This window comes from Thauera sp. K11, from assembly GCF_002354895.1.
GTDB lineage: Bacteria > Pseudomonadota > Gammaproteobacteria > Burkholderiales > Rhodocyclaceae > Thauera > Thauera sinica.
This window is the reverse complement of sequence record NZ_CP023439.1, coordinates 2,521,694-2,579,364: the sequence shown is the minus strand read 5'-3', so window position 1 is coordinate 2,579,364 and position 57,671 is coordinate 2,521,694. Positions and strand designations below refer to the sequence as shown.

At 66.0% G+C, this 57,671-nt stretch carries 46 protein-coding genes (1 of these 46 cut by a window edge); 33 read left to right on the top strand and 13 right to left on the bottom strand.

The window, feature by feature from the left end; translation table 11 throughout:
* The first annotated feature begins 57 nt into the window (after positions 1-57).
* The 6 genes from CCZ27_RS11240 to CCZ27_RS11215 all read left to right on the top strand — a co-directional run bounded on the left by CCZ27_RS11240 (position 58) and on the right by CCZ27_RS11215 (position 6,962).
* Positions 58-471, top strand: a complete 414-nt coding sequence (locus CCZ27_RS11240; protein ID WP_096448221.1) for an outer membrane protein assembly factor BamE — start codon at positions 58-60, stop codon at positions 469-471.
* Between the two features lie 61 nt (positions 472-532).
* The gene (dapB, locus tag CCZ27_RS11235; protein ID WP_096448219.1) at positions 533-1,339 is read left to right on the top strand and encodes a 4-hydroxy-tetrahydrodipicolinate reductase; all 807 of its coding nucleotides are present in this window, start codon (positions 533-535) and stop codon (positions 1,337-1,339) included.
* A 214-nt stretch (positions 1,340-1,553) separates the two neighbouring features.
* Positions 1,554-2,696: a glutamine-hydrolyzing carbamoyl-phosphate synthase small subunit gene (carA, locus tag CCZ27_RS11230; RefSeq protein ID WP_096448217.1), complete on the top strand. Its 1,143-nt coding sequence runs from the start codon at positions 1,554-1,556 to the stop codon at positions 2,694-2,696.
* Between the two features lie 87 nt (positions 2,697-2,783).
* Entirely contained in the window at positions 2,784-6,014 is a 3,231-nt protein-coding gene (gene carB / locus CCZ27_RS11225; RefSeq protein ID WP_096448215.1) for a carbamoyl-phosphate synthase large subunit, read from the top strand.
* Complete coding sequence (gene greA, locus CCZ27_RS11220) at positions 6,011-6,487, top strand: transcription elongation factor GreA (protein ID WP_096448213.1); 477 nt, start codon at positions 6,011-6,013, stop codon at positions 6,485-6,487. Before carB ends, greA begins: the two co-directional genes overlap by 4 nt.
* A gap of 4 nt (positions 6,488-6,491) precedes the next feature.
* Positions 6,492-6,962 carry a DUF4149 domain-containing protein gene (locus tag CCZ27_RS11215; protein WP_232516634.1) on the top strand — a complete coding sequence of 157 codons (471 nt, stop codon included), beginning with the start codon at positions 6,492-6,494 and terminating at the stop codon, positions 6,960-6,962.
* A gap of 52 nt (positions 6,963-7,014) precedes the next feature.
* Here the strand turns inward: CCZ27_RS11215 and yhbY are convergent, their stop codons facing one another.
* Positions 7,015-7,470 (bottom strand): ribosome assembly RNA-binding protein YhbY, encoded by a 456-nt coding sequence (gene yhbY, locus CCZ27_RS11210; RefSeq protein ID WP_096448211.1) that lies wholly within the window; start codon positions 7,468-7,470, stop codon positions 7,015-7,017.
* A 49-nt stretch (positions 7,471-7,519) separates the two neighbouring features.
* On the opposite strand from yhbY, the gene CCZ27_RS11205 reads away from it, so the two are divergent.
* From CCZ27_RS11205 to pstB, 8 genes are all read left to right on the top strand, one after another.
* Positions 7,520-8,143 carry an RlmE family RNA methyltransferase gene (locus CCZ27_RS11205; protein WP_096448209.1) on the top strand — a complete coding sequence of 208 codons (624 nt, stop codon included), beginning with the start codon at positions 7,520-7,522 and terminating at the stop codon, positions 8,141-8,143.
* A 115-nt stretch (positions 8,144-8,258) separates the two neighbouring features.
* Entirely contained in the window at positions 8,259-10,151 is a 1,893-nt protein-coding gene (ftsH, locus tag CCZ27_RS11200; RefSeq protein ID WP_096448207.1) for an ATP-dependent zinc metalloprotease FtsH, read from the top strand.
* A gap of 68 nt (positions 10,152-10,219) precedes the next feature.
* The gene (gene folP / locus CCZ27_RS11195) at positions 10,220-11,041 is read left to right on the top strand and encodes a dihydropteroate synthase (protein ID WP_096452445.1); all 822 of its coding nucleotides are present in this window, start codon (positions 10,220-10,222) and stop codon (positions 11,039-11,041) included.
* A 31-nt stretch (positions 11,042-11,072) separates the two neighbouring features.
* On the top strand, positions 11,073-12,425 hold the full coding sequence (gene glmM / locus CCZ27_RS11190) for a phosphoglucosamine mutase (protein WP_096448204.1): 1,353 nt from the start codon (positions 11,073-11,075) through the stop codon (positions 12,423-12,425).
* Between the two features lie 169 nt (positions 12,426-12,594).
* On the top strand, positions 12,595-13,638 hold the full coding sequence (pstS, locus tag CCZ27_RS11185) for a phosphate ABC transporter substrate-binding protein PstS (RefSeq protein ID WP_096448202.1): 1,044 nt from the start codon (positions 12,595-12,597) through the stop codon (positions 13,636-13,638).
* A gap of 11 nt (positions 13,639-13,649) precedes the next feature.
* Complete coding sequence (gene pstC, locus CCZ27_RS11180; protein WP_232516633.1) at positions 13,650-14,708, top strand: phosphate ABC transporter permease PstC; 1,059 nt, start codon at positions 13,650-13,652, stop codon at positions 14,706-14,708.
* 13 nt (positions 14,709-14,721) lie between these two features.
* The gene (pstA, locus tag CCZ27_RS11175) at positions 14,722-15,564 is read left to right on the top strand and encodes a phosphate ABC transporter permease PstA (RefSeq protein WP_096448198.1); all 843 of its coding nucleotides are present in this window, start codon (positions 14,722-14,724) and stop codon (positions 15,562-15,564) included.
* A 47-nt stretch (positions 15,565-15,611) separates the two neighbouring features.
* Positions 15,612-16,376 carry a phosphate ABC transporter ATP-binding protein PstB gene (gene pstB / locus CCZ27_RS11170; RefSeq protein WP_096448196.1) on the top strand — a complete coding sequence of 255 codons (765 nt, stop codon included), beginning with the start codon at positions 15,612-15,614 and terminating at the stop codon, positions 16,374-16,376.
* A 108-nt stretch (positions 16,377-16,484) separates the two neighbouring features.
* Here the strand turns inward: pstB and CCZ27_RS11165 are convergent, their stop codons facing one another.
* Positions 16,485-16,775, bottom strand: coding sequence for a DUF3579 domain-containing protein (locus CCZ27_RS11165; RefSeq protein WP_096448194.1), 291 nt, complete (start codon positions 16,773-16,775; stop codon positions 16,485-16,487).
* A gap of 270 nt (positions 16,776-17,045) precedes the next feature.
* Between CCZ27_RS11165 and CCZ27_RS11160 the strand changes: the two genes are divergently transcribed.
* The 6 genes from CCZ27_RS11160 to CCZ27_RS11135 are packed head-to-tail and all read left to right on the top strand — an operon-like array spanning position 17,046 to position 21,544.
* A complete protein-coding gene (locus CCZ27_RS11160; protein ID WP_096448192.1) occupies positions 17,046-18,221 on the top strand; it encodes an aspartate aminotransferase family protein in 1,176 nt (391 codons plus the stop codon).
* Between the two features lie 15 nt (positions 18,222-18,236).
* A complete protein-coding gene (gene argF, locus CCZ27_RS11155) occupies positions 18,237-19,160 on the top strand; it encodes an ornithine carbamoyltransferase (RefSeq protein WP_096452443.1) in 924 nt (307 codons plus the stop codon).
* 44 nt (positions 19,161-19,204) lie between these two features.
* Entirely contained in the window at positions 19,205-20,434 is a 1,230-nt protein-coding gene (locus tag CCZ27_RS11150; protein ID WP_096448190.1) for an argininosuccinate synthase, read from the top strand.
* Between the two features lie 28 nt (positions 20,435-20,462).
* Entirely contained in the window at positions 20,463-20,690 is a 228-nt protein-coding gene (locus CCZ27_RS11145; protein ID WP_096448188.1) for a DUF2788 domain-containing protein, read from the top strand.
* Positions 20,691-20,703: 13 nt separating this feature from the next.
* Positions 20,704-21,039: a pyrimidine/purine nucleoside phosphorylase gene (ppnP, locus tag CCZ27_RS11140; RefSeq protein ID WP_096448186.1), complete on the top strand. Its 336-nt coding sequence runs from the start codon at positions 20,704-20,706 to the stop codon at positions 21,037-21,039.
* Positions 21,040-21,058: 19 nt separating this feature from the next.
* On the top strand, positions 21,059-21,544 hold the full coding sequence (locus tag CCZ27_RS11135; RefSeq protein ID WP_096448184.1) for a YajQ family cyclic di-GMP-binding protein: 486 nt from the start codon (positions 21,059-21,061) through the stop codon (positions 21,542-21,544).
* Between the two features lie 54 nt (positions 21,545-21,598).
* On the opposite strand, the gene CCZ27_RS11130 is transcribed toward CCZ27_RS11135, so the two are convergent.
* From CCZ27_RS11130 to CCZ27_RS11105, 6 genes are read right to left on the bottom strand one after another with little or no spacing between them, the layout of a single operon-like run.
* Complete coding sequence (locus CCZ27_RS11130; RefSeq protein ID WP_096448182.1) at positions 21,599-22,033, bottom strand: type IV pilin protein; 435 nt, start codon at positions 22,031-22,033, stop codon at positions 21,599-21,601.
* A gap of 24 nt (positions 22,034-22,057) precedes the next feature.
* Complete coding sequence (locus CCZ27_RS11125) at positions 22,058-26,437, bottom strand: pilus assembly protein (RefSeq protein ID WP_096448180.1); 4,380 nt, start codon at positions 26,435-26,437, stop codon at positions 22,058-22,060.
* Positions 26,438-26,466: 29 nt separating this feature from the next.
* Positions 26,467-26,931: a pilus assembly PilX family protein gene (locus CCZ27_RS11120; protein WP_198363325.1), complete on the bottom strand. Its 465-nt coding sequence runs from the start codon at positions 26,929-26,931 to the stop codon at positions 26,467-26,469.
* A gap of 38 nt (positions 26,932-26,969) precedes the next feature.
* Positions 26,970-27,998, bottom strand: coding sequence for a PilW family protein (locus CCZ27_RS11115; protein WP_096452439.1), 1,029 nt, complete (start codon positions 27,996-27,998; stop codon positions 26,970-26,972).
* Complete coding sequence (gene pilV / locus CCZ27_RS11110; RefSeq protein WP_232516632.1) at positions 27,995-28,426, bottom strand: type IV pilus modification protein PilV; 432 nt, start codon at positions 28,424-28,426, stop codon at positions 27,995-27,997. The genes CCZ27_RS11115 and pilV overlap by 4 nt, the downstream gene beginning before the upstream one ends.
* 11 nt (positions 28,427-28,437) lie before the next feature.
* Positions 28,438-28,968 carry a GspH/FimT family pseudopilin gene (locus CCZ27_RS11105; protein WP_096452437.1) on the bottom strand — a complete coding sequence of 177 codons (531 nt, stop codon included), beginning with the start codon at positions 28,966-28,968 and terminating at the stop codon, positions 28,438-28,440.
* Between the two features lie 189 nt (positions 28,969-29,157).
* On the opposite strand from CCZ27_RS11105, the gene CCZ27_RS11100 reads away from it, so the two are divergent.
* The 4 genes from CCZ27_RS11100 to CCZ27_RS11085 all read left to right on the top strand — a co-directional run bounded on the left by CCZ27_RS11100 (position 29,158) and on the right by CCZ27_RS11085 (position 32,704).
* Positions 29,158-29,829: a retropepsin-like aspartic protease family protein gene (locus CCZ27_RS11100; RefSeq protein WP_232516631.1), complete on the top strand. Its 672-nt coding sequence runs from the start codon at positions 29,158-29,160 to the stop codon at positions 29,827-29,829.
* A gap of 68 nt (positions 29,830-29,897) precedes the next feature.
* Positions 29,898-30,449 (top strand): CoA pyrophosphatase, encoded by a 552-nt coding sequence (locus CCZ27_RS11095; protein WP_232516630.1) that lies wholly within the window; start codon positions 29,898-29,900, stop codon positions 30,447-30,449.
* Positions 30,450-30,548: 99 nt separating this feature from the next.
* Positions 30,549-31,475: a CobD/CbiB family protein gene (locus tag CCZ27_RS11090; RefSeq protein WP_096448176.1), complete on the top strand. Its 927-nt coding sequence runs from the start codon at positions 30,549-30,551 to the stop codon at positions 31,473-31,475.
* A gap of 47 nt (positions 31,476-31,522) precedes the next feature.
* Positions 31,523-32,704, top strand: coding sequence for an acetyl-CoA C-acyltransferase family protein (locus CCZ27_RS11085; protein ID WP_096448174.1), 1,182 nt, complete (start codon positions 31,523-31,525; stop codon positions 32,702-32,704).
* Positions 32,705-32,815: 111 nt separating this feature from the next.
* Here the strand turns inward: CCZ27_RS11085 and msrB are convergent, their stop codons facing one another.
* The 3 genes from msrB to ppsR are packed head-to-tail and all read right to left on the bottom strand — an operon-like array spanning position 32,816 to position 35,277.
* Positions 32,816-33,217: a peptide-methionine (R)-S-oxide reductase MsrB gene (gene msrB / locus CCZ27_RS11080; protein ID WP_096448172.1), complete on the bottom strand. Its 402-nt coding sequence runs from the start codon at positions 33,215-33,217 to the stop codon at positions 32,816-32,818.
* 37 nt (positions 33,218-33,254) lie between these two features.
* Positions 33,255-34,424, bottom strand: a complete 1,170-nt coding sequence (locus CCZ27_RS11075) for a DUF2863 family protein (protein ID WP_096448170.1) — start codon at positions 34,422-34,424, stop codon at positions 33,255-33,257.
* Between the two features lie 19 nt (positions 34,425-34,443).
* Positions 34,444-35,277 (bottom strand): posphoenolpyruvate synthetase regulatory kinase/phosphorylase PpsR, encoded by an 834-nt coding sequence (gene ppsR, locus CCZ27_RS11070; protein WP_096448168.1) that lies wholly within the window; start codon positions 35,275-35,277, stop codon positions 34,444-34,446.
* Positions 35,278-35,405: 128 nt separating this feature from the next.
* Between ppsR and ppsA the strand changes: the two genes are divergently transcribed.
* Entirely contained in the window at positions 35,406-37,772 is a 2,367-nt protein-coding gene (gene ppsA / locus CCZ27_RS11065; RefSeq protein ID WP_096448166.1) for a phosphoenolpyruvate synthase, read from the top strand.
* A 166-nt stretch (positions 37,773-37,938) separates the two neighbouring features.
* Positions 37,939-42,042 (top strand): EAL domain-containing protein, encoded by a 4,104-nt coding sequence (locus CCZ27_RS11060; protein ID WP_232516629.1) that lies wholly within the window; start codon positions 37,939-37,941, stop codon positions 42,040-42,042.
* Positions 42,043-42,178: 136 nt separating this feature from the next.
* Here the strand turns inward: CCZ27_RS11060 and CCZ27_RS11055 are convergent, their stop codons facing one another.
* Positions 42,179-43,711, bottom strand: a complete 1,533-nt coding sequence (locus CCZ27_RS11055; RefSeq protein ID WP_096448164.1) for a fumarate hydratase — start codon at positions 43,709-43,711, stop codon at positions 42,179-42,181.
* Between the two features lie 248 nt (positions 43,712-43,959).
* On the opposite strand from CCZ27_RS11055, the gene acs reads away from it, so the two are divergent.
* The 7 genes from acs to clpB all read left to right on the top strand — a co-directional run bounded on the left by acs (position 43,960) and on the right by clpB (position 56,497).
* The gene (acs, locus tag CCZ27_RS11050; RefSeq protein ID WP_096448162.1) at positions 43,960-45,921 is read left to right on the top strand and encodes an acetate--CoA ligase; all 1,962 of its coding nucleotides are present in this window, start codon (positions 43,960-43,962) and stop codon (positions 45,919-45,921) included.
* A 203-nt stretch (positions 45,922-46,124) separates the two neighbouring features.
* On the top strand, positions 46,125-46,322 hold the full coding sequence (locus CCZ27_RS11045) for a hypothetical protein (RefSeq protein WP_198363353.1): 198 nt from the start codon (positions 46,125-46,127) through the stop codon (positions 46,320-46,322).
* Between the two features lie 11 nt (positions 46,323-46,333).
* The gene (locus CCZ27_RS11040) at positions 46,334-49,084 is read left to right on the top strand and encodes a sensor histidine kinase (protein ID WP_096452429.1); all 2,751 of its coding nucleotides are present in this window, start codon (positions 46,334-46,336) and stop codon (positions 49,082-49,084) included.
* Between the two features lie 18 nt (positions 49,085-49,102).
* Positions 49,103-49,471: a response regulator transcription factor gene (locus CCZ27_RS11035; RefSeq protein ID WP_096448158.1), complete on the top strand. Its 369-nt coding sequence runs from the start codon at positions 49,103-49,105 to the stop codon at positions 49,469-49,471.
* 3 nt (positions 49,472-49,474) lie between these two features.
* Positions 49,475-51,712 (top strand): 3'-5' exonuclease, encoded by a 2,238-nt coding sequence (locus CCZ27_RS11030; RefSeq protein ID WP_096448156.1) that lies wholly within the window; start codon positions 49,475-49,477, stop codon positions 51,710-51,712.
* A gap of 37 nt (positions 51,713-51,749) precedes the next feature.
* Complete coding sequence (locus CCZ27_RS11025) at positions 51,750-53,795, top strand: sodium:solute symporter family protein (protein WP_096448154.1); 2,046 nt, start codon at positions 51,750-51,752, stop codon at positions 53,793-53,795.
* A 119-nt stretch (positions 53,796-53,914) separates the two neighbouring features.
* The gene (gene clpB, locus CCZ27_RS11020) at positions 53,915-56,497 is read left to right on the top strand and encodes an ATP-dependent chaperone ClpB (protein WP_096448152.1); all 2,583 of its coding nucleotides are present in this window, start codon (positions 53,915-53,917) and stop codon (positions 56,495-56,497) included.
* 65 nt (positions 56,498-56,562) lie between these two features.
* Here the strand turns inward: clpB and CCZ27_RS11015 are convergent, their stop codons facing one another.
* Positions 56,563-57,671, bottom strand: the 3' portion of a protein-coding gene (locus CCZ27_RS11015; RefSeq protein ID WP_096448150.1) for an EAL domain-containing protein. The gene runs 2,218 nt beyond the window's last position; 1,109 of the gene's 3,327 nt are visible here — the last part of the coding sequence; its start codon lies beyond the right edge, outside the window; its stop codon occupies positions 56,563-56,565.

Genomic DNA, 57,671 nt, shown 5'->3' with positions numbered 1-57,671 from the left:
TTACCCCCCAATGAGAACCTGCGCTCCCCAGCGGGCGCCTTCATCCGACTCCTCTTCATGCGTCCTCTCCTGTTTCCGGCGCTCGTCGCCGCAAGCCTGCTTGCCGGCTGCTCCTTCGACACAATCGTGAGCAAGGTCAATCCCTACAAGATCGACGTTCGCCAGGGCAACTACGTCGACCAGGACATGGTCGCCCAGCTCAAAAAGGGCATGACGCGCGAGCAGGTGCGCTTCGTCCTCGGCACGCCGCTGGTCGTCGATGTCTTCCGCAACGATCGCTGGGACTACGTCTATCGGTTCAAGCCCGGGCAGGCCGAGGCGCAGCAGCGGGTCATCTCCGTCTTCTTCGTCGACGACAGGCTCGACCGCATCGAGGGCGACGTGCAGGCCGGCAATGCGCAGGCTGCGGCGGAGACGGGGCGCGGCGAGCGCAGCCGCGTCGTCGAAGTCCCGGCCACGCCGCAAGATTGATCATCCGCCGGTGCGGGGCGTCCGTTCCGCGTCCGTCCACCGGCTCTCCAGGAACTGCAAGATGACGGTTATCCGTTTGGCCATCGCCGGCGCGTCCGGCCGCATGGGCCGCATGCTGATCGAGGCCGCCCTCGAGGACGAAGGCGTCGTCGTCGCGTCGGCCTTCGACCGGCCCGGGACGCCCTACATCGGGCGCGATGCGGGCGAACTGCTGGGTGCGCCGTGCGGCGTTGCCATCGTCGATGATCTCCGCGCGGCGATCGCCGCGGCCGATTGCGTGATCGACTTCACCCGCCCGGAGGGCACGCTCGCCCATCTCGCGATCGCCCGCGAACTCGGCAAGGCGATGGTGATCGGCACCACCGGCTTCGATGCGGCGGGCAAGGCGGCCATCGCACAGGCCGCCACCGACATTCCGGTGGTCTTCGCACCGAACATGGCGGTCGGCGTCAATGCGGTGTTCAAGCTGCTCGAGGTCGCTGCCCGCATCCTCGACGAAGGCTACGACGTCGAGGTGATCGAGGCGCATCACCGCTTCAAGGTCGACGCGCCGTCCGGCACGGCGCTGCGCATGGGCGAGGTGGTCGCGCGCGAGCTGGGGCGGGATCTCGACGCCTGCGCGATCTACGGCCGCGAAGGGGTGACCGGCGAGCGCAGGGCCGAGACCATCGGTTTCTCCACCATCCGCGGCGGCGACATCGTGGGCGACCACACCGTGCTGTTCGCCGGCATCGGCGAGCGCATCGAGATCACGCACAAGTCCGGCAGCCGCATGCCCTACGCGCTCGGTTCGCTGAGGGCGGCGCGCTTCGTGGCGGGGCGTGCGCCCGGGTTGTTCGACATGCAGGACATCCTCGGCCTGCGCTGAACGATCGGGCCGGCCGGTTCCGCGGCCATGGGGCGACGCGGCCTGCGGTATCGGCGGGGCAGCGGCGTCACATTGCCTTGAACGGCCGAAAAACGTAGAATCGCGACATCTAGACAGCGGGATCGGCCTACGGGCTCGTCCCGCTTTTTTGCAAGCTTCGAGGGCGGCATCGGTTGTCAGCCCTTGATTTCCAGGCTGAATCCAGGAGTTTCTCGTGACTGCATCCCTGCCCGCCCTTCTTGCGCTCGCCGATGGGACGGTATTCCATGGCAAGGGCATCGGCGCGGTCGGCAGCACGGTTGGCGAAGTGGTGTTCAATACCTCGATGTCGGGTTATCAGGAAATCCTGACCGACCCGAGCTACTCGCGCCAGATCGTGACCTTGACCTATCCGCACATAGGCAATACCGGCATCAACCGCGAGGACGTCGAGTCGACCCGCGTTCATGCCGCAGGGCTCGTCATCCGCGATCTGCCGCTGCTGCCGTCCAACTTCCGCATGGAGCAGCGTCTCGACGCCTACCTGCGCGCCGAGAACGTCGTCGCCATCGCCGGCCTCGACACCCGCAAGCTCACCCGCGTGTTGCGTGAGAAGGGCGCGCAGGCGGGTTGCATCGTCACCGCGGCCGAAGGCGCGCCGCTCGATGCGGAGGCCGCCGTCGCCGCTGCGCGCGCCTTCCCCGGCCTGGCCGGCATGGACCTGGCCAAGGTCGTCAGCGCACCGCAGGCTTATGACTGGACCGAGAGCGAGTGGGTGCTGGGCAAAGGCTACGGCAAGGTGGAGCGGGCCCGTTTCAACGTCGTCGCCTACGATTTCGGCGTCAAGTTCAACATCCTGCGCATGCTGGCCGAACGGGGCTGCCGGCTGACGGTGGTGCCGGCGCAGACGCCGGCAAAAGACGTGCTGGCGATGAAGCCGGATGGCGTGTTCCTGTCCAATGGCCCGGGAGACCCCGAGGCGTGCGACTACGCCATCGACGCGGTGCGGGAGATCATCGAATCGAAGGTGCCGACCTTCGGCATCTGCCTCGGCCACCAGTTCCTGGCGCTGGCCTCCGGTGCGAAGACCGTCAAGATGAAGTTCGGCCACCACGGCGCCAACCACCCGGTGAAGGACCTGGACAGCGGCCAAGTGCTGATCACCAGCCAGAACCACGGCTTCGCGGTGGATCCGGCGACCATGCCGGGCAATCTGCGGGTGACGCACCAGTCCCTGTTCGACGGCTCGAACCAGGGCCTCGCCCGTACCGACGTCCCCGCGTTCTCGTTCCAGGGACACCCCGAAGCGAGTCCGGGTCCGCACGACGTCGCCTACCTGTTCGACCGCTTCGTCCGCCTGATGGAAGCGGCCAGGTAATCAGGCACCCCGGCGGGCCCATCGCCCGCCGTCACCGTTTCGATGCCGGCGCATGACGCCGGGTCGAGGAATCACTGAGGCAACACGATGCCGAAACGTACCGACATAAAGAGCATCCTGATCATCGGTGCCGGCCCGATCATCATCGGCCAGGCATGCGAGTTCGACTATTCCGGCGCCCAGGCTTGCAAGGCGCTGCGCGAGGAAGGCTACAAGGTCGTCCTGGTCAATTCGAACCCGGCGACCATCATGACCGACCCGGGCACCGCCGACGTCACCTACATCGAGCCGATCACCTGGCAGGTGGTCGAGCGCATCATCGCCAAGGAGCGCCCCGACGCCCTGCTGCCGACGATGGGCGGACAGACCGCGCTCAACTGTGCGCTCGATCTGGCCCACAACGGCGTGCTCGAGAAGTACGGCGTCGAACTGATCGGCGCTTCGGAAGAGGCGATCGACAAGGCCGAGGACCGGCTGAAGTTCAAGGAGGCGATGACCACGATCGGGCTGGGCTCGGCGCGCTCGGGCATCGCCCACAGCATGGAAGAGGCGCTGCAGGTGCAGGGCGGCATCGGCTTTCCGGTCATCATCCGTCCCAGCTTCACGCTCGGCGGCAGCGGCGGCGGGATCGCCTACAACATGGAAGAGTTCCACGAGATCTGCAAGCGCGGTCTCGAGGCCAGCCCGACCAACGAACTGCTGATCGAGGAGTCGCTGCTCGGCTGGAAGGAGTACGAGATGGAGGTGGTCCGCGACAAGGCGGACAACTGCATCATCGTCTGCTCGATCGAGAACCTCGACCCGATGGGCGTGCACACCGGCGACTCGATCACCGTCGCGCCGGCGCAGACGCTGACCGACAAGGAATACCAGATCATGCGCAACGCCTCGATCGCGGTGCTGCGCGAGATCGGGGTCGATACCGGCGGTTCGAACGTCCAGTTCGCCATCAATCCGCGCGACGGCCGCATGATCGTCATCGAGATGAACCCGCGCGTGTCGCGTTCTTCCGCGCTGGCCTCCAAGGCCACCGGCTTCCCGATCGCCAAGGTCGCCGCCAAGCTGGCGGTGGGCTACACGCTCGACGAACTCAAGAACGACATCACCGGCGGCGCCACGCCGGCCTCGTTCGAGCCTTCGATCGACTACGTGGTGACCAAGATCCCGCGCTTCGCCTTCGAGAAGTTCCCGCTCGCCAACGATCGCCTGACCACCCAGATGAAGTCGGTGGGCGAGGTCATGGCGATGGGGCGCACCTTCCAGGAATCCTTCCAGAAGGCGCTGCGCGGCCTCGAGGTCGGCGTCTATGGCCTGGACGAGATCGAGGCCGACACCGAGGATCTCGAGCGCGAACTCGCGAGCCCCGGCCCGCAGCGCATCTGGTACGTCGGCCAGGCTTTCCGCGAGGGCGTGAGCCAGGACCAGGTGCACAACCTGACCAAGATCGATCCCTGGTTCCTCGCCCAGATCGAAGACATCGTCCTCACCGAGAAGTCGCTGGCGGGCCGCTCGCTGAAGGCGATCCAGGCGGCGCAGATGCGGGAGATCAAGCGCAAGGGCTTCTCCGACCGCCGCATCGCCAAGATGCTCGGCGCCGACGAGACCGCGGTGCGCTTGCACCGCCACACGCTGGGCGTGCGGCCGGTCTTCAAGCGCGTCGATACCTGCGCGGCAGAGTTCGCGACCTCGACCGCCTATATGTACTCCTCCTACGAGGAGGAATGCGAGGCGAAGCCGACCGACAAGAAGAAGATCATGGTGCTGGGCGGCGGCCCGAACCGCATCGGGCAGGGCATCGAATTCGACTATTGCTGCGTGCATGCGGCGCTCGCACTGCGTGAAGACGGGTACGAGACCATCATGGTCAACTGCAACCCGGAAACCGTGTCCACCGACTACGACACCTCCGATCGCCTGTATTTCGAGCCGATCACGCTCGAGGACATCCTCGAGATCGTGCACATCGAGAAGCCGGTCGGCGTGATCGTGCAGTTCGGCGGCCAGACGCCGCTCAAGCGTGCCAAGGCGCTCGAGGAGAACGGCGTGCCCATCATCGGCACCAGCCCCGACATGATCGACGCCGCCGAGGACCGCGAGCGCTTCCAGAAGCTGCTCACCGACCTCGGCCTCAAGCAGCCGCCCAACCGTACCGCGCGCACGCCGGAAGAAGCGGTGCGGCTCGCGGCGGAGATCGGCTATCCCCTCGTGGTCCGTCCGTCCTACGTGCTGGGCGGCCGCGCGATGGAGATCGTCCACGAGCAGAAGGATCTCGAGCGCTACATGCGCGAGGCGGTCAAGGTGTCGAACGAGTCGCCGGTGCTGCTCGACCGCTTCCTGAACGATGCCACCGAGATCGACGTCGATGCATTGTCCGATGGCGAGCAGGTCATCATCGGCGGCATCATGGAGCACATCGAGCAGGCGGGCGTGCATTCGGGCGACTCCGCGTGCTCGCTGCCGCCCTATACGCTGACGCCGCGGCTGCAGGACGAACTGCGCCGCCAGACCGAGGCCATGGCGCGGGCGCTCGACGTCGTCGGCCTGATGAACGTGCAGTTCGCCATCCAGGGCGAGGGCGACAACGCCGTCGTCCATGTGCTGGAAGTGAACCCGCGCGCGTCGCGCACCGTTCCCTTCGTCTCCAAGGCGTGCTCGTTGCCGCTGGCCAAGATCGCCGCGCGCTGCATGGCCGGCCAGAGCCTGGCCAGCCAGGGCGTGACCGGCGAGGTCGTGCCGCCCTACTACTCGGTCAAGGAAGCGGTGTTCCCCTTCGTCAAGTTCCCGGGCGTGGATACCATCCTCGGGCCGGAGATGAAGTCGACCGGCGAGGTCATGGGCGTGGGGCGCAGCTTCGCCGAAGCCTTCGTCAAGAGCCAGGTGGCGGCCGGCGTACGTCTGCCCAGCGGCGGGACGGCCTTCATCAGCGTCAAGGCATCGGACAGGCCGGCCGCGGTCGAGGTCGCCAAGGAACTCCACGATCTGGGCTTCTCGCTCGTGGCGACGCGCGGCACGGCCTCGGTGATCGACGCAGCCGGCGTTCCGGTTGCGGTGGTCAACAAGGTCAACGAGGGGCGGCCGCACATCGTCGACATGATCAAGAACGAAGAGATCGCCCTCGTCATCAACACGGTCGAGGAAAAGCGCCAGGCCATCACCGATTCGCGTTCCATCCGCACCAGCGCGCTTGCCGCCAAGGTGACGGTGTTCACGACGATCGAAGGCGCGCGCGCGGCCTGCATGGGCATGCGCAGCCTGGCCGGCGGCATCGAGGTTTACTCCGTGCAATCCCTGCACGCCGAACTGAATCAGGCAGCATGAACAAGATCCCGCTCACGGTTACCGGCGCAGAGTTGCTGCGCGAAGAACTGCATCGTCTGAAGACGGTGGAGCGTCCGAACGTGATCGCCGCGATCGCCGAAGCGCGTTCGCACGGCGACCTCTCCGAAAACGCCGAGTACGAGGCGGCGAAGGAGCGCCAGGGCTTCATCGAAGGACGGATCATGGAAGTCGAAAGCAAGCTTTCGCACGCCCAGATCATCGACCCCAAACTGCTCGATGCGGACGGCCGCTGCGTGTTCGGCGCAACGGTGGAACTCGAGGACATGGATTCGGGCCAGGTCGTGACCTACCAGATCGTCGGCGACGACGAGGCCGACATCAAGGCGAACAAGATCTCGATCAGTTCGCCCATCGCGCGGGCATTGATCGGCAAGTACGCCGGGGACATCGCCGAGGTTCAGGCGCCCGGTGGCATTCGCGAGTACGAGATCATCGACGTCCGCTACGTCTGAACCGATGCTGAACCGCTTCGCCGAGCACCTCGCCCTCGTCATCGTCACCCTCTGGGTGGGCGGCATGTGGGCGGTCGGCTACCTCGTGGCTCCGGTGCTGTTCGACATGCTGTCCGACCGTATGCTGGCGGGCAGGGTGGCGGGGCGGCTGTTCGATTTCGTCGGCTGGTTCGGACTCGGCAGCGCCATCTATCTGCTGTTGTTCGCCGCGATCAGGATGGGGTGGGCGGTCTTTCGCAGCGGACTGTTCTGGCTCGTGCTGGTGCTGCTGGCGCTGGTGGCCGCGGGACAGTTCGGCATCCAGCCGCTGATGGCGGAACTCAAGGCGAGCGCCTGGCCGCGCGATGTCATGAACAGCGTGATGCGCGACCGCTTCGCTGCCTGGCACGGGGTTTCCAGCGTGCTCTACCTGGTCCAGAGCCTGCTCGGCGCGGCGCTGGTGTTCGCCTTGAGAAAAAACCTCAAGCAGGGATGAGGGCCGGGCGCACCGGCATTGGCGCGCCGGCCCGATCCGCCCCGCAAGAGGGTCAGCGTCCCCGTCCGCTGCCGCGGACGCGTGCGGCAGGCGCGCGGGCCGGGGAGCGGCGGGACTCGGCCGCTGCCTTGGCCAGTGCCGCACGCCGCGCGGCAGCCGCGAAGGCTGCGGCGGATTTTGCCGTGGCGGTCTTCACGGGGCGTTTCGGTGCGGCTTCGGCCGCGGCTTTGTCCTCTTCGCGGCGCTGGCGCCAGACGACGAGGATGTTGCCGATGTGCTGCACGGGAGCGGCTTCCAGCGTCGTGCAGAGTTCCTGCATCAGGGCATCACGCTGCTCGCGTTCGGCGCCCTGGACGCGGACCTTGATGAGTTCGTGGGCCTGGAGCGAGCGTTCGATTTCGGCTACGACCGAGGGCGCGAGGCCGTTGCCTGCGACCGTGACGACGGGGTTCAGGTGATGGGCCTTCGCGCGCAATTCGCGGCGCTGGGCAGGCGTAAGCTCGATCATTGATTTTTCTCGACTTTCGTGGGGCACGGATTCTACTCCGATTGGCGTAATGAAACGAAACAAGACCAGCAAGGCGTGGCTGCACGAGCATCTGAACGACCCCTATGTGCTGCGGGCGCAGGCCGACGGCTACAGGGCGCGTGCCGCCTACAAGCTGATCGAGATCGATGAGCGGGACCACCTGCTGCGTTCCGGGGCGGTGGTCGTCGATCTCGGCGCGGCGCCGGGTTCCTGGTGCCAGGTGGCGGTCAAGCGTTGCGGCGCCTCCGGAAGGGTGTTTGCGCTGGATATCCTGCCGGTCGAGCCGATCGCGGGAGTGGACATCCTGCAGGGCGACTTCACGGAGGATGAAGTGCTGGCCGAACTCGAAGGCCGGCTCGGCGGCGCACGGGTCGACGCGGTGCTGTCCGACATGGCGCCGAATCTTTCGGGCGTTGCCACGGTGGATCAGGCCAGATCCATCCACCTCTGCGAACTCGCACTGGATTTCGCGGCGCGGCACCTGAAGCCGTCCGGGCAGTTCGTGGTGAAAGTCTTCCAGGGGGAGGGCTTCATGGAGTTCCGCAAGGCCGTGGAAGCCGTCTTCGGTTCGGTGCAGGTGAGAAAGCCCAAGGCGTCCCGCGATCGAAGCGCCGAGGTGTATCTGCTCGGCAAGGGCCTCAAGGCCCGCTGAAGAGGCCGGCGATTGACGGCCGCAATCGCGGCCATTGGTTTGCCCGCGGGAACGTTCGCCTCTAGAATGAATCAATGATGCGTACGCTCGGAAAGGGCTCGTGGGGTAAAGTGCTTTGAACAATCTTTTCAAGAATCTCGCGATCTGGATGGTCATCGGCGTCGTGCTGATGACCGTATTCAACCAGTTCAACGCCCGTCAGACGGCTCCCAACACCATGGAATACTCCCAGTTCATGGAGGAGGCCAAGGCGGGGCGTATCGCCAAGGCGACGGTCGACGGCCGCGTCCTCAAGGCCACGACACAGGAAGGGCGTTCCATCACCGTCTATACGCCGGGCGTGCAGGACATCTGGATGGTGTCCGACCTGATGCGCTACGGGGTCTCCGTCAATGCCACGAAGCCGGAAGAAGAGCAGTCCTTCCTGGCGAACATTTTCGTGTCGTGGTTCCCCATGTTGCTGCTGATCGGCGTGTGGATCTTCTTCATGCGCCAGATGCAGGGCGGCGGCAAGGGCGGGGCGTTCTCGTTCGGCAAGAGCAAGGCGCGGATGCTCGACGAGTCGGCGAACTCCGTCACTTTCGCCGACGTGGCGGGTTGCGACGAGGCCAAGGAAGAGGTGTTCGAACTCGTCGAGTTCCTGCGTGATCCTTCCAAGTTCCAGAAGCTGGGCGGCCGCATTCCGAAAGGGGTGCTGATGGTCGGCTCCCCCGGTACGGGCAAGACGCTGCTGGCCAAGGCGATCGCCGGAGAAGCGAAGGTTCCCTTTTTCTCGATTTCCGGCTCGGATTTCGTCGAGATGTTCGTGGGCGTCGGCGCGGCGCGCGTGCGCGACATGTTCGAGCAGGCCAAGAAGCACGCACCCTGCATCATCTTCATCGACGAGATCGACGCCGTCGGCCGCCAGCGCGGTGCCGGTCTCGGCGGCGGCAACGACGAGCGCGAGCAGACGCTGAACCAGCTTCTCGTCGAGATGGACGGTTTCGAGGGGCAGACGGGCGTCATCGTGATCGCGGCGACCAACCGCCCCGACGTGCTCGATCCCGCCTTGCTGCGTCCGGGCCGGTTCGACCGCCAGGTGGTGGTCGCGCTGCCCGACATCCGCGGCCGCGAACAGATCCTCAAGGTCCACATGCGCAAGGTGCCCATCGCGCCCGACGTCGATCCCCAGGTGCTGGCGCGCGGGACGCCCGGTTTCGCCGGCGCCGATCTGGCGAACCTTGTGAACGAGGCGGCCTTGTTCGCCGCGCGTGCCAACAAGCGCCTGGTCGACATGGATGACTTCGAGCGGGCCAAGGACAAGATCATGATGGGGGCGGAGCGCCGCTCGGTGGTCATGCCCGAGGAAGAGCGTCGCAACACGGCCTACCATGAATCGGGCCATGCCGTCGTCGCCCGGCTTCTGGACAAGACCGATCCGGTACACAAAGTCACGATCATCCCGCGCGGCCGCGCCCTGGGCGTCACGATGCAACTGCCGACCGAGGATCGCTACAGCCAGGACCGCGACCGTCTGCTGCAGACGATCACCGTGCTGTTCGGTGGCCGCATCGCCGAAGAGATCTTCATGAAGCAGATGACTACCGGAGCGTCCAACGATTTTCAGCGCGCGACCGATCTGGCTCGCCGCATGGTCACGCAGTGGGGCATGTCGGATACGCTGGGGCCGATGGTCTATGGTGAGGAAGAAGGTGAGATCTTCCTCGGCCGGCAGGTGACGACGCACCGCAATGTGTCAGAGGCAACGATGCAGAAGGTCGATGCCGAGATCCGTCGCATCATCGACCAGCAGTATGGTCTGGCTCGCCGCCTGCTCGAGGAGAATCGCGACAAGGTCGAGGCGATGACCCGCGCGCTGCTCGAATGGGAGACGATCGACGCCGACCAGATCAACGACATCATGGAAGGCCGTCCGCCGCGTCCCCCGAAGCCTGCTTCGGTGCCAGTCGGCCGCTCGAAGGACGACTCTCCGGGTGCGGCGCCGACTGCGCCCGCACCTGCGGCCTGATCCGAGTCGAGCCGATTCCTTCCTAGTCCGGGCCGGTGTATCCGGCCCGTTTCTTTTCCGGTATGAAGATGAGCACCATTCAATGTGGACGCTTTCGGCTGGACCTGTCACGGCCCCAGGTGATGGCGATCGTGAATCTGACGGATGATTCCTTCACGGGCGACGGCACGCACGGCAACCTGGACAGCATGATGCGGCGCGTCGAGCAAGTGCTCGAGGAAGGGGCCGACATGCTCGACATCGGCGCCGAGTCCTCCCGTCCCGGCGCGGATTCCGTGCCCGAAACGCAGGAACTGGAGCGCGTGATGCGTTGCGTCGAGCGCCTGCGCAGCTTCGGGGTGCCGCTGTCGGTCGACACGCTGAAGCCGGCGGTGATGCGCGCCGCCGTCGAGGCGGGCGCCGACATGATCAACGACATCAACGCGTTCAACGCACCCGGTGCCGTCGAGACGGTGGCGGGCACCGACGTCGGCCTGTGCGTGATGCACATGCAGGGCGAACCGCGCACGATGCAGCGCAATCCGTACTACGCCGATGTCGTCGAGGACGTGGCGGAATATCTCGCGGCGCGGGTGCGCGCCCTTGAGGCGGCGGGCGTGGCCCGCGATCGTATCGTCCTCGATCCTGGCTTCGGGTTCGGCAAGACCGTCGAGCACAATTTTTTGTTGCTGCGCGAACTGGCGCGTTTCGGCAGGGAGGGTCTGCCGGTGCTCGTGGGCATGTCCCGCAAGTCGATGCTGGGGACCGTGACGGGCAGACCGGTCGATCAGCGGATGGTGGCAAGCGTGGCAGCAGCCCTGATCGCAGTCGAGCGCGGAGCGGCAATTGTTCGCGTTCACGATGTCGGTGCCACTCGTGATGCTCTCAAGGTCTGGGAAGCGGTGCCATAATCTGCACTTTGCGTTTTGCTGCGGGTGCACAATGGGTCGCAAGTATTTTGGTACCGATGGGGTGAGGGGGCGGGTCGGCGAGGCGCCGATCACGCCCGATTTCGTGATGCGTCTCGGCTACGCCGCGGGGGTGACCCTGGTCGGGCGCGAGAAGCTGCCGGCGGGCGAGCGCCCCGCGGTGCTCATCGGCAAGGACACGAGAATTTCCGGCTACCTGCTCGAGGCGGCGCTCGAGGCGGGTTTTGCGGCAGCCGGGGTGGATGTGATGCTTGCCGGTCCGATCCCCACGCCTGCCGTCGCCTACCTGACACGGGCCCTGCGGCTGCAGGCCGGAGTGGTGATCTCAGCCTCGCACAACCCCTTCTACGATAACGGGATCAAGTTCTTCTCGGCCGGCGGCGCGAAGCTCCCGGATGCGGTGGAGGTCGAGATCGAAGAACACCTGGATCTGCCGATGGGCTGCGTCGATTCGGCCCAGCTTGGTCGCGCCCGGCGGATCGACGATGCGGCGGGCCGCTACATCGAGTTCTGCAAGAGCACCTTCCCCAACGAGATGGATCTGCGCGGACTGCGCATCGCGCTCGATTGCGCCCACGGCGCGGCGTACCACATTGCGCCCCGGGTGTTTCACGAACTCGGCGCGGATGTGGTGGCGGTGGGCGTGGAGCCCAACGGCCTCAACATCAACGACGGCGTCGGCGCGACGCGGCCCGAGTTCCTGCGCCAGGCCGTGCTGGTCAACGGGGCGGATATCGGCATCGCGCTCGATGGCGACGGCGACCGGCTCATCATGGTGGACCGCCAGGGCGAGGTGTACGACGGCGACAAGCTGATCTACGTGATTGCGGCGGCGCGCAAGTCCGAAGGCCGGCTCGACGGAGTGATCGGCACGCTGATGAGCAATCTCGGCTTCGAGCATGCCGTCGGGCGTCTCGGCGTGCCTTTTGCCCGCGCCAAGGTCGGCGACCGCTATGTGCTCGAGATGCTGCACGAACGCGGCTGGAAGCTGGGCGGCGAGAATTCGGGCCACATCATCTGCCTGGACCGGCATTCCACCGGGGACGGCATCGTCTCGGCGCTGCAGGTGCTCGCTGCGCTCAAGCAGTATGGGCGGTCCCTGGGCGAAGCCTGCGCAGACCTGGTCTTCTATCCGCAGAAGCTCGTCAACGTGCGTCTGCCGGCCGGCTTCGACTGGCGTGCCGATCAAGGGATCGCCGCGGCACAGGCGCAGGCCGACGCGACGCTCGGCAACGATGGCCGGGTCCTGCTGAGGCCGTCGGGTACCGAGCCGCTGCTGCGGGTCATGGTCGAGGGTCGCGATGGCGAGCTCGTCGAGCGGCTCGCACGGCAGATCGCCGAGGCGGTGCAGGAGGCGGTTGCGTGACGGACGGGCGCGCATGACGGTCCGGTCGCAGCGGTATTACGCTGCGCCGGCCAGCCGAACCGCGGTGGGGATGGAGCATCCGCAGCGGATACGACGCTTGATGACATGAAACATCGCTGTAACAATGGGTTGTTAACGTGTCGGCTCGGTTCTCAAATACGAGGTAGTCATGCTGCGTTTCTCGAAGAAGTTTGCCGTTGCTTCCGTTTCCACCGTTCTGCTCGCCGTCCAGGCGCAGGCTGCGGACGTTACTGGCGCGGGTGCCTCGTTCCCGGCGCCGATCTACTCGAAGTGGGCTGATGCCTACCAGAAGGCAACCGGCAACAAGGTCAATTATCAATCGATCGGTTCGAGCGGCGGCATTCGCCAGATCAACGCGAAGACGGTGGATTTCGGCGCGTCCGACATGCCCCTCAAGCCCGAAGAGCTGAGCAAGGCGGGCCTGCAGCAGTTCCCGACGGTGATCGGCGGCGTGGTGCCCGTGGTCAATCTCGCCGGCATCAAGGCCGGTGATCTGAAGCTGACCGGCCAGCTTCTCGCCGACATCTACCAGGGCAAGATCACCAAGTGGAACGACAAGGCGATCGCTGCGCTGAACCCCAGCCTGTCGCTGCCGGATCAGGACATCGGCGTCGTGCGTCGTGCCGACGGTTCCGGTACCACCTTCGTCTTCACCAACTACCTGTCGAAGATTTCCGCCGAGTGGAAGGAAAAGATCGGCGAAGGCTCCGCGGTGCAATGGCCGGTTGGCCTGGGTGGCAAGGGTAACGAGGGCGTGTCTGCGTTCGTGCAGCGCCTGCCGGGTTCCATCGGCTATGTCGAGTACGCCTATGCCAAGCAGAACAAGCTCGCACACGCGCTGCTCCAGAACAAGGATGGCGAGTTCATCTCGCCGAGCGAGGAGTCCTTTGCTGCCGCCTCGGCTGGTGCCGACTGGAGCAAGTCCGCTTTCTACGAGATCCTGACGAATCAGCCGGGCAAGACGTCCTGGCCGCTCACCAGCGCGACCTTCATTCTGATTCATCAGGTTCAGGACAAGCCGGAGCAGGGCGCCAACGTGCTGAAGTTCTTCGAATGGGCATACACCAACGGCGGCAAGATGGCCTCGGAACTCGACTATGTTCCGCTGCCTGATGCCACCGTCAAGCTGATCAACGCGTCCTGGGCGAACATCAAGGACTCGTCCGGCAAGGTCGTCCATTCCGCCAAGTAAGAGAGACTGCGGTGGCTCAGCCTAACCAGCAGCCGGGGGCCGAAGCGGCCCTCGGCGGGCATCTTTCGTCCGCGGGCGGCCATGGGGCCGCCCTGCCGGGTGTGAATATGGGACAAAACCAGTTCGTGGTTTCCCGCTTCAAGAAGTTCAGCGATGCGCTCTTTGCGGGAACGGCCCGTTCCTTTGCCATCCTGGCGCTGGTTCTGCTGGCCGGGATCATCGTTGCTCTGACCTATGCTTCGTGGCCGAGCATCCAGGCTTTCGGCATCGGTTTCCTCTTTTCCACGGACTGGAATCCTCCGATGGAAAAGTTCGGTGCCCTGATTCCGATCTACGGCACGGTCGTCACGTCCGTCATCGCCCTGCTGATCGCGGTGCCGGTCAGTTTCGGCATCGCCTTGTTCCTCACCGAGTTGTCGCCCGTCTGGTTGCGCCGGCCGCTGGGGACGGCGATCGAGCTTCTGGCGGCGATCCCGAGCATCGTCTACGGCATGTGGGGCTTGCTCGTCTTCGCGCCCATTTTTGCCAAGTACGTCCAGCCTGCGTTGCAGGCGACGCTGGGCGAACTGCCGATCATCGGGCTGCTGTTTCAGGGAACGCCGCTCGGTATCGGCCTGCTGTCGGCGGGGGTCATCCTGGCGATCATGATCATTCCCTACATCGCTTCGGTCATGCGCGATGTGTTCGAAGTGACGCCGCCGATGCTCAAGGAGTCCGCCTACGGCATCGGGTGCACGACGTGGGAAGTGATGTGGAACGTCGTGCTGCCCTACACCAAGACGGGTGTGATCGGCGGTGTGATGCTCGGGCTCGGCCGCGCGCTGGGGGAAACCATGGCGGTGACCTTCGTCATCGGCAACACCAACTTCCTCAGTTCCGCGTCCCTGTTCGCGCCCGGCAACAGCATCACGTCAGCCCTGGCGAACGAGTTCGCCGAGGCGGATCCGGGTCTGCACACTTCGTCGCTGATGGAACTCGGTCTGATCCTGTTCGTGATCACCCTGGTGGTCCTCGTCGTGTCGAAACTCCTGTTGCTGCAGCTCGCCAAGGGCGAAGGCGCGAAGAGTTGAGGGGGAGTGAATCATGAATCTGCTTGCAAGGCGCAAGTTGACGAACAAGGTGGCGCTCGGGCTGTCCTTGTCTGCGATGGCGTTCGGACTGCTCTGGCTTGCCTGGATCCTCTGGACCGTGTTCGAACTGGGTGTTTCGGGGCTGTCGCTGAATCTGCTGACACAGATGACGCCGCCGCCGGGCGACGAAGCGGGGGGCTTGCTCAACGCCATCGTCGGCAGTTTGATCCTGGTGGTGCTCGCAACCCTGCTCGGTACGCCGATCGGCATCCTCGCGGGTATCTACCTGGCTGAATATGGCCGCTTCACGATGCTTGGCAAGGTCACGCGCTTCATCAACGACCTGCTGCTGTCGGCGCCGTCCATCGTCATCGGTCTTTTCGTGTATGCGGTGGTCGTCGCACAGACGGGCAAGTTCTCGGGCTGGTCGGGTGTCATCGCGCTGGCGCTGATTGTGTTGCCAGTGGTGGTGCGAACCACCGAGAACATGCTGCAATTGATCCCGAACACGTTGCGGGAAGCGGCGTTCGCACTCGGTGCGCCCAAGAGCGTGGTCATCTCGAAGGTGACGCTGCGGGCGGCGCGGGCTGGCGTGGTCACCGGGGTGCTGCTGGCGGTCGCACGCATCGCAGGCGAAACCGCACCCTTGCTGTTCACGGCGCTGTCGAACCAGTTCTGGTCGCTCAACATGAACGAACCGATGGCCAACCTGCCGGTGACGATCTTCAAGTTCGCCATGAGCCCCTTCACCAACTGGCAGGAACTGGCGTGGGCTGGCGTTTTCCTGATCACGCTCGGCGTGCTGGCGCTGAACATCGTTGCCCGTGTCTTCCTGCGGGCTGAAAAGATCAACTGAGAGATGATGGATCGCGGCCCGGCACGGGCCCGCGATGCGGAGTGAATATGGAAATCACCGACGCACAGATCGAATTCAAGGATTTCAATTTCTATTACGGCAAGTTCCACGCCCTGAAGGACATCAACTTCAAGATGGCGCGGCACAAGGTGACGGCCTTCATCGGCCCGTCGGGCTGCGGCAAGTCGACCCTGCTGCGCACCATCAACCGCATGTATGACCTTTATCCCGAGCAGCGGGCGGAAGGGCAGTTGCTGTTCGACGGGAGCAATCTCCTCGACGTGGGCGTGGATGTGAGCGTGCTGCGCGCGAAGATCGGCATGGTGTTCCAGAAGCCGACGCCGTTCCCGATGTCGATCTACGAGAACATCGCGTTCGGCGTGAGGCTGCACGAGAAGATGTCGGTCAGCCAGATGGACGATCGCGTCGAGTGGGCGCTGCGCAAGGCGGCGCTGTGGGACGAAGTGAAGAGCAAGCTCAACCAGAGCGGGATGAGCCTGTCGGGCGGCCAGCAGCAGCGTCTGTGCATCGCACGGGGCATCGCGGTGAAGCCCGAGGTCATCCTTCTGGACGAGCCGACTTCGGCGCTCGACCCGATCTCGACGTCTCGCATCGAAGAACTGATCGACGAACTCAAGAACGAGTTCACCATCGTGATCGTGACGCACAACATGCAGCAGGCGGCGCGCATCTCGGACTACACCGCCTATATGTACCTCGGCGAGATGGTGGAGTTCGGGGTCACCGACGAACTGTTCCTCAAGCCCAAGCAGAAGGCTACCGAGGACTACATCACCGGACGCTTCGGCTGAACCGGGCCTGCATTCGGCGGAAAAAGGGGCGAAAGCCCCTTTTTTCTTTGTGCGGCGGCTTTCGTGTGGCGGGAGAAGTTCCGGCTGCAGGTGGCGCCGGGGAGCGTGTCAGATCGGGGTGTCGCCCACCCAGTCGATCTGCAGGTCGTTGTCGTTGGCGAAATTGATGAGGAACTTGTAGGCGAGCGGCTCGACGTCGTAGAGCCGCGCATCGACCAGAACGGTCTTGTCCCCCTTGAGGGTGCAGCCGGGGCGCACGTAGGGGGAGTAGGTCATGCGGTGATCGGCGCCGAAGGCCGACATGACGCCGCAAAGCCGGTCCGCCCAATCGCTCGGGCGGAATCTCTTTCCTTCCCTCGTGACCCCGATGATGACGAAGTTTTCAATCTTCTGATTCATGTCTCATGCCTTGGCGGCTACGGGGTGTTCTGGCGTCGTCGTCTGGCGCGACCTTGCTCAAAACGGGCGGGATTCTAGCAGAAATCGAGGGGGATCGTCCCGCCGGATTCCGCTTGCCGCGCCGCGGCCGGGCCTGCGGTCATGGTACGGGGCCGGCCGGAACATATGTACAGGCGCGGCTTCTTTGGCTTAAGATTCACGACTCTTCCTGCACGGCGGCCCATGCCGCCGTGTGCGTTTGTGGCTTCGTTCCCAGATCGAGGTATCTCCATGTCCCATGTCATGAACACCTACGCCCGGCTTCCTGTCGCCTTCACGCACGGGGAAGGGGTCTGGATCTACGACGAGACGGGCAAGCGCTATCTCGATGCCCTGTCCGGCATCGCGGTGAACACACTGGGGCACAACCATCCGCGCCTGGTGAAGGCCATCGCCGAGCAGGCGGGCCGCCTGCTGCATACCTCGAACCTCTATCGCATCCCGCTGCAGGAACGCCTCGCCGACCGCCTTGCCGAGTTGTCCGGCATGGACGAAGTGTTCTTCGGCAACTCCGGCGCCGAGGCCAATGAAGGCGCGATCAAGCTCGCGCGCATGTACGGCCACGGCAAGGGCATCGAGCTGCCGCACGTCATCGTCATGGAGAACGCCTTCCACGGACGCACGCTCGCCACGCTGTCCGCCACCGGCAACCGCAAGGCGCAGGCCGGCTTCGAGCCGCTGGTGCCCGGCTTCGTCCGCGTGCCCTACAAGGACATCGAGGCCATCCGCCACGTCGCGGCGCACGACCACAGCGTGGTCGCTGTCATGCTGGAGGTCATCCAGGGCGAGGGTGGCGTCAACATGGTCAACGACGCCTATCTGCGCGACGTGCGTGCGATCTGCGACGAACATGGCTGGCTGCTGATCTGCGACGAAGTCCAGTGCGGCATCGGCCGTACCGGTGTCTGGTTCGGCTGGCAGCATGCCGGCGTGAAGCCCGACGTGATGACGCTGGCCAAGGGGCTGGGCTCGGGCGTGCCGATCGGCGCCGTGCTCACCGCCGGTCGTGCTGCCGGCCTGTTCAAGCCGGGCAACCATGGTTCCACCTTTGGCGGCAACCCGCTCGTGTGCGCTGCCGCGCTCGCCACGCTCGACACCATCGTCGACGACGGGCTGATGGACAACGCGGTGAAGGTCGGCGAGGCGATCCGTTCCGGCATGGCCGAAGCGCTCAAGGGGGTTGCCGGCGTCGTCGACATCCGCGGCCGCGGCCTGATGATCGGCATCGAACTCGACCGTCCCTGCGGTGCGCTGATGGGGCGCGCCGCGGAGCACGGCCTGTTGATCAGCGTTACCGCCGAGCGCGTCGTGCGGCTGTTGCCGGCGCTGGTGTTTTCCGCCGCCGATGCGCAGGCGCTCGTCTCCGCGCTGGCGCCGCTCATTCGTGACTTCCTCGCGAACGGATAACAAGGGGTGCTGGCCATGACCGCACTGAGGCACTACCTGCAATTCAAGGATTTCACCCGCGACGAATACGACTACGTCTTCAAGCGGGCGAAGTGGATCAAGGACAAGTTCAAGCGTTACGAGCCTTACCATCCGCTGTTCGACCGCACGCTGGTCATGATCTTCGAGAAGGCCAGCACGCGCACCCGCCTGTCCTTCGAGGCCGGCATGCAGCAGCTCGGCGGCTCGGCGATCTACCTGAACACGCGCGATTCCCAGCTCGGGCGCGGCGAGCCGGTGGAAGATGCCGGGCAGGTCATCTCGCGCATGAGCGACCTGGTGATGATCCGGACCTTCGAGCAGGAGATCGTCGAGCGCTTCGCCGCGAACTCCCGCGTGCCGGTCATCAACGGCCTGACCAACGAATACCATCCCTGCCAGATCCTGGCCGACATCTTCACCTTCATCGAGCATCGCGGCAGCATCCAGGGCAAGACCGTGGCCTGGGTGGGTGACAGCAACAACATGTGCAACACCTGGCTGCAGGCGGCCGAACTGCTCGATTTCCATGTGCACGTATCGACACCGCCCGGCTACGAAGTCGAACCCGAGCGTGCCGGCCTGTACGGCACCGACCACTTCCGCCAGTTCGCCGATCCTCTCGAAGCCTGCAAGGGGGCGCACCTGGTCACCACCGACGTGTGGACCTCGATGGGCTTCGAAGCCGAGAACGAGGAGCGCATGAAGGCTTTCGCCGACTGGTGCGTAGACGCCGAGATGATGTCGGTGGCCGCGCCCGACGCGCTGTTCATGCACTGCCTGCCGGCCCACCGCGGCGAAGAGGTGACCGCGGAAGTCATGGACGGCCCGCAGTCCGTCGTGTGGGACGAGGCGGAAAACCGGCTTCACGCCCAAAAGGCGCTGATGGAATTCCTCATGCTTGGCCGCATCGAGGACTGATTGCTTACTCAAAAAGTGCACAAGCACGGACACAGGAAAACAGCATGAGCGACGTCAAGAAAGTAGTGCTTGCCTATTCGGGCGGGCTGGATACTTCGGTCATCCTGAAGTGGCTGCAGGACACCTACAAGTGCGAAGTCGTCACCTTCACCGCCGACCTCGGCCAGGGCGAGGAACTCGAGCCGGCGCGCGCCAAGGCGCTGCAGTTCGGCATCAAGCCGGAGAACATTTTCATCGACGACCTGCGCGAAGAGTTCGTGCGCGATTTCGTCTTCCCGATGTTCCGTGCCAACACCATCTATGAAGGCGAGTACCTGCTGGGCACCTCGATCGCCCGCCCGCTGATCGCCAAGCGCCAGATCGAGATCGCGCGCCAGACCGGCGCCGATGCGGTGTCGCATGGCGCCACCGGCAAGGGCAACGACCAGGTCCGTTTCGAACTCGGCTACTACGCGCTGATGCCCAACGTGAAGGTCATCGCCCCGTGGCGCGAATGGGACCTCCTGTCGCGCGAAAAGCTGCTCGCCTATGCCGAGAAGAACGGCATTCCCATCGAGATGAAGCACAAGCAGGGCGGCTCGCCCTATTCGATGGATGCCAATCTGCTGCACATCTCCTTCGAGGGCCGCCACCTCGAGGACCCGGCTGCCGAGGCAGAGGAGTCGATGTGGCGCTGGACGGTGTCGCCGGAGGCCGCGCCCGATGCGGCGGAGTACATCGACCTCGAGTTCGAGCAGGGCGATCTCGTCGCCATCGGAGGCACCCGCATGAAGCCGCACGAACTGCTGGCCCGGCTCAACGAGCTGGGCGGCAAGCACGGCATCGGCCGCCTCGACCTGGTCGAGAACCGCTACGTCGGCATGAAGAGCCGCGGCTGCTACGAGACGCCGGGCGGCACCATCCTGCTGAAGGCTCACCGTGCCATCGAGTCGATCACCCTCGACCGCGAAGTCGCCCATCTCAAGGACGACCTCATGCCGCGCTACGCCAGCATGATCTACACCGGCTACTGGTGGAGCCCCGAACGCCAGGCGCTGCAGGCCCTCATCGACCACACGCAGCAGACGGTCAATGGCTGGGTGCGCGTCAAGCTCTACAAGGGCAACGTCATCGTCGTCGGCCGCGATTCGAAGACGGATTCGCTGTTCGATCCGACGATCGCCACTTTCGAGGACGACCAGGGCGCCTACAATCAAAAGGATGCGAACGGTTTCATCCGCCTCAACGCGCTGCGCATGCGCATCGCCGCGAACGCCCGGGCCGCGCGCGGCTGACCTGGACGGCGGCTACGGAATACCGGCGATGGACAACGACGTACTGATCTTCGGCCTGACGATCGCGGAGTTCGAGGACATCTCCCTCAAGGTCTGCTTCACGGCGCTGATCCTGTACATGCTGTTCATCATCGGCAACCTCGCCAAGGAGTCGAAGGCAGGCAAGTACGGCGCGATGTGGATGTTCATCGGGCTGGGGCTGGGCTTCATCGGCTTCGTCGCCAAGGTCATCATCCAGAAGCTGATCGGCATCTGACAGGAACAAACCCATGAGCATTACCGAGAAGATCGACGGCATCGCCGTCGCCACCAAGGCCAACGTCTATTTCGACGGCAAGTGCGTCAGCCACGGCATCCAGTTCGCCGACGGCACGAAGAAGTCGGTCGGCGTGATCCTGCCCGCCACGCTGACCTTCAACACCGGCGCCCCCGAGGTCATGGAAGGCGTGGCCGGCAGTTGCCGCGTGCGCCTGAAAGGCCCCGACGGCGAGCCGGGGGAATGGAAGACCTACGGCGCCGGCCAGTCCTTCGACGTGCCCGGCAATTCCAGCTTCGACATCGAAGTCTCCGGCGAGCCCTACCACTACATCTGCCATTTCGGCTGATCGCGAAGCGGGGAGCGCCATGCCGTCTTTCGACATCATGTCCGAGGTCGACCAGCCGTCGCTGCGCAACGCGGTGACGGTGGCCAACAGCAAGATCGCCGGCCGGCACGACTTCAAGGGCACCAGCGCCAACGTGGAACTCGGCGACAAGCTGATCACCCTGTTCGGCGACAGCGATTTCCAGCTAGACCAGATGAAGGCCATCCTGCTGCCCGAGATGACCAAGAAGAGCGTCGACGTGCGCTGCCTGGACTACGGCGACGTACAGAAGATCTCCGGCAACAAGGTCAAGCAGGAAGTGAAGGTCCGCGTCGGCGTCGATCAGGATCTCGCGAAGAAGATCGTCAAGCTGATCAAGGACAGCAAGCTCAAGGTCCAGGCCGCCATCCAGGGCGACGCGGTGCGCGTCTCCGGCGCCAAGCGCGATGTGCTGCAGGAAGCGATCGCGCTGGTGAAGAAGCAGATCACGGATTTTCCGCTGCAGTTCGGCAATTTCCGGGATTGAGCCGCCGCCGGCCCGGCCGGCCGAGCATCGATACCCGGGCCGGACGGTCTTTCCCTAGCGTCCCCAGCAATCCGCGACACTGTGGCCGGCCCCGCTGCGGCCCTGCGCGCCCGTGTTCGTCAATGTCAGGGTTCCGCAACCGTCGCCGGCCATCGAGCCTGTCGGTGCGGCAGACAGCGTGAAGCGCTGCGAATCGGGAAAGTTCACCGTGATGGTGTACTTGGCCGTGCCGTTTTCGGGGCTTTGTCCGTGCGGAAGGCTTTCGTCGTCGATGTCGTCTCCGCCACTCGTCTGGTCGTAGCGGTTTGCCGTCGTGAAGTTCCGCTCCAGGAACTGCGCGTTCTCGAGCAGCATCGTCCGTGCCTCGGCCCGGTTGGCGCGGACGATGTAGTCGCGGTAGTTCGGGTAGGCGATGCCGGCGAGGATGCCGATGATGGCAACGGCGATCATCAACTCGATCAGGCTGAAACCGCGTGCTTTCCTTTGCATGTGCTCGATTCCTTCGTTGGGGGCTCAGCGGACGAAAAGCTGGCGCCAGGATGACCGCGGATTGCCCTGCATGCCTTTTTCGGTGATCACTACGACGCCGCCGCCGGTGCCGCTGCCCACCTTGTATTCCCGTTCGCCGGCGCTGATGACGGTCGGCGCCTTCAACAGGCCCTCGGTGCCGAGCTTGCGGGAGGTGACCGGGTTTTCCGCCGCTTCGTCTCCACTGCCGTAGCGCGCGTAGTCGGCGGAGTTGAAGAGATTGTCGTCGGTGTAGTCGAAGACGCTGTACGACAGGCGTCCGCCGGTCAGGGCATCGAGTTCGGTGATCCAGCTGTAGCCGCCCTGGTCGCATGCTCCCGAGGACGGCACGATGGACGTCAGGATGACGCGGCCGTGGCGCAGGATGGGGTAGGTGACGATGCGTTCGCCGACGCTGGTGGTCGAATTCGGCAGCACCAGGTCGATGTACCAGCCGCGCTTGGCGCTGGTCCCCGTATAGGCCACGGCATTGTTGCTGGCGACGCGGACCTCGCTGCTGTCGGTGGAGGTGCGCGCGCCCTGGTAGATGAAGGTCTGTTGCTGCAGCGCGCCTCGTCCGGAGACCACCGCGCCGCTATCCAGGATTCCGTAGGCGCTTTGCGTCGCGGTCGTGGTGATGTCGGAATTGCCGAGATAGCGGCCGGTGCCGAAATAGATCATGTATCCGCTCACACTCGATGGCGGGACGCCGATCTCGAGGGCGGAGGTGATCGGCTGCGGGGTCGTGCCGATCATCGCCCGGAACAGAGGCGCCGGGGTGGAGCCGGAATGGTAGGCGCTGCCCCAGTTGCCGGCATTGGAGTTCGAAAGGTCGAACTTCCACAGGTTGCCCTTCAGGTCGCCTGCGTAGATCACGTCGATGATGCGGTCGCCATTGACGTCGAGCAAGGCGGGTTCCGACATGCCGTTGTCGGTATCGGTGTCCGTCTCGAGCCGGACGGTCCGGATCTTGCGCACGGGCAGCCCCAGGCTTCTGTCCAGCGGCACGAGGAACAGCACGGCGCGCTGGTTCGTGCTGTTGTAGCCGTTGCCGAACACCGCGTACCAGTTGCCGTCGTTCAGGCGTGCCACATGGGCACGGCCCATGATGTAGCCCATGTCCGCGGAATGGTCCGTGCCCGAGGTGTTGTCCGTGCCGGCGTACTCCCAGATGACGTTCGAGCCGCCGAAGGTGTTCGAGCCGGAGCTGTCGGTCACGTTCGTGATGTCCAGCGCGAAGACCGCCTTGCCGCCGCCGCCCAGGGTGCCGACCAGCACCGTCTTCCAGGCATCGCCGAGGTAGGCGTCGCCGGAATTCGCCGGGCCGTCCACGTAGTACTGGTGCCGATATGTCGGACTTGCGAGTCTGGGCAGATTCCCGATCACCGCGTTCGGCACATAGGCGAAGACTTCGGCGCCACCACCCTGCGCGGTCGTGTTCGAGGCGTTGAAGGCGTGCAGCATGCCGTCGTTCGCGCCGACATAGATCATCGGCTTGCGCGTCGCCCTCGTTCCGGTGCGGAAGGTCGTATAGGCGGTCTTGAGCGTCTCCGTCCAGCGTGTGCTGGTGGCGGGCAGGTCATAGCCGAAACTGCCGCCCGCGACGTAGTGCGGGTCGGAGTTCACGATGTCTCCCAGCAGGGACGAGCGCGCACGAAACGTGCCGCCCGGCTGCTCGTTGGTGCGATCGCCCCGGATGTAGTCCAGCACCGCCTCGCTGCCCAGCCGGTTCTGCTGCGTGCCCGTCGTGGCGGCTGGTCCGGTGATCGAGGACCAGGTGAAGCTCGCGCCCGCTCCCGTGGAGTCGTTCCAGGCACGGCTGTTCCAGGTGTAGATGTTGCGGCTGGCAGCGGCGGGGATCCGGCTGCCGGCTTCCCATGCGACGGTTCCGAGGGTCCCGGTCGCGGTGAGCGGGATGGCCTTGAATTCGCCCGTCCAGGCCGGTGTGTGGAAGATGGCTTGATACACGTGAGTGTTCGTATCCAGCCGGGTGGAGTTGGTGGCGATTGCCGAGGCCGAGGCGTCCGCGGTGGCTGCCGCTTCGAACACCTCCCCCAGCGCGGTCGACAGGCCGGCGGGGTTGGTGACCTTGAAAAAGTTGTCGGGCACGCCGTCGCCGTCGTTGTCCCAGTCGGGGTGGCCGTTGCCGTCCTTGTCCTCGAGGGCGGTGCCGTACTTGGCCGCGTACCAGAGAGGGTTCTCCAACTGCCGTGCAGTGGATGCGCCCCGCGGGTAGGTGCCGCCGGTGGCAGCGGTGGGATACGGGGAAGGATTGTTGGTGCTGACGTTGTAGTTGCCGCGCACCAGCACCGGGAAGTGGGCGCCGTCGTCCGTACTGCCGGTCACGGTGTAGCCGAAGCGCATCGCATGGCCTGCGGATGTGCGCAGGATGTGCGTGGTGAGCACCAGATTGCCGCCGTTGGCGTTGAAGAAGATGCGCTGCACGCCGTCCATGTCGTAGTCGTTGCCCCAGGTCGAGTCTTCCCAGGACACGTCGATGGTGCCGGACGTCGGCTTGCCGTTGGCGTCGGTGGCGAGGTCGACGATGCGCATGTCGGTCAGCGAGCAGGCGCGCCAGCCGGAACTGGTAGCCGTCGCGTTGCCGTTGCTGTTGGCCATGCAGGCGGGCAGGAAGGTGACCTGGCCGCCGGTCACCGGAATTTCCAGCCGCGGCAGGCTTTCGGCCAGGGATACCGTGTAGGTTCCCATTGGCTGGCGCGCGGTGTAGTCGGCGTTGTAGTTGGAGTTCCGGGTATCGCCCCAGCGGCGGGTGCGCAGCGTGCGGTAGCCTGGCCGCAGATCGACCTTCAGGTTGGAGTAGGCGAGGCCGGCAATGGAGTAACCCCCCTTGAGGCTCGGCACCTCGGGGCAGATGCCGTCCGCATCGGTGAGGCTGGACAGCGGTTTGCCGCTGCACTGATCGTTGTCCGTCCGATCCGTACCGTTTCTGCCGATCAGGTAGCTGCCGCTGATGCCTTCCGTCGTGCCGACTTCGTTGGTCAGCGCGGCGACGTCGAGGCCGGAAATGCCGTGCCCGGTCAGTTCGTCGCGGTCGAAGGAATTGAGGCCGGTCGACAATACGACGACGTTCGACAGGGCGCACCATTCGCTGCTCGGCAGCGGATCGGACCAGGTGACCTTGGGCAGCGAAGGGATGTGCGTCGTTTCCGACGAGGTCGAATCGAAGGCGCTCGTCGGCGCCGTCGCCCCGGAAAAGTAGCGCAGCGACTCCAGGTACATTTCCGACAGCGGATTGCCCCAGTCTACGCATTCGCCGTTGTTGAAATTCAGGATGCCCGGCGAGTTGCACGCGTTCTCGTGTACGGTCGACCCGAAACTCCAGCCCGCGATCCGCGTCCGGTTGATCGTGTTGATGATGCCGGCGTCGGTGGCAGCCTGGTTGATGAACTGGCCAGTGGCGGAATTGACCTCGTCATTGGCGGACAGGTCGTTGCCGGTCAGCCAGGACGTGTTCTTGCGCAGCACGCCGCCCGACTTGTTCTTCGTGTAGCTGCCGGTCATCAAGCCGAAACGCACACGGCCGATCACGGATTTTTCTCCATACTTCTGGAGCAGGCCGGTCGGCTTGTAGTTGCTCGTTCCGTATGCGGTGCAGTTCGCCTCCATCATGCCGCTGACGCACACCGCCACGCGCGCGGTCAATGTGGCCCGTACGGCGTTGGGCCGGTCCGCATCGCCACCCACCGCACATTGTGGATTGGCGGTCATCCCCCACAGCGGATAGGAGCCGTTTGCGACGAGTATCTTGGGACTGGTGGTGGTGCCCGCCGACATGCCGTCCGTTGCATTGGTCACGTTGCAGAACGACACCGCGCTTCTGCTGTAGGGCGTATAACGTGCGACTTCGGTAGCGCCGCCTGCAGGGGCGAACGCCTTTGCAAAGGCGTGCACATCGTTCGGCAGCATCGCCCGTTCGAGCACCGTGCTGCCCAACGCGGTACCGGTATTGTCGCTCGACCGCAGCCCGCCATACAGCGTCTTCCGCAGCACGTCCATGCGCGTCATGCTGACCCAGTTCAGGAAGTTGCCGCTCCACTGGCTGCTGCACTGATGGTTCGTTGCGGCGCCGGCCGGTTCGAAACGGCTATTCGTGTCGCTGTATGTGTAGCACTTCGCCGAATCGAAATAGCCGTAATAGTCGATCGCGTTGTCGTAGGTGATGTCGAGCCTGCCATCGCCGTTGAGGTCGCTGTAGTCGTTGTAGGCTTTCTTCGACAATTCATGGTCGCGCGACATCAGCAGCATGATGCGCGGGTCCGGCGGATTCAGGAAAACCGGCTGGCTCGCGATGTCGATGTCCGCCACGGCGGCAGTTGACCCGAAGCCGGCGATGAGCCCGAACAGGGCAAGATGGAGTCGGCGCATGATGAATTCCCTGCTTCGCGTGTACTGGCTCAGCGCTGGTAGGTCGACTGAAGGATGACGGCGGTGTTCGGACTGGCGCCCAGGCCGCGCGCGGTCACGCGGTACATGCCGGATTCGGTGAGTGCGCCGAACTTGAGGCTGCCGCCCATGCTCGTGGTCGCGGGCAGTTCCTCGACGATGAACTGCGGCTGCGAATGAACGCCGGCGAGCGCGACCGAGGCGTTTGCCGCGCTGGTCCAGTGGCTGGAATCCTGCCAATAGGAATCGGTCCGGCTGCCTGCCGCGAGGTAGGGCGCCGAGTTCCCGAACGTGGGCAGCGAGGCGCCGTTCACGATCAGTTCCCCCGATCTCAGTGCGGCCTCCGCGGCCTGGAAGGCCAGATCGGCGTCCCGGGTGCTGCCCGCCATCTTCTCTTCGAGAACGGTCGTGCGCATCGACGTGACCACGATGAGCGTCAGTACCACGAGGAAGATCAGGCCGGTTATGAGGGCCATGCCGCGCTGCCGGCGAATATGGGACATCGGGGACTCCATCAGGGAACGCGGTTGCGGACCGCGATCGTCGCCGTGTAGGTCTGGTACAGGCGGCGATCGTCCGCCGTAACGGATGCGCCGTTGAATATGTAGGTCTGAGGCTCGGAAACGATGGCGTCGTCGGCACTCACCATCAGCAGATTGATGCGAACGCTCGATACCCTCGTCCAGTCGGCGATGGCGCCGGCAGACAGATAGCTTTCCGGGGCCGTTTCGCCGGCCTCGTGTACGCCGTATTCGATCTGCATGTCCTGGACGTTGTCCACCAGTTCCCGGGTCTGCACCGCCCCTTCGAGACCTCTGCTCAGGTTCGCGCGGTACAACGCCGGCCGGTTGGTGGCGGGGTTGAGTCCGATGAAATAGGTGTAGGTCCCGACCCGCATGATGAACGCGTCGAGGCCGTACCTTCCGATGCGGTTTCCGGTGTTGCTGCCGTTCGAGTGCGTCAGCGTGATCTGGACGGCGGTGTCCAGCTCCACGGACGGGCTGTTGGTCACCCGGAATACGTCCATCGTCCGGCAGTCGGTCACCGACAGCACGTCGTTCTGCACGTACCCGTAGGGGTTGCCATAGACCTTCAGGTTGGCGTTGAGCGGGTCCGTTGCCTCTTCGGCGATCGACACCACGCCGTCGAGTGCGCCGGTGATCGTGATCGTGTCGGCTCCGGCCAGGGCGATCCCCCCGATGCTGCCGGTCGCCGAATCCGCTCCGGTGACGGCGGTGGCGAACGAGATTCCGTTGGCGGGCGCGGGGCTGGCCATGACGTTCACGGGAATGAACTCGAGATTGCCGCAGCCGATGAATCCCGCCATGCGCACGTCCCGCGCGACCATCTCGAGTGCGTAGCGCGCGTTCTCCTGCATGCGCGACTGGCTGTCGGTGGTGCGGAAGGTCTGGCGGATGCCGATGAACAGGTAGACGATCGCGCCGAGCACGATCAGGCCGATCGTCATGGCCACCATCAGTTCGACCAGGGTGAATCCCTTGAGCCGAAGGCGCGACCGGCGTGGGCGGGTATGCGGAATCATAGCTGGGTATCCACGCGAAACTGCTGGGCGGCGCCACCGCCGGTCCCGCGGGCGTCGTTCCACTGCACGACGACCGTGACGGCACGTGTCGCGGGCACGACCGCGATGGAGCCGTCGCCGCCGGGCAGCGCGGCGCTCAGTGCCGTTTTCCAGGCGTTCAGATCCTGGATCACCATCGGGCTGTCTTCCTCGGTGGCCGCGGCCGTCGCTCCGATGCTGATGTTGTACGAGTTGTTCAGCGCCACGGTGCGGTTGGCCCGCATCCGGTCGATGATGTCGTAGGCCAGCCAGGTCGCCTGCGTGCGGTGGTAGGCGCTGTGGTTGTTGCGCAGCGTCGAGGCCATCATGCCGGCGAGGCCGATCAGGCCGATCGACAGCACCAGCATGGCGACGAGCACCTCGAGCAGGGTGAAGCCGTTCTTGCGCATGTCGGGTTTCCTCATTCGCAGGCCGCCGCCGGCGGATTCTGGATGCGGGCGCGTCCCGACGGGGCGATCTGGATGTCGCGGCCCACGGTGCCCGAGCCGCTCGCCGGACACAGGGAAACGACTCCGCCGCCGAGACTGCTCATGCCGGATGCGGTGTAGGTGACCCGGTTGACGGCGTTCGCATCGCCTTCGAGCGTGCTGCCCTCCCGGAATGCACCGGTCACGGCGAGCACGACGTCCGTGCCGTCGACCGTTCCTTCCACGCCGGTATCGGTAAAGACGATCCAGCCCTGCTCCCAGGCGCCGGCAGCCGTGCACGCCGCGCCGTTCGCACTCTTGCAGACGCTGACCCGCGTTCCGCGCTTCACCGCCTCGCTGCGCGCAAGCTGCAGCGCCGACAGGAAATCGTTCGCCTGTGAAGTCATGCGCGTGCTGACGATCATCTGCTGAAAATTGGGTAAGGCGATGCCCGCCAGGATGGCCAGCACCGCGATGGTGACCATCAGCTCGATGAGCGTGAAACCGCGTTCGGGTCGTGTCATCTTCGGCTTGCGGATGAATGGTTCGTGGAGCCGTGCCGTGCGCGCATGGCCGGTATCGTCGTTTGCGGCCCATCGTAGGCGGGCTTCGGAAGACGCTTCCAGCGGCGGCTGACGGGCGGGCGCTTTGGGGGCGCGAACGGTCCGGGCAAGGCAGGTGGCGGTGCCGGGCGCTGTGGCAGAATCCGGGTCGTGTATCCGGAATGGCTTGCGATGGCTCAGAGTCCCGTCTGTTGGTATGTCATGGCTGCGGCCGGCTGGCTGCTCGGAGCCACGGGGGCCGTTGCCGCCGAGGTGGCGGTCGCCGGCGTGATCGGCAACCGCGCGATCCTCGTCGTCGATGGCGGGGCGCCGCAGACCGTCGCGGCAGGCGCACGCACGCGCGAGGGGGTGAAGCTGATCGCCGTCGATGGCGATGCGGCGACGGTCGAGTTCGACGGCCGGCGCGAACGGTTGCGCATGGGCGAGCGGGTGGTGCATAGCGGCGGCAGCGGCGTGGACAGTCTGACGCTGCAGGCGGATTCGCGCGGGCACTTCGTGACACGCGGACGTGTCAACGGCGCACCGGCGCAGTTTCTCGTCGACACCGGCGCCACGCTGGTATCGCTTGGCCGCAGCGACGCCGAGCGCGCGGGCATCGATTACCGCAAGGGCACGCCGGGACTCACGAGCACCGCGAACGGCGATGCCCGCGTGTGGCGCGTGCGGGTCGATACGCTCGAAGTGGGCGGGCTGAAAGTCCATAATGTGGATGCCGCGGTCCACGACCGCGACCTGCCCGTGAGCCTGCTCGGGATGAGCTTCCTGAACCGCATGCACTGGCAGCGCGAGGGAGACAAACTGATCTTGCAGAAGCGCTATTGAGGCGCTCGAGGGTGGAAGCATTGCAGCATACGTTTCGATTCAAGCCGCAGGAACTGAAGGAACGCCTCTTGTCGACCGCGCTTCAACCTTCGGGTGACTGGCCCGAGGTGCGCGAGGGTGCGCAGCACCGCCCGGCTGCGGTGCTCGTGCCGCTGGTGACGCGCAACGTCGTGCCGTCCGTGCTGCTGACGCGGCGCACCGATCATCTCCATCATCATCCCGGCCAGATCAGTTTCCCCGGCGGACGGGTGGAGGACGTCGACCATTCCCCGGTGGAAACCGCGTTGCGCGAGACGGAGGAGGAGATCGGGCTGGATCGTTCCCACGTCGAACTGCTCGGGTCCTTGCCGGATTACTTTACCGGCACCGGTTTCCGCGTGACGCCGGTCGTCGGCCTCGTGCATCCGCCGTTCGATCTGCATCTCGATGCGTTCGAAGTGGCCGAAGCCTTCGAGGTGCCGCTGACGCATTTCCTGAATCCGGCGAACCACCAACGGCTGAGCCGGGTGTTCGAAGGCCGGATGCGGCAGTTCTATGCCATGCCCTACAACGACTATTACATCTGGGGAGCGACGGCCGGCATCATCATGTCGCTGTACAGGCTGCTGCAGGGCGAATAGCCCGCCCGGGCGCCCGAGGGCGGCGCATTCCGGCAGCACCTTTGTGGTATCTTGGCCCCAATCGATCAACGCCGCAGTTCCCGCCGTTTTCCCGTCCGCATGACGCTTTTTTCGCTGATCATCGCCTTGCTCGTGGAGCAGGTGCGCCCGCTCCCGGTGCAACAGGTCGTGCTTGATCCCCTGCGTGGACTGTCGCGCATGCTGGTGGAGCGCTTCAACGATGGCCAGGCGCGGCACGGCAGGGTGGCGTGGTGGCTGATCGTGCTGCTGGCGACCCTGGCGACGGCGGTGATCTACTTCCTGCTGTGGCACGTGCATCCGGTGATCGCCTTCGCGTTCAACGTGGCGGTGCTGTATCTGACGATGGGGTTCCGGCAGGAGAGCCACTTCTTCACCGACATCCATCTGGCGCTGCGCATGGGCGAACTCGACCGCGCCCGCTCGCTGCTCGCCGAGTGGCGCGGCGGCCAGTATCACGAAGCCAGTTCCAGCGAGGTGGCGCGGCTGGCCATCGAGCAGGCGCTGGTGGCGGCGCATCGCAACGTGTTTGCGGTGGCGTTCTGGTTCATCCTGCTGCCGGGGCCCAGCGGCGCGGTGATGTATCGGCTGGCGCGCTTCTTCGCGGAAGACTGGGGCCGGCGCACCGATGTGGAATTCGGCGAGTTCGGCCGTTTCGCGCAGCGTGCGTTCGAGGCCATCGACTGGCTGCCGGTGCGGCTCACGGCCGCGTCGTTCTCGGTGGCGGGCGATTTCGAGGATGCGATCTACTGCTGGCGGACACAGGCCATGCTTTGGCCGGACAGGTCGTCCGGTATACTGATTGCAAGTGGAGGCGGCGCGCTGGGCGTGAGGTTGGGCATGCCGGTGCATGAATCGGGTGAAATCGTCGAGCGTCCCGAAATGGGGGCGGGTGAGGAGGCCGATGCCGACTACATGCAAAGTACCGTAGGCCTCGTTTGGCGGGCGCTCTTGGTATGTCTGTTGCTGCTGGCCCTGGTCGGTGTCGCCGGCTGGATGGGTGGTTGATGCCGGCGGCGTGAGTGGTTGTCTATTTCCATAGAGGGAGACGAATTATGGCAAGTCGTGAAGTGGTTGTGCTGAGCGCTCTTCGTTCCGCAGTTGGCGGTTTTGGCGGCTCGCTGAAGGACATGGAGCCGTCCGATCTGGCCGCCGCGGTCATCAAGGAAGCGATTGCCAGTGCAGGCGTCGATGCCGGCGCGATTTCGTTCGCATCGGTGGGCCACTGCATCCCCACCGATTCCCGCTATGCCTACGTATCGCGCGTGGCGACGATCGGTGCCGGCATGTCGATGGATTCCGTCGCCTTCCAGGTCAGCCGTCTGTGCGGCTCGGCGCAGCAAGCCGTCGTGAGTTCGGCCCAGGCGATCATGCTGGGCGACGCCGACTACGCGATCGGCGGCGGTGTGGAGGTGATGTCGCGCGGCGCCTATCTCCTGCCGGCGCTGCGCAACGGTGCGCGCATGGGCGATGCCAAGGCGATCGACTCGATGGTGGCCGTTCTGACCGACCCGTTCGGGGTTGGCCACATGGGCATCACCGCCGAGAACCTGTGCACCAAACATGGCATTTCGCGTGAAGAGCAGGATGCCTTCGCGCTCGAGTCGCAGAAGCGTGCCGCCGCTGCGATCGCCGAGGGCCGCTTCAAGAGCCAGATCGTCCCGATCACCTTCGAGACCCGCAAGGGCCCGGTGGTGTTCGACACCGACGAGCATCCGCGCATGACCACCATGGAAGCGCTGGCAAAGATGAAGCCGGCGTTCAAGAAGGACGGTTCGGTGACCGCCGGCAATGCGTCGGGCATCAACGACGCCGCTGCCTTCCTGGTCCTCGCGGATGCGGCCAAGGCCGCGGCGGCCGGCCAGAAACCGATCGCCCGCCTGGTTTCGTACGCCATCGCCGGCGTGCCGAACGACGTGATGGGTGAAGGTCCGATTCCCGCGACCAAGCTCGCGCTGCAGCGCGCCGGCCTGACTCTGGACCAGATCGACGTCATCGAGTCGAACGAAGCCTTCGCCGCGCAGTCGATCACGGTGAACCGGGGGCTGGGCCTGGATACCAGCAAGGTGAATCCGAATGGCGGTGCCATCTCCCTGGGTCACCCGGTGGGCGCGACCGGTGGGGTGATCATCACCAAGCTGCTGCACGAGCTGATCCGTACCAACGGCCGCTATGGCGTGGCCACGATGTGCATCGGCGGCGGCCAGGGCATCACCACGGTCTGGGAACGCGTGTAAGCGCATCTCGCCCGAATCGAAAACCCGCGCGGCCGCGAGGCCGGCGCGGGTTTTTCTTTTTTGTGGGGGCGACACATGCCCCGGGCCGGGACTGCCGGCCCGGCCGCGCCGTCAGGCGTCGTCCGGCTCGAGTTTGACCGACGCGGAGTTGATGCAGTAGCGCAGCCCGGTGGGCTGGGGGCCGTCCTCGAAGACATGGCCGAGATGGGCGCCGCACTGGTCGCACATCACTTCGGTACGGACCATGAAGTGGCTGCGGTCGACGGCGGTGTCGATGTTGTCCGGCTCGGCCGAGGTCCAGAAGCTCGGCCAGCCGCAGCCGGCGTCGAACTTGTGTTCCGAGCGAAACAGCGGCGCGCCGCAGCAGGTGCAGGCGTAGGTGCCGGCGTCCCATTTGTCCCAGTATTCGCCGGTGAAGGCGCGTTCCGTGCCTTTTTCGCGGGTCACGTGGTACTGCTGCGGGCTGAGCTGGGCGCGCCATTCGGCGTCGGATTTCTCGATCTTGCGGCTCATGTCGGTTCTCCTGGGGACGGTGCGCGCCGGAAGGGGCCTAATGCAGGTGGCGGGGCATCTGCTCGGCCTGGGTTTCCGGCATCTCGGCGTGGACGACCTCGCCTTCCGGAGACGGGTACAGCGGCGTGCCGCAGTCCTCGCAGTATTCGAGCGGGAAATGGTGGTCGAGGTTCACGATGTCGGTCACGCCGCATTCGCGCAGCAGCGCTTCGATCTGCGCGGTGCCGTCGGAAGTGTCGTCTTCGGCGCCGAGCAGGGGCCACACCACGCCGTGCACGACCTGATCCTCGCCGCGCACGGTGAAGCTGATGCGGTACTCCTCCAGGTGGCGGTCCCAGAACGGCGCGATGACCGCGCGCAGGTTGGCGGCGGGGGTTTCCAGCGCGGTGCCGAGGAAGGCCACCGAGGCGCGTACCGAGTAGGGGCGGCTGTCCTTGTCGGCGGCGCGGCTGGCGGAGAAGTAGGCTTCCGGCAGCACCAGGTCGATCGCGCAGCCCGGCAGCAGCGGCGCCAGGCAGGCGCCGCCCTGGGTGCGCCATTGGGCCAGCGCATGCTCGCGGCTGCCGTCGGTCTCCTGCCAGCGAAAGATGGCGGCACCCTTGGGTACGGCCACCGCGGCCAGCAGGTAGCGGGTGTCGGACAGGAACTGCGTCGTCTCCGGCATGCCGTCGGTCTCGATCCGCAGGTCGCGGTTGTCGAGCGCGGAGGTGCCCAGCACGCGGGCGAATTCGGCCGTGCCGCAATAGCCTTGCGGCAACTGGTCGGGGCTGAACAGGAAGTCGGCCAGCGCCAGATTGGCGCCGTGCGCGAGGATGTGCGCCTGCAGGTGGACGCGCAGGTTGGCGAGCACCGCGGGCGGGATCGACGTGGCCGGAATGCGGTAGCGCGACCAGGCGAGGATGGGGGCGGCGATCAGCAGGATGTCGTGATCGGGCGAGGCGCCGGCGGCCGATTCGGCGCGCGACTCGATGTAGTCGGCGAGATCGTCGTAGGCAGGGGGCGCTGCGCTGAACAGGTGGTCGAGGGCGGTGTTCAGCGTATCTTCCTCGTCGTCGGCGAGCAGGCGGTCGAGCAGGATGGACAGTTGCCGGTCCCAGTAACGATCCTCGACCCGGCTGCCCGAGTCGGCAAGGCCGGACGCGAGCCAGACGAGTTGTTCGGCACTGCGGCCGAGGCCGCCACGGCGCTTGAGGCGCGTTCTCTTCATTGTGGTTCCTGTGGGGTGGTCAATAACCGGGCCGGTCGAGCCGTACCGTCTGGAGTATGGTGGCGGAGATCTCTTCGATCGACTTGGTCGTGGAATCCAGCCAGCGGATGTTTTCGCGGCGCATGAGCTTCTGCGCGGCCTCAATCTCGTAGCGGCAGTTGTCGAGCGAGGCGTAGCGGCTGTTGGGGCGCCGTTCCTGGCGGATCTGCGAGAGGCGTTCGGGCGCGATGGTGAGCCCGAAGAGCTTGCCGCGGTACTTGTGCAGTTCGCCGGGCAGCCTGTTGCGCTCGAAATCCTCCGGGATCAGCGGGTAGTTGGCCGCCTTCACGCCGAACTGCATGGCCAGGTAGAGGCTGGTGGGCGTCTTGCCCGAGCGCGACACGCCGACGAGGACGACATCGGCTTCTTCCAGTTCGCCGTTGCTCGATACGCCGTCGTCGTGCGCCAGGGCGAAGTTGATGGCCTCGATGCGGCGCTTGTAGTCGTTGCTTTCGGCCACGCCGTGGAAGCGGCCGACCGCGTGCGTGGAGCGCTGGCCAAGCTCGACTTCGAGCGGTCCGATGAAGCGTTCGAACAGGTCCATGAACAGCGCGTCGGCTTTGCGCAGTGCAGCAACCGTGTCGGGATTCACCAGCGTGCTGAACACCAGCGGACGCACGCCGTCCTCGCGTGCGGCTTCGCGGATTTGCGTGGCGCAGTCGATCGCCTTGTCGATGTCATCGACGAAAGGCACCCGCATCTGACGGAATCTTGCCTCCGGAAACTGCGCAAGCAGGCTGTGGCCAAGGGTTTCGGCGGTGATGCCGGTGCCGTCGGAGATGAAGAAAACGGTGCGGGTGGGTACGTCGCTCATGGTGGCCTGCCTTCGTCCGATTTCGTCGATCGAACGGGGTATTGGGGCAAACCCTGCCGTGCGGCAGAGCACAAAAGCCCGTTAAAATCGCATTTTGCTTTTTCTCCAACGTTTCCGGAAGACCAGCCATGTCCCGTTACGTCATTCCCTTCAACGAACTCCGCATGACCGACGTCGACAGGGTCGGCGGCAAGAACGCTTCGCTCGGCGAGATGATCAGCCAGTTGCCGTCGAGCGTTCGCGTGCCGGGCGGTTTCGCCACCACGGCCGAAGCATACCGCGAGTTCCTCGCGCACGACGGCCTGGCCGACCGCATCAATGCGGCGCTCGATGCGTTGAACGTGGATGACGTGGAGGCACTGGCGAGGACAGGGGCGCAGATTCGCCAGTGGATCATCGACATCCCGTTCCCGGCCCAGCTCGAGGCCGGGATCAAGGCCGCCTACGAGCAGATCACCGCCGAAGGCGAAGGCAGCTTCGCGGTGCGTTCGTCGGCGACCGCGGAAGACCTGCCGGATGCCTCGTTCGCCGGCCAGCAGGAAACCTTTCTCAACATCCACGGCTACGAGAACATCCTGCACGCGATGAAGGAAGTGTTCGCGTCGCTGTACAACGACCGGGCGATCGCCTACCGCGTGCACAAGAACTTCCGCCACGCCGACGTCGCGCTGTCGGCCGGCGTGCAGCGCATGGTGCGTTCCGACATGGGCGCTTCGGGCGTGATGTTCTCGATCGACACCGAGTCGGGCTTCGACCAGGTGGTGTTCATCACCGCCTCGTACGGCCTGGGCGAGACGGTGGTGCAGGGCGCGGTCAACCCGGACGAGTTCTACGTGCACAAGCCCACGCTGGCGCAGGGCAAGCCGGCGGTCATCCGCCGCAACCTCGGCTCCAAGCTGATCAAGATGGTCTTTACCGACAAGGCCGTCGCCGGCCGCTCGGTACGCACGGTGGACGTGCCGGAAGCCGATCGCAACCGCTTCTCGCTGACCGACGAGGACGTGCTCGAACTGGCCCGCTACGCGGTGATCATCGAGAAGCACTACGGTCGCCCGATGGACGTCGAGTGGGGCAAGGACGGCGCCGACGGCAAGCTGTACATCCTGCAGGCGCGCCCGGAGACGGTGAAGAGCCAGGAATCCGGCCTGGTGATGGAGAAATACCGCCTGAAGCAGTACGGCAAGGCGCTGACCCACGGGCGGGCGATCGGCCAGAAGATCGGCGCCGGCACGGTGCGCGTGGTGGGCGACGCCTCCGAGATGAACCGCGTGCAGGCCGGCGACATCCTCGTCACCGACATGACCGACCCGAACTGGGAACCCGTGATGAAGCGCGCCAGCGCCATCGTCACCAACCGCGGCGGCCGGACCTGCCACGCGGCGATCATCGCGCGCGAACTGGGCATCCCGGCGATCGTCGGCTGCGGCAACGCCACCGAGGTGCTGGAAGAGGGCGAATCGGTGACCGTGTCCTGCGCCGAGGGCGACACCGGCTACGTGTATCGCGGCAAGCTCGACTTCGAGGTCGTGACCACCGACATGGGCAACCTGCCCGAGATCCCGGTCAAGGTCATGATGAACGTCGGCAACCCGGAGCTGGCCTTCGAGTTCGCCCAGATCCCGAACGAGGGCGTGGGCCTGGCCCGCCTCGAGTTCGTCATCAACAACATGATCGGCATCCACCCGAAGGCCATCCTCGAACTGAGCCAGGTGCCGGCCAGCCTGCGCGACGAGATCAACCGCCGCTCGCGCGGCTATGCCACGCCCAAGCAGTTCTTCATCGAGAAGCTGGTCGAGGGCGTGGCCACCATCGCCGCGGCCTTCTACCCGAAGCCCGTCATCGTGCGCATGTCCGACTTCAAGTCGAACGAGTACCGCAAGCTGCTCGGCGGCGAGATCTACGAGCCGGAAGAAGAGAACCCGATGCTTGGCTTCCGTGGCGCCTCGCGCTACATCGCGCACTCGTTCCGCGATTGCTTCGAGATGGAATGCGCGGCGATGAAGAAGGTGCGCAACGAACTGGGCCTGACCAACGTGCAGATCATGATCCCGTTCGTGCGCAACGTCGAAGAGGCCAAGGGCGTCGTCGGCCTGCTGGCCGAGCATGGCCTGAAGCGCGGCGTGAATGACCTGAAGCTGATCATGATGTGCGAGATCCCGTCCAACGCCCTCCTTGCCGACCAGTTCCTGGAGCACTTCGACGGCTACTCGATCGGCTCGAACGACCTGACCCAGCTCACGCTGGGGCTCGATCGCGATTCCGGCCTGGTGGCGCACGCCTTCGACGAGCGCGATCCGGCGGTGCAGGCGCTGCTGTCGATGAGCATCAAGGCGGCCAACCGCCTCGGCAAGTATGTCGGCATCTGCGGCCAGGGCCCGTCGGACCATCCGGATCTGGCCGAATGGCTGATGGACGAGGGCATCCAGACCATCTCGCTCAACCCGGACACGGTGGTCGACACCTGGCTCAAGCTGGCCGAGCACAGCGCGAAGTGATCGCGCGCCGGGCGCTCAGCGCACGGCATGACGGCGGGGTGAGGGCCTGCGCGGCCCGCACCCCGTTTCCTTTTGTCGGGGCGAAGACTCATCCGTGGTTCCGGGCCGTTGCATGCGGCGGTAAGATGTTGCGATTACGGTTTCATTTTTCGCATGACGCCGGCCCATGTCGCATATCGCGCGCAAGAGCAAGAAATCGAAGAACATCGTGACCCGGCCCGTACGTAGGGGCTGGCGGCCGGACCCGGCGCGCGGGCAGTCGTCGCGCATCGTGCGCCTCGAGAAACGGGCGCAACGCCAGGCGACGATGCTGTCCGTCCTGTCGCGGTTCCAGCGTGGTTTCCTGATCGGCAGCGACGGCTACGAACCATTCGAGCAGATGATCGGGCACCTGCTCGAACTGACCGACAGCGAATATGGCTTCATTGCCGACGTGTTGTACGACGAGGCAGGCCAGCCCTATCTGCGCATGCATGGCCTCAGCAACATCGGCTGGTGCGACGAGACGCGCGCCGCGTACGAGCGCCTGCGCTCCGGCCGCTTCGAGTTCCGCAATCTCGACACCTTGTTCGGCGAGGTCGTGCGTACCGCCCGGCCGGTCATCTCCAACGATCCGTCCGGCGATCCGCGCAGCGGCGGTCTGCCGCCCGGGCACCCGCTGCTGTGTTCCTTCCTCGGGCTGCCGCTGTTCCACGCCGGCCAGTCGATCGGCGTCGTCGGGCTGGCGAATGCTCCGCAGGGCTATACCGAGAATCTCGTCGGGGAACTCGAGCCGATGCTGGCGACCTGCGGCAACATGATCGTCGCGCTGCGCCTCGAGGCCGAACGCAACCAGGCGCAACTGGCCCTGCAGGAGAGCGAGCAGCATTTCCGGACGCTGGCCAACAGCGCCTCCGCGCTGATCCGGACTTCGGGCACCGGCATGTCGGGTACGTATTTCAACGAACCCTGGCTGCGTTTCACCGGCCGCACGCTCGGGCAGGAGCTGGGCGACGGCTGGATGCAGGGCGTGCATCCGGACGATGCCCGGCGCTGCGCCGGCATCTATGCGAGCGCGTTTGCGCGGCGGGAGCCGTTCCGCATGGAATACCGGCTGCGCCATGCCGATGGCGGCTATCGCTGGATCTCCGACGAGGGCAGTCCGGTCTGCGACAGCGCCGGCGCCTTCAGCGGCTACATCGGCCATTGCATCGACGTGACCGACCGCAAGCGCATCGAGATGGCGCTGGACGCCCTGGCGGCGCGTTACGCCCTGCTGTCGGGCGTCGCGTTCTACGAGGCCGTCAGCCGGCATCTCGCCGAGGCGCTGGAACTCGACATCGCCTTCGTCGGCCAGATCAGGCCCGGCGCCGAGGTCGTCGACGTGCGCGGCGGCTGGCAGGACGGCGCCGCGATGCTCCCGATCTCCTATCCGCTTGCCGGCACGCCCTGCGCCGAGGTCCTCGGCCGGCAGCCCTGCATCCATCCGCGCAACGTCGCGCAGCGCTTCAGCAGCGACAGGATGCTGGCGGAACTGGGTATCGAAGCCTATTGCGGAACGCCGCTGGTGGACAAGGAAGGCAGGTCGATCGGCCTGATCGCCGGCTTGAAGCGCACGCCGATCGGCGACGAGCAGGCGGTCCAGTCGCTGATGGACATCTTCGATGATCGCGTGAGCGCCGAACTGCAGCGCGAGCGCAGCGAGATGGCGCTGAACCGCCGCATCATGTTCGAGCGCCTGGTGTCGCAGATCGCCGCCGAGCTGATTCCCGCGAGCCCCGAAGAGCTGGACCCGCTGATCGACCGCGCGCTCAGTCTCATCGGCAGCTTTGCCGAGGCCGACCGCGCCTACGTGTTCCAGGTCTCGGACGACGGCCTGTACGTCAGCAACACACATGAATGGTGCGCGCCCGGCATCCAGTCGCAGAAGGACAGCCTGCAGGGGATTCCCTTCGACGACCAGATGCTTTTCTGCCGCACCATCCGGCGCCTCGAGGTCGTCGACTTCCCGAGCGTCGCCGGTCTGCCGGCCGAGGCCGTGCTCGACCGCGAGCTCCTGGGTGCCCAGTCCATACAGTCGGTGCTGGCCGTCCCGATGGTGGCGGGCAAGGGCGTCATCGGCTTCATCGGCCTCGATGCGGTGCATGCGCCGCGCAACTGGTCCGACGAGGAGAAGACGCTGCTGGCCCTGACGGGCAACGCCTTCACCGGCGTGCTCGAGCGCAAGCGCGCCGACGACACCCTGCGCGCCAGCGAGGCGCGCTACCGGTCGGTGGTGGAGGGCGTCAAGGAGGTGATCTTCCAGATCGACCGGCAGCGGCGGTGGGTATTCCTCAACCGGGCCTGGCTGGACATCACCGGCCATCCGGTCGAGCGCGCGCTCGGCTGCCCGTGCTCGGACTACGTGCATCCGGAGGACCGCGCCCAGCATCTCGAGATGTTCGACGCCCTGCACCGGCGCGAGGCCGATTCGCTGACCCAGGCGGTGCGCTACCAGCGGATCGGCGGCAGTTTCCGCTGGGTCGAGGTCAATGCGCGCGCCGTGACCGATGCGGCCGGCGCGGTGATCGGTTTCTCCGGCACGCTCAACGACATCACCATCCAGAAGGAGCACGAGGCGCAGCTCGAATACATCGCCCACTACGACGCGCTGACCGGCCTGCCCAACCGCGTGCTGCTGCAGGACCGCCTTCAGCGCAGCATGGCCCAGTCGCGCCGCCGCGGGACGCGGCTCGCCGTCGCCTACATCGACCTCGACGGCTTCAAGGCCGTCAACGACAGGCACGGCCACCAGGCCGGCGACCAGTTGCTGACCACCGTCGCGGCGCGCATGAAGGCGGTGCTGCGCGAGGGCGACAGCATCTCGCGGCTGGGCGGGGACGAGTTCGTCGCGGTGCTGATCGACCTCGAGGATACGGATTCCTGCCTGCTGCTCGTCCAGCGGCTGCTGTCCGCCGTGGCCCAGAGCGTGCGGGTCGCGGGGCACGACCTCAACGTGTCGGCCAGCATCGGCCTGACGCTGTATCCGCAGGGCGAGGAAGTCGATGCCGACCAGTTGCTGCGCCAGGCGGATCTGGCGATGTACGAGGCCAAGCTGGCCGGCAAGAACCGCCACCACATCTTCGATACCGCGCATGACCGCAGCCAGCGCAGCCGGCACGAGAGCCTGGGCCGTATCCGGCAGGCGCTCGACCAGGGCGAGTTCGCGCTGTTCTACCAGCCGAAGGTGAACATGCGGACGGGAGTGCTCGTCGGTGCCGAGGCGCTCATCCGCTGGAACCATCCGCAGCAGGGCCTGCTCGAGCCCGCCGCCTTCCTGCCCACGGTGGCCGATCATCCGCTCGCGGTGGACCTGGGGAACTGGGTGATCGGCCAGGCGCTGGCGCAGATCGTACGGTGGAAGGCGCAGGGCATCGACGTGCCGGTGAGCGTGAACATCAGCGCGCGCCATCTGCATTCGCCCGACTTCATGCTGATGCTGCAATCGGCCCTGGCCGCCCATCCCCACCTGTCGCCCGGCAGCCTGGAACTGGAAGTGCTCGAAACGAGCGCGCTGGAGAGCATGACCCAGGTGACGCGGATCGTGGAGGCTTGTGCGGCGATCGGCGTGTCCTTTGCGCTGGACGACTTCGGCACGGGTTATTCGTCGCTCGCGTATCTCAAGCGGCTGCCCGCCGCGCGCCTGAAGATCGATCAACTGTTCGTGCGCAACATGCTGGACGATCCCGAGGACCTCGCCATCCTGGAGGCGGTCCTGGGTCTGGCGCGGGCGTTCCGGCGCGAGGTCACCGCCGAGGGCGTCGAATCCGAGGCGCACGGCCGGCTGCTGCTGCAGTTGGGGTGCGACGTGGCGCAAGGCTTCGGCATCGCGCTGCCGATGCCCGCCACGGAACTCGTCAGATGGGCGTTCTCATGGTCGCCGCCGGCCTCGTGGCGGCGGCAGCGGGTGCTCGCGCGCGAGGACATGGCGCTGCTGTACAGCGAGGTGGAGCACCGTGCCCTGCTGAGGCAGCTCGTCACGGCCGTTGCCTCCGGCATGCCGTTCGACGGTGCGGGAGCACCCCATGACTGCAGCCTGCACCGATGGTTCGACGCGGCCGGCGACGGCGCGCGCGCCGACACGGCCGTCGGCCTGCTGCGGCAGCACCACGCGCGCTTCCACGAAGGTGTGGACGCGGTCAGGCGCTGTAGCGGCCCGGCGGAACCGGACGCGGCCGCGCTGCTGGACGAACTGCGGAGCAGGCTGGACGATCTGCTGCTTCATTCCCAGCTCATGCGGGAGCGTGGCTGAGCAGGGTCGGCGTACCGGGCGGAAGGGGGTGAGGAACGGCAGCAAGGAAAAGCCCGGCGCAGGGCCGGGCTTCGGGCGCGGCAGCCGCAAGGGCTGCCGCGGGTGCCGCACGGGTCGGCGTCAGGCGGGTACGGCGTCAGGCGATCGCGACCGGGATCTTGCCGATGCGGGCCTGCCACTCCTTCGGGCCGGTGTCGTGCACGCTGGTGCCGCTGGAATCGACCGCGACCGTCACCGGCATGTCCCGCACGGTGAATTCGTAGATCGCCTCCATGCCGAGGTCGGCAAAGCCGACGACCTTTGCTTCCTTGATCGCCTTCGACACCAGGTAGGCCGCGCCGCCGACCGCCATCAGGTAGGCCGACCTGTTGTCCCTGATCGCCTCGATGGCGACCGGGCCGCGCTCGGACTTGCCGATCATCGAGATGAGGCCGGTCTGCTCCAGCATCATGCGGGTGAACTTGTCCATGCGCGTCGCGGTGGTGGGGCCGGCCGGGCCGACCACCTCGTCGCGTACCGGGTCGACCGGGCCGACGTAGTAGATCACGCGGTTCGTGAAATCGACCGGCAGCTTCTCGCCCTTGGCCAGCATGTCCTGGATGCGCTTGTGCGCGGCGTCGCGGCCGGTGAGCATCTTGCCGTTGAGCAGCAGGGTCTGGCCCGGTTTCCAGGAGGCGACTTCCTCCTTGGTCAGCGTGTCGAGATCGACGCGGGTAGCGACGTTGGTGTCCGGCTTCCAGGTGACCTGCGGCCAGTCTTCCAGCTTCGGCGTGTCGAGCCTGGCCGGGCCGGAACCATCGAGGTGGAAGTGAACGTGGCGGGTGGCGGCACAGTTCGGGATCATCGCCACCGGCAGCGACGCGGCATGCGTCGGATAGTCCATGATCTTCACGTCGAGCACCGTGGTGAGGCCGCCCAGACCCTGCGCGCCGATGCCGAGCGCGTTGACCTTTTCCATCAGCTCGAGGCGCAGCGCCTCCACCCGGGTCAGCGCCGCGCCGGACGCCGCCTTGTCGCGCAGCTCGTGGATGTCCACCGGCGCCATCAGCGCTTCCTTGGCCAGCAGCATGGCCTTTTCCGGCGTGCCGCCGATGCCGATGCCGAGGATGCCCGGCGGACACCAGCCCGCGCCCATCGTCGGCACCGTCTTCAACACCCAGTCCACGATCGAGTCGGACGGGTTGAGCATGACCATCTTGGACTTGTTCTCCGAGCCGCCGCCCTTGGCCGCACAGATCACCTCGACGTGGTCGCCCGGCACGATCTCGTAATGCACGACGGCGGGGGTGTTGTCCTTGCTGTTGGCGCGCTTGCCGGCGGGGTCGAGCAGCACCGAGGCGCGCAGCTTGTTGTCGGGGTGGTTGTACGCGCGGCGCACGCCTTCATTGACCATTTCCTGAACGCTCATCTTCGCGTCCCACTGCACGTCCATGCCCACCTTGAGGAACACGACCGCGATCCCCGTGTCCTGACAGATGGGCCGGTGGCCTTCGGCCGACATGCGCGAGTTGGTCAGGATCTGGGCGATGGCGTCCTTCGCTGCCGGGCTTTCCTCGCGCTCCCAGGCTTCGCCCAGTGCCTTGATGTAGTCGAGCGGATGGTAGTAGCTGATGTACTGGAAGGCATCCGCCACGGACTGGATGAGGTCTTCTTCGCAAATGATGGTCATGGCGCTTGGTCTCCGAATGACGTGGGGGCAGAATGCCGGAAGAGCCCAAAATTCTAGCACCGGCAACGGTGCAGGTCCTGCGGCTCTTTGTGTAAGTCCTGTGTAAGATAAATATTTTCAAATGGGAGCAACAGAAACAGCAGGCTCGGGCAATCGATAACGGAGCACTGGATTTTCAAAGGCCGGATTCAACCGGCCGACCCGCGAGGGTCGCCTTCGACCATTCGATCAGTTGAGGAGAGGTGAGCATGTCCAACGAGCAAGTCCGTTTTTACAACCCCTCGGAAGAAGTGGTGAAGAATGCCGCGGTTTCGGGCATGGATGGTTATCGCGCGCTGTGCAAGGAAGCCGAGGACGACTACGAAGGCTACTGGGGGCGCCGTGCCAAGGAATTGCTGGACTGGAAGGTGCCGTTCACCGAGGTGCTGGATGAAAGCAACGCGCCGTTCTTCAAGTGGTTTGCCGACGGCAAGCTGAACGTCTCCTACAATTGCCTCGACCGCAACGTCGCCAACGGCCTGGGCGACAAGGTCGCGCTGATCTTCGAGGCCGACAACGGCGAAGTCACCAGGGTCACGTACAAGGATCTGCTGGGCCGCGTCTGCCGGTTCGCCAATGCGCTGCGCGGCATGGGCGTCAAGAAGGGCGACCGCGTCGTCATCTACCTGCCGATGTCGATCGAGGGCGTGGTGGCCATGCAGGCATGCGCCCGCATCGGCGCGACCCACTCCATCGTGTTCGGCGGCTTCTCCGCGCACGCCCTGCGCGACCGCATCGAAGATGCCGGCGCCGTCGCGGTGATCACCTCCGACGGCCAGTTCCGCGGCGGCAAGGCCCTGCCGCTGAAGCCGATCGCCGACGAGGCGCTGTCGCTGGGCGGCTGCGACACGGTCAGGAACGTGATCGTCGTCAAGCGCACGGGCGGCGAATGCAATATCGTCGCCGGGCGCGATAGCTGGTTCCACGACGTCGTCGCCGGCCAGTCCGACGACTGCGAGCCGGAGTGGGTCGAGGCCGAGCACCCGCTGTTCATCCTCTACACCTCGGGTTCGACCGGCAAGCCGAAGGGCGTGCAGCACTCGTCCGCCGGCTACCTGCTGCAGGCTGTGCTGTCGATGAAGTACACCTTCGACATCAGGCCGGACGACATCTTCTGGTGCACCGCCGACATCGGCTGGGTCACCGGCCACACCTACATCACCTACGGCCCGCTCGCCAGCGGCTCGACCGAGATCGTCTTCGAAGGCGTGCCCACCTATCCGGACGCCGGCCGCTTCTGGAAGATGATCCAGGACCACAAGGTCACCATCTTCTACACCGCGCCGACCGCGATCCGCTCGCTGATCAAGGCGGCCGACAACAATCCCGCGGTCCATCCGACCAAGTACGACCTCTCCAGCCTGCGCCTGCTCGGCTCGGTGGGCGAACCGATCAACCCGGCGGCCTGGGAGTGGTACCACGAGAACGTCGGCGGCGGACGCTGCCCCATCGTGGACACCTTCTGGCAGACCGAGACCGGCGCGCACATGATCACGCCGATGCCGGGCGCCACGCCGCTGGTGCCGGGCTCCTGCACGCTGCCTTTCCCGGGCATCCAGGCCGCGGTGGTCGACGAGACCGGTACCGAAGTGCCGTGGGGCCAGGGCGGCATCCTGGTGGTGAAGAAGCCGTGGCCGGCGATGATCCGCACGATCTGGGGTGATCCGGACCGTTTCGTGAAGTCCTACTACCCGGCCGATTTCCAGGGCAGGCTCTATCTGGCCGGCGACGGCGCGATCCGTGACAAGGACACCGGCTACTTCACCATCACCGGCCGTATCGACGATGTGCTGAACGTCTCCGGCCACCGCATGGGCACGATGGAGATCGAGTCCGCCCTGGTGGCCCACGAGAAGGTGGCCGAGGCGGCGGTGGTGGGCCGGCCGGACGACCTGACCGGCGAGGCGATCGTGGCCTTCGTGGTGCTGAAGGGCCCGCGTCCGACCGGCGACGCGGCCACGGCCATGGTCAAGGAACTGCAGAACTGGGTGGGCCAGGAGATCGGGCCGATCGCCAAGCCGAAAGACATCCGCTTCGGCGAGAACCTGCCCAAGACGCGTTCCGGCAAGATCATGCGTCGCCTGCTGCGCCAGTTGGCCAAGGGCGAGGAGATCCTGCAGGACACCTCGACGCTGGAGAACCCGGCCATCCTCGAGCAGCTCAAGGGCTGATCGGCAGAGGCGGACGTGCCCATGGCGCGTCCGCCGGCATTCGGTTTGACAGGAGGAAGCCCGGCCCAAGAGCCGGGCGAAGTGGGGGAGACTGGACGCGCGCAAGCGACGTCCGCCGAATACGGGACGCCCGACCTGCCCTCAAGAGCAGGCGGGCGTTACCGCTATACTCGAAGAACCGCCGTCATCATGAGAGGGGCATGATGCGCAAGGGTCTCGCCGGGCAGCGCCTGGTTGCCGTGTTCATCGCCGGCCTGCTGCTGCTGAACTATCCGCTGCTTTCGCTGTTCGATCGGCCGGAACGGCCTTTCGGCATTCCGCTGCTGCATTTCTACCTGTTCGCCGTCTGGCTCGGCCTGGTGATCGCCATCGCCTGGATCGTCGAGAGGGGCTCGCGTTGACCGGCGAGGCCATGCTGCCGAGCTGGATGATCGTCGGCGCATCCTTCGCCTACCTGCTGGTGCTGTTCGCCGTGGCCTACTACGGCGATCGCAGGGCGGACCAGGGCCGTTCCATCATCGCCAACCCGTGGACCTACACGCTGTCGCTGGGCGTGTACTGCACGGCGTGGACCTATTTCGGCAGCGTCGGCCGTGCCGCTTCGGGCGGCATCGGCTTCCTGCCCGTCTATCTCGGGCCGACGCTGGGCCTGGCGCTGGCCTGGCTCGTCGTGCTGAAGATGATCCGCATCGCGCGAAGCCATCGGATCACGTCGATCGCCGACTTCATCGCCTCGCGCTACGGCAAGAGCCATCTGCTGGGCGGCTTGGTCACGGTGATCGCGGTGGTCGGCACGGTGCCCTACATCGCGCTGCAACTGAAGGCGATCGCCAGCGGCTACACGCTGCTCGTGGGCGATCGCGATCCGGTCTTCCACCTGACCAGCCTGCTCGGCTGGTGGGGCGACAGCACGCTCTACATCGCACTCACGCTGGCGGCGTTCACCATCCTGTTCGGCACGCGGCACCTGGACACGACCGAGCGCCACGAGGGCATGGTGGCGGCGATCGCGTTCGAGTCGGTGGTGAAGCTGCTGGCCTTCCTGGCGGTCGGCATCTACGTGACCTACGTGCTGTACGACGGGTTCGGCGATCTCTACACGCGGGCAGCGGCGCATCCCGACCTGGCCGGCCTGCTGGGGTTCGACGGCATGCGGCGCACCGGCTACGGCGGCTGGTTCGCCCACGTGCTGCTGGCGATGCTGTCGGTGATCTTCCTGCCGCGGCAGTTCCAGATCGCGGTGGTGGAGAACGTCAATGAATCGCACCTGAGGCGCGCGACCTGGGCCTTTCCGGCCTACCTGCTGGCGATCAATCTCTTTGTGATCCCGATCGCGCTGGGCGGGCTGCTGCATTTCGGACGCGGCACGGTGGACCCGGACACCTTCGTGCTGACCCTGCCGCTGGCGCACGGCGACGCCGCGCTGGCACTGCTGGTGTTCGTCGGCGGCCTGTCGGCGGCGACGGGCATGGTCATCGTCGAGGTCATCGCCCTGTCGACCATGGTCTGCAACGACCTGGTGATGCCGATGCTGCTGCGCAGCCGGCGGCTCGCGCTCGGCGCGCGCCAGGATCTGACCGGTCTGCTGCTGGGCATCCGGCGCGGGGCGATCATCGCCGTGCTGCTGCTGGGCTACACGTATTTCCGGCTGGCGGGCGAAGCTTACGCGCTGGTCAGCATCGGCCTCATCAGCTTCGCCGCGGTGGCGCAGTTCGCCCCGGCGATGCTGGGCGGCATGTACTGGCGCGGCGGTACCCGGGAGGGGGCGCTCGCCGGCTTGCTCGCCGGTTTCGTGGTCTGGGTCTACACCTTGCTGCTGCCCTCGTTCGCCAAGTCGGGCTGGCTCGATCCCGCCTTCCTGGAACAGGGATTCCTGGGCGCTGCGTGGCTCAAGCCGGAGCAACTGTTCGGGCTCGCCGGCCTCGACAACATCAGCCATGCGCTGTTCTGGAGCCTGCTGGCGAACATCGGCAGCTATGTCGGCGTCTCGCTGCTGCGCACGCCTTCGGGGGCCGAGGCGAGCCAGGGCATGCTGTTCGTCGATGTATACCGGCGCGGCGACGGGCTGCCGACGAGCTTCTGGCGCGGCAGCGCCGAGGTCCGCGACCTGGTGCCGCTGGTGGCGCGCTTCCTGGGCCAGCGCCGCAGCGAAGAGGCTTTTGCCGCCTACGCCCTTTCCCGCGGCGTGGCCGACGCGGCGCACCTGAAGGCGGATGCGGAACTGGTGCATTTCGCCGAGTCGCTGCTGGCCGGCGCGATCGGCAGCGCCTCGGCGCGGGTGATGGTGTCTACCGTCGTGCAGGAAGAGGTGCTGGGGCTGGGCGAGGTGATGGACATCCTCGACGAGGCTTCGCAGGTGCGCGCCTATTCGCGCAAGCTCGAGGAGAAGTCGCGCGCGCTGGAGGCGGCGACGGCCGAGCTGCGGGCCGCCAACGAACGCCTGCAGGAACTCGATCGCCTCAAGGACGACTTCATGTCCTCGGTCACGCACGAATTGCGCACGCCCCTGACCTCGATCCGGGCATTCTCGGAGATGCTGCTCGACGACCCGGACATCGACGTGGCCGACCGCCAGCGCTTTCTCGGCATCATCGTGTCGGAGACCGAGCGGCTGACGCGGCTGGTGAATCAGGTGCTGGACATGGCGAAGATCGAATCTGGCCACGCCGAGTGGCACACCGCCGACATCGACATGCGCGAACTCGTGCAGCACGCGGTCGTGGCGACCGGCCAGGTCTTCCGCGACCGCGGCGCCCAGGTCGAACTGGATCTGCCGGACGCCGTGCCGGTCGTGCTGGGCGACCACGACCGCCTGCTGCAGGTGATGCTCAACCTGCTGTCGAACGCCGCCAAGTTCGTGCCGGCCGGCGAAGGACGCGTCCGCGCGACCTTGACCTGCGGGGGCGGGGAGATCCGGGTGGATGTGGAAGACAACGGCCCCGGCATTCCGCCTGCGATGGAGGGGGTGATCTTCCAGAAGTTCCGGCAGGGCGGCGACGAGCGCTCGCGCCCCCAGGGTACCGGCCTGGGGCTGCCGATCAGCAGGCAGATCGTCGAGCACCACGGCGGGCGACTGTGGCTGTCGGCGAATTCGGCGGCGGGAGCGACCTTCTCCTTCACGCTGCCGCTGCCTGCGGCTCGTGCCGCCGATGAACTAGAATAACGCCGAGGGGAGGAATGCATGAAAAAGAAGATCCTGATCGCCGACGACGAACAGAACATCGTCATCTCGCTGGAATTCCTGATGAAGCGCGAGGGGTACGAGGTGACGATCGCGAACGACGGCGACGAGGCGGTCCGTCGCATCCGCGAGGACCGCCCCGATCTGGTGCTGCTCGACGTGATGATGCCGAAGAAGAGCGGCTTCGACGTGTGCCAGGAAGTGAGGGCCGATCCCGCGCTGGCCTCGGTATGCATCCTGATGCTGACCGCGAAGGGCCGCGATACCGAGGTGACCAAGGGGTTGGCGCTGGGCGCCGATGCCTACATGACCAAGCCCTTCTCGACGAAGGAGCTGGTGGAGAAGGTCCGCAGCCTGCTGGAGTCCTGAACGGTGTCCGCCCGCACGCGCTTCATGCTGGCAGTGGTGGTGCTCGGCCTGCTGATGACGGGCCCCTTCCTGCTCACTGCGCTGCTGGTGTGGGTCGAGACGCCGGGCGGAATGCGCGGCCGGCTCGTCGATCTCATCGCGCCCCATATCTCGCTCGGCACGCTGCTCACGGTCGCCGGCTTCGCCGCCGGCGTGGGCGTGATCCGGATGCTGTTCCGGCAATACGTGCAGGGGCTGCTGCGCATGTCCGAGAACCTGCGGCTGATGCTGGGGGCGAACCGCGGCTTTCGCGTCGAGCCCGACGGGCCGCCGGAAGTGCGCGCGCTGGCGAAGACGGTGAATGAACTGGCGGAGCAGCGCGATGCGCTGCTGACGGACGTGGAAGCCCAGATCGCGCGCGCCAAGGAATCGGTGGAGCAGGAGAAGAACCGGCTTGCGGCGCTGATGTCGGAACTCACCCAGAGCGTGGTGGTGTGCAACCTCGACGGCCGCGTCCTGCTCTACAACAGCCGCGCGCGGCAGCAGTTCCGCGCCCTGTCGGAGGCGCCCGCGGTCGGCGGCAGCGAAATGCTCGGCCTGGGCCGTTCGATCTACGGCGTCTTCGATCGCAGCCTGGTGGCGCATGCGCTCGAAACCATACAGCAGCGCCTGCGGCGGGGCGCGGCCCAGGCGCAGGCGAATTTCGTCACGACCACCCGCGCCGGGCAGTTGCTGCGGGTGCAGATGGCGCCGGTGCTGGCGTCGCCCGCCGAGGAGGCAGAGGGTGGCGACACCGCGCCCGCCGCCGGCGACGGCGGGCAGGACGAGGCCGGCAACGAAGGCGGTGCGCCGGTGCAGCGCACCGTCACCGGCTTCATCCTGATGCTGGACAACATCACCCGCCATTTCGAGACCGAATCGCGCCGCGACCAGATGCTGCACGACCTCACCGAGGGCAACCGCGCGGCGCTCGCCAACGTGCGCGCGGCGGCCGAGATGCTGGAATATCCGGACCTGCAGGACGAGCTGCGCGAGCGCTTCAGCGGCGTGATCCGCGACGAGGTGCAGGCGATGAGCCGGCGGCTCAATGACATCGCCACCGAGTTCGCCGATTCGCTGAAGGCGCGCTGGCCGCTCGAGGAAATGCTCGGCGTGGACCTGGTCACGGCGGTGCAGCGGCGCATCGCGAGCCGGCTGCAGCTTCCGATCAAGCTCGAGGAGGTCGACGAGTCGGTGTGGGTGAAGGTGGACAGCTTCTCGCTGATGCAGGCGCTCACCTACCTCGCCAGCCGGCTGTCGGACGAATTCGAGGTGCGCGAACTGCGGCTGCGCCTGACCGGCGCGGGGCGGCGTGCGCATTTCGACCTCATCTGGTCCGGACAGGCGATGAGCACCGAGACGGTCATGAGCTGGGAACTCGAGCCGATGAGGCTGGAGGGCGAGAGCACGCCGCTCACCGTGCGCGACGTGGTCGAGCGCCACGACGGCGAGATGTGGCTGGAACGCGAGAAGGTGAGGCACCGGGCCTTCTTCCGCATCCTGCTGCCGGCGGCGACGCCGCAGGCCGAGGTGGAGCCGGACGTCTTCCTGCGCGGCGAGAGCAGGCCCGAGTACTACGACTTCGACCTCTTCAAGTGGTCCGAGAAATCCCACGCGCTGGACGACCGCAAGCTCTCCGAACTCGTCTATACGGTCTTCGATACCGAGACGACCGGACTCAATCCCTCGCAGGGCGACGAGATCATCCAGATCGGCGCCACGCGCATCCTCAACGGCAAGCTGCTGCGCAGCGAATCGTTCGAGCAACTGGTCGACCCCGGCCGTCCGCTGGCGCCCGAGTCGGCCGGCATCCATGGCATCACCGAACCGATGCTGCGCGGACAGCCGACGATCGCCCAGGTGCTGCCGGCCTTCCACGCCTTTGCCGCCGAAACGGTGCTGGTGGCGCACAACGCCGCGTTCGACATGCGCTTCCTGCAGCTCAAGGAGGCCGCCACCGGGGTCCGTTTCGACCAGCCGGTGCTCGACACGCTGCTGCTGTCGGCCGTCATCCATCCCAGCCAGGAATCGCACCGGCTGGAAGCGATCGCCGAACGCCTCGGCCTCACCATCATCGGCCGCCATACCGCGCTGGGCGATGCGATCGTGACCGCGGAAGTGTTCCTCAAGCTGCTGCCGCTGCTGGCCGAGAAGGGCATCCTCACCCTGCGCGATGCGCGCGAGGCGGCGGAGAAGACCTATTACGCACGGGTGAAATACTGATGCGCCCGTCGCCCGCGAGCGAAGGGAGGGCGTGCGCATGAGCAGCCAGTCGGCCTTCGCGCGCCGCCTGCGGCGCTACTACACCTGGTACACCGTCTGCTTCATCGTGTTCGTGGGCCTGCTTGCCGTCGGCGAGTACCTCGGCTTGTCGCAGCGGGTGATCGGCCACGTCTTCCTGTTCGTGACCATCGCGATCTATGCCGGCATCGGCGTCATGAGCCGGACCTCGGACGTGTCCGAATACTACGTCGCCGGCAGGCGGGTGCCGGCGGTATTCAACGGCATGGCCATCGCCGCCGACTGGATGAGCGCGGCGTCGTTCATCGGGCTGGCCGGCACGCTGTACTTCGCCGGCTTCGAGGGGCTGGCCTTCGTCACCGGCTGGACGGGCGGCTTCGTGCTGGTGGCGCTCCTGCTCGCGCCTTACCTGCGCAAGTTCGGGCAATACACCATCCCGGACTTCCTCGGTGCGCGCTACCAGGGCAACGTGGCGCGGGTGGTCGGACTTGCCGCCGCGGTGCTGGCGAGCTTCGTCTACCTCGTCGCGCAGATCTACGGCGTGGGGCTGGTGACGAGCCGCTTCGTCGGCATGGAGTTCGAGATCGGCCTCTTCGTCGGCCTCGCCGGCATCCTGGTGTGCTCCTTCCTCGGCGGCATGCGCGCGGTGACCTGGACCCAGGTCGCGCAGTACGTGATCCTGATCGTGGCCTATCTGGTACCGGTGGTGATCCTGTCCTACAAGCTCACCGGCATTCCGATTCCGCAAGCCGTCTACGGCGGCGTGCTGCAGCAGATCACCGCGCGGGAAGGCGAACTCTTCGATGCGCCGAGCGAGATCGAGGTGCGCAACCTCTACCGCCTGCGCGCTGCCGAATACGAGCGCAAGATCGCCGAACTCCCGCTGTCGCTGGAGGCGGAGCGCAGCCAGTTGGTCGAGCGCCTGAACCGGCTGCGCCTGGACGATTCCCCCGCCCGCGAAATCGCGCTGACCGAGCGCGCGCTGCGCGACCTGCCGCGTTCGCCTGCCGATGCGCGGCAGCGCTGGGAGCGCGTGCAGGCCGAGGCGCTGGAGCGGTCGCGGTCGCCGCCGCGTCACGCGGAAGCGCATCCCGGCGCATCCGCGTCGGAATCGCGCATCGTGCGCAACAACTTCCTCGCGCTGATGTTCGTGCTGATGGTGGGAACGGCGGCCCTGCCGCACATCCTGATACGGTATTACACGACCCCGGGCGTGGTCGATGCGCGCCGTTCCGTCCTCTGGTCGCTGTTCTTCATCTTCCTGCTCTACGTCACCGCGCCGGCCTACGCGGTGTTCGCCAAGTGGGAGGTCTACTACAACGTGGTCGGCTCGACGCTGAACATCCTGCCGGACTGGGTCGCCTCCTGGGGCAAGGTGGGCCTGGTGCGGATCGAGGACATGAACGGCGACGGCGTGCTGCAACTGGCGGAGCTGAGCCTGAACACCGACGTGATCGTGCTCGCGACGCCGGAGATCGCCGGCCTGCCCTACGTGGTCTCGGGCCTGGTGGCGGCCGGCGGTCTTGCCGCGGCGCTGTCCACCGCCGATGGCCTGCTGCTGACGATCTCCAACGCCTTGTCGCACGACTTCTACTACAAGGTGATCAACCCGGAGGCGACGACGCACCGCCGGCTGGTGATCTCCAAGTCGCAACTGCTGATCGTCGCCGCCGTTGCCGCCTGGGTGGCGTCGCTGCGGCCGGACAACATCCTGTTCCTGGTCGGTCTCGCGTTCTCGATCGGGGCGTCGGCCTTCTTCCCCGCACTGGTGCTGGGCATCTTCTGGAAGCGGGCGAACCGGCCGGGCGCGGTGGCCGGGATGCTGGCCGGCCTCGGCGTCACGCTGTACTACATGGCGCGCACGCATCCCTTCTTCGGCGGCACGATGAGCAACGCCTGGTTCGACATCAACCCGATCTCGGCCGGGGTGTTCGGCGTGCCACTGGGATTCCTGATCATCATCGTGGTGAGCTTGCTCACGCCGCCGCCGCCGAAGGAGATCCAGGATCTCGTCGACTACGTGCGGTATCCGCAGCTTCCCGGCAAGAGCAGGCCGGTGAACTGACGGGACCTGCGCCGCGGTGCGGCCCGGCTTCCATGCCGGCCGCGCCGCCGGCGCACTTGAAGCGCCGGCAATCCGCCCCACATAGGGAGCAATTCGACATTCACGGAAGGAATCCGGCGATGCGCTTCGACAAACTCACCACCAAGTTCCAGCAGGCCCTCTCCGATGCGCAGAGCATCGCGGTCGGCAACGACCAGCAGTTCATCGAGCCGCAGCACCTGCTGCGCGCGCTGCTCGAGCAGGAGGACGGCGGCACCGTGTCGCTGTTGCAGCGTGCCGGTGTCAACGTGCCGCCGCTCAAGCCGGCGCTCGTCAAGGCGGTCGACCGGCTGCCCAAGGTCGAGGGCCACGGTGGCGAGGTCGGCATCGGCCGCGACCTCAACAACCTGCTCAACGTCACCGACCGCGAGGCGCAGAAGCGCGGCGACCAGTTCATCGCCAGCGAGATGTTCCTGCTCGCGCTGGCCGACGACAAAGGCGAGACCGGCCGCTTGCTCAAGGAGTACGGCCTGACGCGAAAGGCGCTGGAGGCGGCGATCGAGGCAGTGCGCGGCGGCGCCAGCGTCGGCAGCCAGGATGCGGAAGGCCAGCGCGAGGCGCTCGCCAAGTACTGCCTGGACCTGACCGAGCGCGCCCGCCACGGCAAGCTCGACCCGGTGATCGGCCGCGACGACGAGATCCGCCGCGCGATCCAGATCCTGCAGCGCCGCACCAAGAACAACCCGGTGCTGATCGGCGAGCCCGGCGTGGGCAAGACGGCCATCGTCGAGGGGCTGGCGCAGCGCATCGTCAACGACGAGGTGCCGGAGACGCTGAAGGGCAAGCGCGTGCTGTCGCTCGACATGGCGGCGCTGCTCGCCGGCGCCAAGTACCGCGGCGAGTTCGAGGAGCGGCTGAAGGCGGTGCTCAAGGAGATCGCGCAGGAAGAAGGGCGCATCATCGTCTTCATCGACGAACTCCACACCATGGTGGGGGCCGGCAGGGCCGAGGGCGCGATCGACGCCGGCAACATGCTCAAGCCCGCGCTCGCGCGCGGCGAACTGCACTGCATCGGCGCCACCACGCTGGACGAGTACCGCAAGTACATCGAGAAGGACGCCGCGCTCGAGCGCCGCTTCCAGAAAGTGCTCGTCGACGAGCCGACGGTGGAAGCCACCATCGCCATCCTGCGCGGCCTGCAGGAAAAGTACGAGATCCACCACGGCGTCGAGATCACCGACCCGGCCATCGTCGCCGCAGCCGAACTGAGCCATCGCTACATCACCGACCGCTTCCTGCCGGACAAGGCGATCGACCTGATCGACGAGGCCGCGGCGCGGATCAAGATGGAGATCGATTCCAAGCCGGAGGTCATGGACCGGCTCGACCGCCGCATGATCCAGCTCAAGATCGAGCGCGAGGCGGTCAAGAAGGAGAAGGACGAGGCTTCCCGGAAGCGGCTGCAGCTCATCGAGGAAGAACTCGAGAAGCTGCTGCGCGAGTACAACGACCTCGAGGAGATCTGGAAGGCCGAGAAGGCCAAGGTCGCGGGCTCGGCCCACATCAAGGAAGAGATCGATGCGCTGCGCGCGCAGATGGCGGACTTCCAGCGCAAGGGCCAGCTCGACAAGGTAGCCGAGCTGCAGTACGGCAAGCTGCCGCAGCTCGAAGGGCAGTTGAAGATGGCCGAGCAGGCCGGCGAGGGCGGCGCGCCCAACAAGCTGTTGCGCACCCAGGTCGGTGCCGAGGAGATCGCCGAGGTGGTGTCGCGCGCCACCGGCATCCCGGTCAGCAAGATGATGCAGGGCGAACGCGACAAGCTGCTGAAGATGGAAGAGCGCCTGCACCAGCGGGTGATCGGGCAGGACGAGGCGGTGCGCCTGGTGTCCGATGCCATCCGCCGCTCGCGTGCCGGGCTGTCGGACGAGAACCGCCCGTACGGTTCCTTCCTCTTCCTCGGCCCGACCGGCGTGGGCAAGACCGAACTGTGCAAGACGCTGGCCGAATTCCTGTTCGATTCGGAGGAGCATCTCATCCGCATCGACATGAGCGAGTTCATGGAGAAGCACTCGGTCGCGCGGCTGATCGGCGCCCCTCCGGGCTATGTCGGCTACGAGGAGGGCGGCTACCTGACCGAGCAGGTGCGGCGCAAGCCCTACAGCGTGATCCTGTTCGACGAGGTCGAGAAGGCGCACCCGGACGTGTTCAACGTGCTGCTGCAGGTGCTGGACGACGGCCGCATGACCGACGGCCAGGGCCGCACGGTGGACTTCAAGAACACCGTGATCGTCATGACGTCGAACCTCGGCAGCCAGATGATCCAGCAGATGGCCGGCAGCGACTACGGCGTGATCAAGCTGGCGGTGATGGCCGAGGTGAAGACCTTCTTCCGCCCCGAGTTCATCAACCGCATCGATGAGGTCGTGGTGTTCCATGCGCTCGACGAAAGACACATCGCCGGCATCGCGAAGATCCAGTTGCAGTACCTGGAGAAGCGCCTGGCACGGCTGGAAATGGGGCTGGAGGTCACCGATGCGGCGCTCGCCGAGATCGCGACCGCCGGTTTCGATCCGGTGTTCGGCGCACGGCCGCTGAAGCGCGCGATCCAGGAGCGGATCGAGAACCCGCTCGCCAAGGCCATCCTCGAGGGACAGTTCACCGCCAAGGACCGCATCCGCGTGGATGTCGAGGGCGGACGCATCACCTTCGGCCGCGCGGGCTGAGCAGGAGCCGCGAGGCCGCGGAGGCGGGCCGATGCGCCGGAGGCGGCGCATCGGCCCGTTCCCGTTCAGGCCAGGGCGACGGATTCGGGGCGGGCGGTCCCGGGCGCGGGAGTGTGCGCACAGGCATCGAAGCCCGCCAGCCACTTCGCGAATGCGTCCGCCGTCAGCGGCCGCGAGAACAGGTAGCCCTGCATCGCGTGGCAGCCCCGCTCGGTGAGGTAGGCGTGCTGGGCGTGGGTTTCGACGCCCTCGGCCACCACCTGCATGCCGAGGTCCCGTGCCAGCGACAGGGCGGCCGAGGTGACGGCGGCGTCTTCGGCATTGCCCGGCAAGTCGTCGACGAAGGAGCGGTCGATCTTGAGGCGGGTGATGGGCAGCCGCTTCAGATAGGCAAGGCTCGAGTAGCCGGTGCCGAAGTCGTCCAGCGCCAGCGTCAGGCCCAGATCCACCAGTTGCAGCAGGCGCGCGGACAGATCCTCGCCCGGTTGCATGAGGGCGCTTTCGGTGATCTCCAGCTCGATGCTGGCGGGGTCCGCACCCGTCTCCGCCAGCACGGCCGAGACCTTGGTGACGAAGTCCGGCTTGTGGAACTGCAGGGCGGAGATATTGACCGCGACCACCAGGTCGGGGAGTCCCGCGCGGCGCCATGCCACTTGCTGGCGGCACGCCTCGCGCAGCACCCACTCGCCCAGCGGCACGATCAGCCCGGTGGATTCCGCCAGCGGAATGAACTGGTCCGGCGGGATGAGGCCGCGCTCGGGATGTATCCAGCGCACCAGGGCCTCGCAACCGTAGGGGGCGCCGCTCGCCGCCTCGATCTGCGGCTGGTAGTGGAGCAGCAGCTCGTTGCGTTCGATGGCGCGCCGCAGATCGTTTTCCATGCGCAGGCGTTCGGTGGCGCGTGCGTTCATCTCCGGGGCGAAGAACTGGTAGTTGTTGCGGCCCGCTTCCTTGGCGCTGTACATCGCCGTGTCGGCATGCTTGAGGAGGGTGTCGACCTCGGTGCCGTCGTCCGGGAAGCGCGCGATGCCGATGCTGACCGACAGATGCAGGTCGTGGTCGTCGATATGAACCGACTCGGCCAGCGCATCGATCATCTTGCGGGCGACCACCGCGGCGTCGTCGGCATGCGTGAGGCGGGGCAGCAGGGCGACGAACTCGTCGCCGCCCAGGC

Coding starts and splice junctions, on each gene's coding strand:
- CCZ27_RS11145 (WP_096448188.1), top strand. CDS start 20,463: ATGGACAACGACGTACTGATCTTCGGCCTGACGATCGCGGAGTTCGAG.
- CCZ27_RS11090 (WP_096448176.1), top strand. CDS start 30,549: ATGACGCTTTTTTCGCTGATCATCGCCTTGCTCGTGGAGCAGGTGCGC.
- dapB (WP_096448219.1), top strand. CDS start 533: ATGACGGTTATCCGTTTGGCCATCGCCGGCGCGTCCGGCCGCATGGGC.
- CCZ27_RS11125 (WP_096448180.1), bottom strand. CDS start 26,437: ATGCGCCGACTCCATCTTGCCCTGTTCGGGCTCATCGCCGGCTTCGGG.
- CCZ27_RS11130 (WP_096448182.1), bottom strand. CDS start 22,033: ATGCAAAGGAAAGCACGCGGTTTCAGCCTGATCGAGTTGATGATCGCC.
- CCZ27_RS11205 (WP_096448209.1), top strand. CDS start 7,520: ATGAAACGAAACAAGACCAGCAAGGCGTGGCTGCACGAGCATCTGAAC.
- CCZ27_RS11115 (WP_096452439.1), bottom strand. CDS start 27,998: ATGATTCCGCATACCCGCCCACGCCGGTCGCGCCTTCGGCTCAAGGGA.
- CCZ27_RS11040 (WP_096452429.1), top strand. CDS start 46,334: ATGCTGCCGAGCTGGATGATCGTCGGCGCATCCTTCGCCTACCTGCTG.
- CCZ27_RS11165 (WP_096448194.1), bottom strand. CDS start 16,775: ATGAATCAGAAGATTGAAAACTTCGTCATCATCGGGGTCACGAGGGAA.
- pstA (WP_096448198.1), top strand. CDS start 14,722: ATGAATCTGCTTGCAAGGCGCAAGTTGACGAACAAGGTGGCGCTCGGG.
- CCZ27_RS11035 (WP_096448158.1), top strand. CDS start 49,103: ATGAAAAAGAAGATCCTGATCGCCGACGACGAACAGAACATCGTCATC.
- CCZ27_RS11055 (WP_096448164.1), bottom strand. CDS start 43,711: ATGACCATCATTTGCGAAGAAGACCTCATCCAGTCCGTGGCGGATGCC.
- CCZ27_RS11120 (WP_198363325.1), bottom strand. CDS start 26,931: ATGGCCCTCATAACCGGCCTGATCTTCCTCGTGGTACTGACGCTCATC.
- greA (WP_096448213.1), top strand. CDS start 6,011: ATGAACAAGATCCCGCTCACGGTTACCGGCGCAGAGTTGCTGCGCGAA.
- CCZ27_RS11135 (WP_096448184.1), top strand. CDS start 21,059: ATGCCGTCTTTCGACATCATGTCCGAGGTCGACCAGCCGTCGCTGCGC.
- acs (WP_096448162.1), top strand. CDS start 43,960: ATGTCCAACGAGCAAGTCCGTTTTTACAACCCCTCGGAAGAAGTGGTG.
- argF (WP_096452443.1), top strand. CDS start 18,237: ATGACCGCACTGAGGCACTACCTGCAATTCAAGGATTTCACCCGCGAC.
- CCZ27_RS11060 (WP_232516629.1), top strand. CDS start 37,939: ATGTCGCATATCGCGCGCAAGAGCAAGAAATCGAAGAACATCGTGACC.
- ppsA (WP_096448166.1), top strand. CDS start 35,406: ATGTCCCGTTACGTCATTCCCTTCAACGAACTCCGCATGACCGACGTC.
- CCZ27_RS11045 (WP_198363353.1), top strand. CDS start 46,125: ATGCGCAAGGGTCTCGCCGGGCAGCGCCTGGTTGCCGTGTTCATCGCC.
- yhbY (WP_096448211.1), bottom strand. CDS start 7,470: ATGATCGAGCTTACGCCTGCCCAGCGCCGCGAATTGCGCGCGAAGGCC.
- pstB (WP_096448196.1), top strand. CDS start 15,612: ATGGAAATCACCGACGCACAGATCGAATTCAAGGATTTCAATTTCTAT.
- CCZ27_RS11075 (WP_096448170.1), bottom strand. CDS start 34,424: ATGAAGAGAACGCGCCTCAAGCGCCGTGGCGGCCTCGGCCGCAGTGCC.
- clpB (WP_096448152.1), top strand. CDS start 53,915: ATGCGCTTCGACAAACTCACCACCAAGTTCCAGCAGGCCCTCTCCGAT.
- ppsR (WP_096448168.1), bottom strand. CDS start 35,277: ATGAGCGACGTACCCACCCGCACCGTTTTCTTCATCTCCGACGGCACC.
- CCZ27_RS11085 (WP_096448174.1), top strand. CDS start 31,523: ATGGCAAGTCGTGAAGTGGTTGTGCTGAGCGCTCTTCGTTCCGCAGTT.
- CCZ27_RS11160 (WP_096448192.1), top strand. CDS start 17,046: ATGTCCCATGTCATGAACACCTACGCCCGGCTTCCTGTCGCCTTCACG.
- glmM (WP_096448204.1), top strand. CDS start 11,073: ATGGGTCGCAAGTATTTTGGTACCGATGGGGTGAGGGGGCGGGTCGGC.
- CCZ27_RS11215 (WP_232516634.1), top strand. CDS start 6,492: ATGCTGAACCGCTTCGCCGAGCACCTCGCCCTCGTCATCGTCACCCTC.
- pilV (WP_232516632.1), bottom strand. CDS start 28,426: ATGCGCAAGAACGGCTTCACCCTGCTCGAGGTGCTCGTCGCCATGCTG.
- folP (WP_096452445.1), top strand. CDS start 10,220: ATGAGCACCATTCAATGTGGACGCTTTCGGCTGGACCTGTCACGGCCC.
- msrB (WP_096448172.1), bottom strand. CDS start 33,217: ATGAGCCGCAAGATCGAGAAATCCGACGCCGAATGGCGCGCCCAGCTC.
- ppnP (WP_096448186.1), top strand. CDS start 20,704: ATGAGCATTACCGAGAAGATCGACGGCATCGCCGTCGCCACCAAGGCC.
- CCZ27_RS11240 (WP_096448221.1), top strand. CDS start 58: ATGCGTCCTCTCCTGTTTCCGGCGCTCGTCGCCGCAAGCCTGCTTGCC.
- CCZ27_RS11025 (WP_096448154.1), top strand. CDS start 51,750: ATGAGCAGCCAGTCGGCCTTCGCGCGCCGCCTGCGGCGCTACTACACC.
- CCZ27_RS11105 (WP_096452437.1), bottom strand. CDS start 28,968: ATGACACGACCCGAACGCGGTTTCACGCTCATCGAGCTGATGGTCACC.
- carB (WP_096448215.1), top strand. CDS start 2,784: ATGCCGAAACGTACCGACATAAAGAGCATCCTGATCATCGGTGCCGGC.
- pstS (WP_096448202.1), top strand. CDS start 12,595: ATGCTGCGTTTCTCGAAGAAGTTTGCCGTTGCTTCCGTTTCCACCGTT.
- CCZ27_RS11150 (WP_096448190.1), top strand. CDS start 19,205: ATGAGCGACGTCAAGAAAGTAGTGCTTGCCTATTCGGGCGGGCTGGAT.